The following is a 49791-nucleotide window of genomic DNA, read 5'->3' on the forward strand; positions in this document are numbered from 1 at the left end:
TGGGCCCAGATGGTGAGGCCGTCCGGGACGACGTGGCCGGTGTTGTCGACCCGGTTGCCCCCGGCCGGGGTGCTCGCCGCCGCGGCCTGGCTGGCCGTGGTCGCCCTCGCCGCCCTGCTGCTGCCCCTGCTGCCCGGCTTCGACCCGCTGCACGGGGACTTCGCCCACCCCGCCGCCGCCCCCGGCCCCGGCCACTGGCTGGGCACCGACGGCTCCGGACGGGACGTCCTGCAGCGCACCGTCGCCGGGGCCCGCGCCTCCTTCACCGTCGCCGCGCTGACCATCCTGGTCGGCCTGCTCGGCGGCGGCGTGCTCGGGCTCGCCGCCGGCTGGTTCCGCGGCCCGGTCGACAAGGTGATCGGCTTCGCGGCCGACCTGCTGATGTCCGTGCCCAGCCTGATCCTGGTGATGATCGTGGTCTCCATGCGCGGCCCCGGCCTCACCGTGATCGGGGGCCTGATCGGGCTGTTCACCGTCCCCCACTTCACCCGGGTGGTCCGCGCCGTCGTGCTCTCGCTCACCGAGCGCGGCTTCGTCCAGGCCGCCCGCATGATCGGCACCTCCCCGCTGCGCATCCTGCGCCGCGAGATCGTCCCGCACGTCGTGCCGGCCGCCCTCACCTTCGCCTTCACCGCCACCACCGTCGCCATCGTCGCCGAGGGCTCGCTCAGCTTCCTCGGCTTCGGGCTGCGCCCGCCGGAGCCCTCCTGGGGCGGCATCATCGCCGAGGGCCGCACCACCCTCGGCAGCGCGCCGTGGATCTCGCTGGCGCCTGTGGCGGTGCTCTGCCTGACCGTCCTGGCCCTCAACTACCTCGGGGAGCACCTGCGTTCGGGTGGTCCCGGCGCTGCGAAGCCCGCCACCGAGAAGCCCCGCGCCGAGAAGCCCGCCACCGAGAAGCCCGTTGCCACGAAGGGAGCGCGCGGATGACCTCCGCCCCCGTCCTCGACGTCCGCTCGCTGGACACCGTCCTGCACACCCCCGACGGGCGGACCCTGCACGTCCTGCACGGCGTCGGCCTCACCATCGCGGCCGGCGAGTGCCTCGGCGTGGTCGGCGAGTCCGGCTCCGGCAAGTCCGTGCTCGCCCGTACCGTCCTCGGCGTCGAATCGCGCACCACCAGGACCGTCGCCACCGGCTCCGGCAAGAGCAGCATCGCCAAGGCCCTGCTGCGGCTGCCCCCGCCCACCACCGGCACCGTCACCCTCGACGGCACCGACCTCGCCACGCTCTCCCCGCGCGCCCTGCGGGCCGTCCGGCCCCGGCTCCAGATGGTCTTCCAGGACCCGCTCTCCTCACTCAACCCGCGCCGACGGGTCCGCGACCTCGTCGCCGAACCCCTCGACGCCCACCCCGACCCGGGCCGCGACCGCGAGGAGGTCGCCACCCGGCAGCTGGAGGCCGTCGGCCTGCCGCCGGACCGCGCGTGCTGATCGCCGACGAGGCGGTCTCCGCCCTCGACGTCTCGGCCCAGGCCACCGTGCTCAACCTGCTGCGCGGGCTCACCGAGGAACGCGGACTGGCCGGCCTCTTCATCTCCCACGACCTCGGCGTGGTCCGGGCGGTGAGCGACGAGGTGGCCGTGCTCCAGCTCGGCCGCATCTGCGAGCGCGGCCCCACCGAGGCCGTCCTCGCCGCCCCGGCCCACCCGTACACGGCCGCCCTGCTCGCCGCCGTGCCCGAACCCGGCCGTCCGCTGCGCGACACCGGCCTGCTCCCCGCCGACCCGCCGTCCCCGCTCGCCCCGCCCAGCGGCTGCCGCTTCCGCACCCGCTGCCCCCTGGCGGACGGCCGCTGCGCCACCGAGGAGCCCCGCCCGCGGGAAGTGGCGCCGGGCCGCACGGTGGCCTGCCACCGCCCGCTGGTCGGCGCCGCGGCGGAGGCCTGACCAGCCGGAGGCGCGGCCCGAGCGGACGGGCCGCCGGGGCCGAGAGCTCGGACGGGCGGACGGAACGCCACGCCCGTCCGGGCACACGGCCCGACCGGGCCGGACAGCACGCGGCCCCGGCCGGGAGCCCACTTCCCGGCCGGGGCCGCCCGGCCACCGGCCGACGCCGCGACGCAGGCCTGGGTATCAAACTGCCGGACGTTGGTGACACGTGGATCTCCGACTACGACAACTCCTCGTCGCGGCGACCCACCGCCCCGACACGACTCTGCCGGGAGCCCCTGATGCATCGCGCACATCCACACCGCCGGCGCCGCTCAACCCGTGACCTCAGGAAGGCGCAGCGCTGAAGAAGCCGGTGTTGAGATACCCCGGGGGCTTCGAATACCCGAGCTCACCGCACTGGTTGGCCGGGGTGCCGACAAGAACAGACGCAGCATTCCCGCTCATGGAACCCAGCCCACTGCCCACCGGCGCCTGGGCACGGCTGCTACCGGAGTTGGCGCACGTGTTGTCGCTTGCCGAGTTGCCGAATCCGATGATGCTGGTCGCGGCGGCCGGCGAAGCTCCCGCCAAGACCGCACCCACGGACACCACCACGAAGCACGCTACTGCCGCCTGACGACCCATCATGCCTGACCAACGACTTCACGGCCGTACGGTCACACACCATCGAGGCGCATACGACATGCTCTTGCCACCGCCACGGTCGGCGGCGTGCTGCTACCGGTGGGTGGACTGGCGACACCGAGCAGGGCGGCAACACACCGATTTCGGACCAGGGACCGTGTGACGCCGCCACCTGTGTGTACGTGCCGTTCAAGCGCGGTGAGGCGGGGCCCGCGACGCGAGCGATCGTGCCGCGGGCCGGGCGGGGCGGGCGCCGGATCAGGGCCGGAGCGGTCGAGGTTGGGCCGGGCCCGGATCAGGCCTGGTCGGTGGAGACGGCCAGCAGTCTGGTCACCGAGCCGTCGTCCCCGGGGACGTCGCGCAGGTGCCGGAAGCCGAGCCGGCGGCACATCGTCAGGCTCGGGGTGTTCTCCGCGCCGACCATGCCGTAGACCTCCTTGAGCCCCAGCTCGTCGCCGGCGTAGCGGATCAGCCCGCGCACCACCTCGCCGCCCAGGCCCCGGCCCCAGTACTCGGGGGCCAGCGCGGTGACCAGCTCGTGGCCGTCGACGTTCCCGGCGCGCTTGACCTCGGCGTGGCCCGCGTACGACCCGTCCAGCCACAGGCCCCAGACGTCGAAGAGGTTCTGCGGGTAGACGTCGCTCAGGATCGCGCGGAACAGGTTGCGGATGTCCGGCTCGGGCACGAGGTCCTGGCCCATCCAGCGGCACACGTCCTCGTTGCGCAGCAGGGAGACGAAGGCGTCCTCGTCCTCGGTCCGGTAGGGGATGAACTCCAGGTGCTCGGTGCGCAGCGGAGGGGTCATGCGGCTCTCCTCGGGGTCGTGGTGGTTCGGTGGTGCGGTGGCCGGGACGGGGCCGCTCGGCGCGGGCGCGACCGGTGGCCCCGTCCCCGCGGCCGGTCAGGCGCCGGCGCTCTCCATGCGCTCGCGCAGGCTCTTGGGACGCATGTCGGTCCACACCTCGTCGACGTAGGCGGTGCACTCGGCCTCGGTGCCCTCGGTGCCGACGGGCTGCCAGCCGGCCGGGACGTCGAGGTCGGCCGGCCAGAGGGAGTACTGCTCCTCGTCGTTGCGCAGCACCTGGTAGCGGGTGTTCTCGTCCATGTCGGGCTCCTCTGTCGCTGAACTGACGGGTGTCGGTGGTGGTGTTCGGTCAGTGGCTTTCCCGGGCGTGCCGGGCGATCCGCCGCAGGGCTTCGGCGAAGTCCTCGGCCGCCCGGCGGACGGCGCCGGTGTCGTGGACGGCGGGGCGGTGGTGCCAGGTGAAGGCGAGGCGGCCGTGCTGGGCGGCGCCGACGACCTCCAGCGGATGGGAGCCGCCGTCCCGGGGGTCGTGGTCCTGGCCGAAGGAGCCGAGTTCGGCGCGGACCAGGCCGTCGCCTCCGGTCTCGGGCCGGGCGTCCCACTGGCCGAGGTAGTTGAAGACCACCTGGCCGTTCCCGCCGGCGGCGAGGCGCTCGCGGACCTCGGGGCTGCCGAAGGTCCGCAGGGCGCCGAAGCCGAGGCCGTTGCCGGGCACCGCGCGCAGCTGGCGGCGGACGGACTTCACCAGGGCCCGCCAGTCGCGCTCCGGGCCGAGGTCGGCGGGGTCGGGGACATGGAAGGTGACGGGGTGGACGGTGGTGAACCAGCCGACCGTACGGGACAGGTCGACGCCCTCCAGCAGGTCCTCCCGGCCGTGTCCCTCCAGGTCGAGGGCGATCCGCTGCTGTCCGCTCCAGCGGGCCAGGGCCAGGGCGAGCGCGGCCAGCAGCACGTCGTTGACCCGGGTGCGGTAGGCGGCGGGGGCGGCGCGCAGCAGGGCCTCGGTGTCCGCCTCGTCGAGTTCGACGGCGACCGCCGCACTCCCGTCGTCGCCGGGGTCGGCCGGGCCGCCGGGCAGGACCGTCCGGGCGTTCACCGCCTCCTCCCAGTACGGGAGTTCGTGGTCCAGGCCGCCCTCGGCGACATGGGCGGCGAGCCGGTGCGCCCAGTCCCGGAAGGAGGTGCCGCGCTCCCCCAGGGTGATCTCCCCGCCCCGGAGGGCCTGTCGGTGGGCGCTCTCCAGGTCGTCGCGCAGCACCCGCCAGGAGACGGCGTCGACGACCAGGTGGTGGGCGACCAGGAGCAGCAGCGCGGGGTGGTCCGGGTGGCCGGTGAACAGGGCGGCTCGCAGCAGCGGGCCGCGGGCCAGGTCGAAGCCGGCGTGGAGTTCGTCGGCGGCCTTGGCCATGGCCGCGTCGGCGGCCTCGGCGCTCTGCCCGGTCAGGTCGTACCGGGCGAGGAGGTCCTCGGCGGGGGCGGGCGGCGGGTTGAACTGGTGCCAGCCGGCCTCGTCGTGGGTGAAGCGCATGCGCAGCGCGTCGTGGTGCTCCAGCAGGGCGTCGAGGGCGGCGCTCAGCGCCTGCGGGTCGGGGTCGGCGCCGAGTTCGAGCAGGGTGGACTGGTTGAAGTGGTGGTGGGCGGCGCGCGGGGTGGTCAGGAACCACTCCTGGATGGGGGTGAGCGGCACGTCGCCGGTCACCGGGCCGTCGTCCGGGCCATCGGTGGCGGTGCGGACGACGGTGGCGAGTTCGGCCACGGTCTGGTGGCTGAACAGGTCCCGGGTGGCCAGGTGGAGGCCGTCGCGGCGCAGCCGGGACACCACCTGCATGCTGAGGATGGAGTCGCCGCCGAGCAGGAAGAAGTTGTCATCGGCGCCGACCTCGTCGAGGCCGAGGACGTCGGCCCAGATCCGGGCGATCCGGCGCTCGAGGTCGGTTTCCGGCGCCCGGCCCTGGCCGGCCGTGGCGTGGGCGGGGTCGGGGTCGGGCAGGGCCCGCCGGTCGAGTTTGCCGTTGGGGGTGAGCGGCAGGCGCTCCAGCGGGACGAAGGCCGCGGGGACGAGGTGCGGTGGCAGCGACTCGGCGAGGTGGAGCCGCAGTTCGAGGGCGGGTGCGCCGGCGGCGGCGTCGGCCGGGACGACGTAGCCGACCAGCCGGCCGCCGCCGGGGCCGTCGGCGCGGACGGTGACGGCGGCGTCGCGCACCAGGGGGCTGCGGCGCAGGGCGCTCTCGATCTCGCCCGGTTCGATCCGGAAGCCGCGCAGCTTGATCTGCTCGTCGGCGCGTCCGGCGAACCGCAGTTGGCCGTCGGCGTCGCGGCGGGCGAGGTCGCCGGTGCGGTACATCCTCTCGCCCTGGGCGCCGTACGGGTCGGGCAGGAAGCGCTGGGCGGTGAGGCCCGGGCGGCCGAGGTAGCCGCGGGCGAGGCCGGGGCCGGCCAGGTAGAGCTCCCCGGTGACACCGGGCGGCACCGGCCGCAGGGCGGTGTCCAGGACGTACGCGCGGGTGGCGCCGCTGGGGCGGCCGATGGCGGGGCTGCCGGTGCCGGGGGCGAGCGGGCCGGTCCAGCTGGCGACCACGGTGGCCTCGGTGGGGCCGTAGGAGTTGATCATCCGTCGGCCCGGGGCCCAGGTGTCGACCAGGTCGGCCGGGCAGGCCTCGGCGCCGACCACCAGGGTGCGCAGTTCTGGCAGGGCGGCGGCGGTCTCCGGGTCCATGGTGGCCAGGGCGGCCGGGGGGATCAGGGTGTGGCTGATCCGGCGTGCGGCGAGCACCTCGGCGAGCCGTTCGCCGACCAGCGGCCCCTCCTCCCCGGTGACCAGGGCGGCCCCGGAGAGCAGGGAGATGCACAGTTCCAGCACGGAGGCGTCGAAGCTGGGCGAGGCGAACTGGAGCACCCGGTCGCCGGGGCCGACGGCGTACTGCTCGGCCGCTGCCGCGGCGAAGACGGCGAGGCCGGCGTGGGTCACCAGGACGCCCTTGGGGGTGCCGGTGGAGCCGGAGGTGTAGATGACGTAGGCCGGGTGGGCGGGGGTGAGGGCGGTGGTGCGGTCGGCGTCGGTGGGCGCGGTGTCCGGCCCTTCGGCGGCCCAGACCCGGGCCGGGTCGTCGAGCACCAGGTGGGCGCCGGCGTCGCGGACCATGAACTCCCGCCGGGGCGCCGGGTAGTCCGGGTCGACCGGGAGGAAGGCGCCGCCGGCCTTGGCGACGGCGAGCTGGGCGACCACCATGGCCGCCGAGCGGGGCAGTGCGAGGGCGACCAGCCGCTCGGGCCCGACCCCGCGCCCGATGAGCCGGTGGGCCAGCCGGTTGGCGGCGCGGTCCAGTTCGGCGTAGGAGAGTTCCCGCTCGCCGTCGAGCAGGGCCGGTGCGTCGGGGGTGGCGGCGGCCCGGCGCTCGAACAGTTCGGGCAGGGTCGCCTCGGGCACCGGGCGGAAGGTGCCGCCCGGCTCGGCGGGCGGCGTGTCCGGGCCGGCCAGCGGCAGTGCGCCGACGGCGCGGGAGGGGTCCTGGGCGACGGCGGTCAGCAGGGTGGCGAGCTGGTCGGCCATCCGCTGGACGGTGGCCGCGTCGAACAGGTCGGTGTCGTACGTGAACAGGCCGTGCAGCGCGCCGCTCGCGGTCTCGACGAATTCCAGCGCCAGCTCGAAGGCCGTCCGTACGGCGTCCGGCTCGATGCCGGTCACGTCGAGGCCCGGCAGGTCGAGTTCGGCGGACGGAGCGTTCTGGAGCACCACGTGGACCTGGAACAGCGGGGTGCGGCTGGTGTCGCGCACCGGCTGGACCTCGTCGACGACCTTCTCGAAGGGCACGTCCTGGTGGGCGAAGGCGTCGAGGACGGTCTGCCGCACCTCGCCGAGGAGGGCGTCGAAGGACTGGCCGGGTTCCACCCGGGAGCGCAGCACCAGGGTGTTGACGAAGAATCCGACCAGCTGCTGGATCTCGGGCCGGTGCCGGCCGGAGGTGATCGTGCCGACGGTGATGTCGGTGTCCCCGCAGATCCGGGCCAGGTAGGCCTGGGCCGCGGCGACCAGGGTGGTGAACAGCGTGGCGCCGCGTTCCCGGCCGACCTCGGCGAGCCGTCGGGCGGTGTCGGCGGGCAGCTCCAGCCGGACGGTGGCGGCGTTGGCGGCGTTGGCGGTGCGCACCGCGGGCCGGGGCCGGTCGGTGGGCAGCCGCGGCGGTACCACGCCGGTCAGTCGGCGCTTCCAGTAGGCGAGCTGTTCCCCGGTGGGGGCCCCTGCGGTGCGCTGCCAGTGGGCGTAGTCGGCGTACTGCACCGGCAGTGGCGCCAAGTCGGCTTCCCCGGAGCCGATTTCGGCACGGTAGAGGTGGGCCAGGTCGGTGAGCAGCACGCCGGTGGACCAGCCGTCGGTGACCATGTGGTGCAGGGACAGCGCCAGCACGTGGTCGTGCTCGGCCAGCCGGGCCAGGGTGGCGCGCAGCAGCGGTCCGCGGCGCAGGTCGAAGGGGCGGGCGCGGTCGCCGGCGAGCAGTTCGCGCAGCGCCTGCGGCTTGTCGTCGGCGGGCCGTTCGGAGAGGTCGTGCAGGGTCAGCGGCACGACGTGCGGCGGGTGGACCAGCTGGACGCCGTGGCCGTCGACGCTCTCGAAGGTGGTGCGCAGCGACTCGTGCCGCGCCGTCAGGGCGTCCAGGGCCGCCCCGAGGGCGCCGGGGTCGAGGGCGCCGCGCAGCCGCAGCACGATCGCGACGTTCTCGGCGACGCCGGGCGTGAACTCCTCCAGGAACCAGAGGCGCTGCTGGGCGTGGGACATCGGGGCGGCGCCCTCGCGGGGCACCGGGACGACGGGCGGGCGGGCCGGGGTGTCGGGCTCCTCGGTGAGCAGCCGGGCCAGGCCGGCCGGGGTGGGGTGGTCGAAGACCGCGCGGGGGCCGAGCTCGGTGCCGAAGGACTCGGCGAGGCGGGCGGCGAGCCGGATGCTGAGGATGGAGTCACCGCCGAGCTGGAAGAAGTCCTCGTCGGTGCCGGGCGGGCGGATGCCCAGGACGTCGGCGAAGACCTCGGCGGTGCGGCGTTCGGCGTCGGTGCGCGGTTCGACCCGCACGCGCCGCCCACCGCCGGGCTCCTGCTCCGGGGCGGGCAGGGCGGAGCGGTCGACCTTGCCGTTGCGGCTGAGCGGGAGGGCGGCGAGCGGGACGATCGCGGCCGGCACGAGGTAGTCGGGCAGGGTGCGGGCGGCGAAGGCCCGCAGCTCCTCGGGGTCGACGGCGCCCTCGGCGCCGACGGCGTAGGCGACCAGCCGGCGGGCGCCGGGCCGGTCCTCACGGACGACCACGGCGACGTCGGCGACCTCCGGGTGGGCGGCGAGCGCGGACTCCACCTCGGCGGGCTCGACCCGGAAGCCGCGGATCTTCACCTGGTCGTCGGCGCGGCCGAGGAACTCCACCGTGCCGTCGGCGCGGCGCCGGGCGAGGTCCCCGGTGCGGTACATCCGGGCGCCGGGCGGGCCGGAGGGGTCGGCGAGGAAGCGGGCGGCCGTCGCACCGGGGCGGCCCAGGTAGCCGCGGGCCAGGCCCTCCCCGGCCAGGTACAGCTCGCCCGCGCAGCCCGGCGGGACGGGCCGCAGCCGGGCGTCCAGGACGTGCGCCCGCCGGTCGTCCAGCGGGCGGCCGATCGGGACGGTGTCGGGTACGGCCGCGGCGTCCGCGAGGGCGTGGGCGGTGGCGAAGGTGGTGGTCTCGGTGGGCCCGTAGCCGTCCACCACGGTCAGCCCGGGGCAGGCGGCCAGGACGCGGCGCACGGCGGCGGCGGGCACCACGTCCCCGCCGGTCCACAGGGCGCGCAGTCCGGCGAAGCAGTCCGGCGCGTCCTGGGCGAGCAGCCGGAACAGCCCGGCGGTGAGCCACAGGGCCGTCGGCCCGTCCGGTCCGGCGAGCCGGCGCATCAGCGTGGCGTCCACCGGGCCCTCGGGGGCGACGAGCACGCAGCCGCCGTTGAGCAGCGGCGCCCACACCTCGAAGGTGGCGGCGTCGAAGGCGACCGGCGAGTGCAGCAGCACCCGGGCGCAGCTGCCGTCGGCGAAGCGGCTGTCGGTGGCGAGCGAGGCCACGTCGCGGTGCCGGACGGCGACGGCCTTGGGCTCGCCGGTGGAGCCGGAGGTGTACATCACGTACGCCAGCCGGTCGGGGTCGGCGGGCGGCAGCGCTCCCGTCGCACCGTCACGTGCGGCCGCGACCTGCTCGGCGGTGAGGGTGCGGTCGGCGCCGGCCCGGTCGAGCAGGGCGCGGCGGCGTTCCTCGGGGGCGCGCAGGTCCACGGGCAGGTAGGCACCGCCCGCCTTGAGGACGGCCAGCTGGGCGACGACGAGTTCGGCGCCGCGGTCCATCGCCAGCGCCACCCGGCCCTCGGGGGCCAGGCCGTCGGCGAGCAGCCGGGCGGCCAGTCGGTCGGACCAGTCGTCGAGCCCGAGGTACGTCAGCTCCTGCCCGCCGTCGCGCACGGCGGGGGCGTCGGGGGTGCGGCCGACCTGCTCGGCGAAGATCCGCAGCGGGCTGCGCGGCACCGGCGGGCGGGCGGTGGTGTGCCAGGAGGCCAGCAGCTCGCGATCGGCGGCGGTGAGCGGGTCCAGGGCGGCGAGGTCGCCGTCCAGACCGTCGGCGAGGGCGGTCAGCAGCAGGGCGAGGCGGTCGGCGGCGTCCCGGACGGTCCGTTCGTCGAACAGCGCGGGGTCGTACGCCAGGTCGAAGGCGAGCTGTCCGCTCAGGTGGGCGCGCAGGCACCAGGGGAAGGTGGTGGCGTCGTCGGCGCGCACCTCGACCACCCGCACGCCGGTGCGGTCCGCGGCCGACTCGTCGACGGGGTAGTTCTCGAACACCACCATGCTGTCGAACAGCGGCTCCCCGGCGGACAGTTCGCTCAGGCCCTGGATCCGGGGCAGCGCCAGGTGGTCGTGCCGGCGGCCGTCGCTCTGCCGGTCCTGGAGGTCCCGCAGCCAGGGCCGCACGCCGCCGGAGGGCAGCTCGACCCGGCACGGCACGGTGTTGATGAACAGGCCGATCATCGTCTCCACGCCGGGCAGTTCGGCCGGCCGCCCGGAGACGGTGGTGCCGAAGACCACGTCCTCGGTGCCGCCGTAACGGGCGAGCAGCAGCGCCCAGGCGCCCTCGACCACGGTGTTGACGGTCAGCCCGGCCGCGGCGGCGTTCTCCCGCAGCCGCGCGGAGAGCGCCTCGTCGAGGACGCGGTGGACGGCGGCGGTGGCCCGGGCCCGGTGCGCGCCGGCGGGCCGGCGGTCGTAGGGCAGCGCGGTCCGGTCGGTGAACCCGGCCAGGGCGCCGCTCCAGTGGTCCTCGGCGGCCTGCTCGTCCTGTTCGCGCAGCCAGGCCAGGAAGTCCGCGAAGGGGCGGCGGACCGGGCGGGGCGCCTGCGGGCCGCCGGTCAGCGCGGCGTACTCCTCGCACACCTCGGTGAGCAGCTGTCCGGTGCTCCAGCCGTCCAGGATCACGTGGTGGGTGGACCAGAGCAGCAACACCTCCTCGCCGGGCAGCGCGGCCAGGGCCAGCCGGCTGAGCGGCGCGGTGCCCAGGTCCATCCCGGCGGCCCGCTCCTCGGCGAGCAGCCGCTCGGTCTCCTCGGCGCGCTGTCCGGCCGTCAGCGTGCGCCAGTCCAGGTGGCGCACGGGCAGGGCGGCGCGGCGCGCGACCAGCTGGACGGGGTGCGGCAGGCCGCGCCAGTGCACGGAGGTGCGCAGCGCCGGGGTGCGGTCGACGACCCGCTGCCAGGCGGCGGCGAAGGCCGCCGGGTCGGCGACGCCGGCCAGCCGCACGGCGATCCGGTCCACGTAGGCGCCGTCCTGGTCGACCAGGCCGTGGAAGAGCATGCCGGACTGCAGGGGGGTGAGCGGCAGCACGTCCTCGGCCTCGCGGCCGTCCCCGACCAGGTGGTCCAGCCGCTCCTGGTCGAGGCCGGCCAGCGGGAAGTCGGACGGGGTGCGGCCGCCGGCGCCGGGGCTCGCGCAGTGCTCGGCCAGCTCGCGCAGCGCCTGGAGGGTCTGCTCGGCGAGGGCGCGGACGGTGGCCTCGCCGTAGCGGGCCGCGGGGTAGGTCCAGCCCAGTTCGAGCCGGCCGTCCTGGACCGCCCCGATGACGTCCAGCAGGTAGGGGCGGGGCTCGTCGGGGTCGGTGTCGCGCCCGGCCGGGGGCAGCGAGCCGCGCAGCAGCCCGTCCGCGGCGGTGCCGCGGGTGTCCCACTGGCCGTGGTAGTTGAAGCCGATCTGCGGCAGGGCCGCGTCGGCCGGCAGGGCGGAGGTGTGGAGGTGGCGCAGGGCGCCGTGGCTGAGTCCGCGCAGCGGGACGGCGCGCAGCTGTTCCTTGACCGAGCGCAGGGTGTCGTGCCAGCCGGCCTCGGGGTCGACGCGCAGGGCGAGCGGGAACTCGGCGGTGAACCAGCCGACGGTCCGGGAGAGGTCCTGGTCGGCGAAGAGGTCCTCGCGGCCGTGGCCCTCCACCCCGATCAGTACGGAGTCGCGGCCGCACCAGCGGGCCAGGGTGCGGCCCAGCGCGCTGAGCAGGACGTCGTTGACCTGGGTGCGGTAGACCTCCGGGACGCGCCGCAGCAGGGCCTCGGTGGTCGGCTCGTCCAGGGTGACGGTGACGGTGGCGGCGGTGCCGTGGGTGTTGGGGCTGCCGGGCCGCCCGGCGGGCAGGTCTGCCGGGGCCTCGCCGGTGCGGGTCCAGTACGCGGTGTCGCCGTCCAGGGCGCCGGAGCGGGTGTGCCGCTCCAGCCGGGTGGCCCACCGGGTGTAGGAGGTGCCCGGCTCGGGCAGCCGGACGGGTGCGCCGGTGCGGGCGGCGCGGTAGGCCGCTTCGAGGTCGGCCAGCAGGATGCGCCAGGAGACGCCGTCCACGGCCAGGTGGTGGATCGTCAGCACGAGCTGGCCCTCGCCGCGGTGCGGGCCGCCGTCGCCGGCGCCGTCGAAGAACAGGGCGCGCAGCATCCGGCCCTCGAGCGGGTCGAGGGAGCGCTGGGCCTCCTCCGCGGCCTGCTGCACCTGGGCCTCGACGGCGGCCGGGTGGCGGGTGAAGACGCCGTCCGGTGCCTGCTCCAGGACCTCCTGGTGCCAGCCCGACTCGCCGTGGCCGAAGCGGGTGCGCAGCGCCGGGTGGTGCTCCACCAGGGCGAGCACCGCGCTGCGCAGGGCCGCCGGGTCGGTGTCCGGGGCCAGCGCGAGGCGCTGGGTCATGGTGAAGCGCAGTGCCTCGCCGGGCCGGCGGCCGTCCAGGTACCAGTGCTGGATCGGGGTGAGCGGAGCCTCGGTGGGTTCGGCTTCCCCGCCGGCCGTCGCCGGATCGGACGGCTCCCCCGCGCACAGGGCGAGTTCGGCGACGTTCTGGTAGCGGAAGACGTCCTTGGTGGTGAGGGCGAGTCCGGCGGCGCGGGCCCGGGAGACGATCTGGATGCTGAGGATGGAGTCGCCGCCGAGGGCGAAGAAGTTGTCCCGGGCGCCGACCCGCTCCACGCCCAGCACCTCGGCCCAGATCGCGGCGAGCCGTTCCTCGGTGCCGGGGCGGGGGGCGACGTACGCGGTGGTGCGGTCCGGCTGGGCGGGCGGGGCGGGCAGGGCCCGCCGGTCGGTCTTGCCGCTGGTGGTGCGCGGGATGCGGGCCAGCGGGACGAAGGCGGTGGGCACCAGGTGGTCGGGCAGGGTGCGCCGCAGCCAGGCCCGCAGCTCCTCGGCGGGCGGCACCCGGTCGCCGGCCGGCACCGGGTAGCCGACCAGCAGGGTCCGGCCGCCCTGTTCACGGGCGGCGACGGCGCAGTCCGCCAGGCCCGGGTGGGTCAGCAGGGCGGCCTCCACCTCGCCGGGCTCGATCCGGAAGCCCCGGATCTTGACCTGCTCGTCGGCCCGGCCGAGGAACTCCAGCTGTCCTTCGGCGTCCCAGCGGGCGAGGTCCCCGGTGCGGTACATCCGGGTGCCGGGCGGCCCGTACGGGTCGGCGAGGAAGCGGGTGGCGGTCAGCCCGGGCCGGCCCAGGTAGCCGCGCGCGACCTGCTCGCCGGCCAGGTAGAGCTCCCCCGGCATGCCGGGCGGCACCGGGCGCAGCGCGCCGTCGAGCACGTAGGCGGTGGTGTTGCGGCCCGGCCGGCCGATCACCGGGCGCTCGGGGTGGTCCGCGCAGCGGGCGTAGGCGGAGTCGACGGTGCACTCGGTGGGCCCGTACAGGTTGTAGGTGCTGATGCCGAACTCGGCCTGTGCCGCGCACAGTTCGCGCCAGGTGGCGGCCGGGACCGCCTCGCCGCCGAGCTGCAGCAGCCGGGGGTGGTGGGCGGCGGGGCCGAGGAGTCCGGCGGCGGTGAGTTCGCGCAGGAAGGAGGGGGTGACGTTGACGACGTCGAGGCGCTGTTCGACGATCCGGGCGCAGAAGGCCTGCGGGTCCAGCCGGACGTCCTCGTCGATCAGGTGGAGCTCCTGGCCGCAGACCAGCAGCAGCGGGCCCTCCCAGCTGGTGTCGAAGGAGAGGGACGCGCTGAGGGCGACCTTCAGCCGGCTGCCGTCGGCGGTGTGCGGGACGAGCATCCCCTCCCGGTGGTCGCGGCAGAGGTTGACCAGCTGGCGGTGCTCGACGAGCACGCCCTTGGGGCGGCCGGTGGAGCCGGAGGTGTGGATCAGGTAGGCGGCGTGCCCCGGCAGCAGCGGGGCGGTCCGCTCGGCGTCGGTCAGGTCGTGGCCGGGCAGGGCCTCCCAGGGCACCTCGCGCAGGGCCTGCTCGGTCAGCACCGTCCGGGGCCGGGTGTCGTCGAGCAGCAGGGCGGCCCGCTCCTCGGGCAGGTCCGGGTCGACGAACTGGAGGACGGCGCCGGCCTTTAGCACCCCGAACAGCGCCACCAGCAGGTCGGAGGTGCGCGGCAGCCGGACCGCGACCACCTGCTCCGGGCCGGCGCCGAGGGCCGCCAGGTGGCGGGCGAGGCGGTTGGCCCGGGCGTTGAGGGTGGCGAAGTCCAGGGTGGCGTCGCGGGCGACCAGCGCGGTGGCGTCGGGGGTGCGGGCGGCCTGCTCCTCGAACAGGGCGGTGAAGGTGGTGTCGGGCCCGGGCAGCGGCTCGCCCCGGCCCTGCCGCAGCACTCGTCTCCGCTCCTGCTCGGTCATCAGCGGCAGCGCCCCGACGGCCGTTCCGGGTGCCTCGGCGACGGCCGCCAGCAGGGTGGTCAGCCGCTCGGCGAGCTGTTCGGCGGTCCGGGCGTCGAACAGTCCGGTGCTGTACTCCAGGTAGCCGGTCAGGCCGCCGTCGTGCTCGGCGAAGTCGAAGGAGAGGTCGAAGGTGGCGTTGCGGACGGGCGGGGTGACGGGTTCCACCGTCAGCCCGGGCAGCCGGGGTGCCTCGGCGCCGAGGTTGTGCAGCGCCACCATCACCTGGAACAGCGGGGTGCGGCTGGTGTCGCGCTCCGGCTGGAGGACGTCCACCAGCCGTTCGAAGGGCACCTCCTGGTGGGCCATGGCGTCCAGCACGGTGGCCTGCGCGGCGGTCAGCAGCTCGTGGAAGGCCAGGTCCGGGCGGATGTCGCCGCGCAGCACCAGGGTGTTGACGAACATGCCGACCACGTCGTGGAGTTCGCCCTGCTCGCGGCCGGAGGTGACGGTGCCGACGGCGATGTCCGTCTGCCCGGACCAGCGGGCCAGCAGCACCTGGCAGGCGGCCAGCAGGACGGTGTAGAGGGTACCGTCGGCCTCCCGGCCGCGTTCGCGCAGACGGGAGGTCAGTTCGGCGGGCAGCGTGAAGGTGACCAGCGCGCCCTCCCGGGTGCGCACCGCCGGGCGCGGCCGGTCGGTGGGCAGCTCCAGCGGGGCGAGGCCCTCCAGGGCCCGGCGCCAGTGGTCGAGGTCGGCCTCGGCGGCGGCGGTACGGGTGCGCTGCCAGGCCGCGTAGTCGCTGTACCGGACGGGCGGCACGGGAAGCCGCGGGGGCCGGCCTTCGAGGGCGGCGGCGTACAGCTCGCCGAGGTCGCGGCCCAGCACGCCCATCGACCAGCCGTCGGTGGCGATGTGGTGCACGGCCAGGGCGAGGACGTGCTCGTCGGCGGCCGTCCGGGCCAGGCGGGCGCGCAGCACCGGGCCGGCTTCGAGGTCGAAGGGGGTGGCGGCGATCCGCTCCAGATGGGCGTCCAGGTCCGCCGGCGGGACGTCCTCGCAGGGCAGTTCGACGGGGTGCGGCGGCCGCACCACCTGCCGGGCCCGGCCGTCCCGTTCGGCGTAGGTGGTCCGCAGCGCCTCGTGCCGCTCGGCCAGGGCGTCGAGGGCACCGCCCAGCGCCTCCCGGTCGAGGCTTCCGCGCAGGCGCAGCACGGACAGCGAGGTGTACTCGGTGCTGCCGGGTTCGAAGCGGTCGAGGAACCAGAGCCGCTGCTGGGCGTAGGAGAGCGGCGCCTCGGCGGCCGGGTCGGCGGCGGGGATGACGGTCCGTTCGGTGCCCGGGCCGGGTTCGCCGAGTGCCTCGGCGAGGTCGGCGAGCACGGGGTGGGTGAACAGCAGCCGGGGCGAGAGGTCGGCGGAGCCGAAGGCGGCGCGCAGCCGGGCGGTGACCCGTACGGCGAGGATGGAGTCCCCGCCGAGGGCGAAGAAGTCGTCCTCGGCACCGATCTCCCCGGTGTCCAGGACCTCCGTCCAGGCCTCGGCGACCAGGCGCTCGGCGGGGGTGCGGGGAGCGGTGCGCTCGCGCCCGGCGGCGAAGCCGTCCGGGCCCGGCATCGGCAGGGCGCGCCGGTCGAGCTTGCCGTTGGGGGTGAGCGGCAGGGCGGCCAGCGGGACGTAGGCGGCGGGCACCAGGTAGGCGGGCAGCAGCCGTTCCAGGTGGGCGCGCAGGTCGGCGGCGCTCGGGGGCGCCTGCGGGTCGTCGCCGACGACGTGGGCGACCAGCCGGCGGGTTCCGGCCGCGTCCTGGTAGACGCCGACGGTGGCCAGGCCCACGCCCGGGTGGGTCTGGAGGGCGGCCTCGATCTCGCCGGGTTCGATCCGGTAGCCGCGGATCTTGACCTGCTGGTCGGCGCGGCCCAGGTAGCGCAGGGTGCCGTCGGCCTGCCAGCGGGCCCGGTCGCCGGTGCGGTACATCCGGGTGCCGGGGGCGCCGAACGGGTCGGCGAGGAAGCGGGTGGCGGTCAGGCCGGGCCGGTTGAGGTAGCCGCGGGCCAGTCCCTCGCCCGCCACGTACAGTTCGCCGACCGCGCCCGGGGGCACCGGGGCCAGGTCGTCGTCGAGCACGTACAACCGCAGGTCGGCGATGCCGGTGCCGATCGGGCCGGGGCCGCCGGCGGTGGCGGTGGCGCGGTCCAGGGCGGTGTGGGTGACGTGCACCGTGGTCTCGGTGATGCCGTACATGTTCACCAGGCGCGGCGCGTCCTCGGGGTGGCGCCCGTACCAGTCCGCGAGCCGGGTGACGTCCAGCGCCTCGCCGCCGAAGACCACCGTGCGCAGCGCCAACCGGGCGGAGACGTCCGGGTGCTGGGCGTCGGCGCGGGCCAGCTGGTGGAAGGCGGACGGGGTCTGGTTGAGGACGGTGACCTGCTCGTCGGCGAGCAGCCGCAGGAAGTCCTCCGGGGAGCGGGCGGTGTCCTCGGGCACCACCACCAGCCGGCCGCCGTGCAGCAGCGGGCCCCACAGCTCCCAGACCGAGAAGTCGAAGGTGTAGGAGTGGAAGAGCGTCCAGACGTCCTCGGTGCCGAAGCCGAACAGCTCCCGGGTCTGCTCGAACAGCCGCACCACGTTGGCGTGCGGCACCACGACGCCCTTGGGGCGGCCGGTGGAGCCGGAGGTGTAGATGGCGTAGGCCGGGCTGTCGGGCAGCGGTCGGTGGCCGGAGCCTCCCCCGGAGCCTCCCCCGGTGCCTCTCCCGCCGCCCAGCGGTCCGGCCGGTCGCCGGGCCAGGTCGGCGCGCACCCCGGGGTCGGCCAGGACGAGGACGGGGAGGTCGACGCCGGTCGGCTCCTGCGGGGCCGCCAGGGTCACCAGGGCCACCGGGGCGGCGTCGCGCAGCAGTTCGGCTCGGCGCTCGGCGGGCAGGTTCGGGTCGAGCGGCAGGTAGGCCGCGCCGGTCTTGAGGACGGCGAGGACGGCCACCACCAGCTCGGCGGTACGGGGCAGCGCGAGGGCGACGTACCGCTCGGGGCCGGCGCCGAACTCGGCCAGCCGGTGGGCGAGCCGGTCCGCCCGGGCGTCCAGCCCGGCGTAGTCGAGGTGCTCCCCGCCGCAGGTCACGGCCACGGCGCCCGGGGTGCGGGCGGCCTGCTCCTCGAAGAGCTCGACCAGGTTGCGCCCGGGCCGGCCCTGGGCGGTGCCGTTCCAGTCGACCAGCAGCCGGCGCCGCTCCTCGGCGGTGGTCCAGGCCAGCGCGCGCAGCGGGCGGTCCAGTCCGGCGGCCAGCTCGGTGAGCAGCAGGCACAGCCGCTCGGCGAGGCCGCGCACGGTCGCGGCGTCGAACAGCTCCGGGTCATAGGCGAGGTCGAAGCCGACCTGCCCTCCCTGGTAGGCGCGCAGCACCAGCGGGAAGTTGGTGGCGTCCCGGGAGGAGACCTCGACCAGGCGCACGCCGGTGCCGGCGGCCCGGGCGTCGTCGAAGGGGTAGTTCTCGAAGGCGACGATGCTGTCGAACAGCGCGCTGCCGGACGGGACGTCGCTGAAGCCGGTGAGTTCGGCGAGCGAGACCGCCGAGTGCCGACGGGCCTCGGCCTGGTCGTCCTGGAGTTCCCGCAGCCAGTCGGCGGCGGTGCGGGCGCCGTCCACCCGGACGCGGGTGGGCAGGGTGTTGATGAACATGCCGATCATCGACTCGACGCCGGGCAGTTCCTCGGGCCGGCCGGAGACGGTGGTGCCGAACAGCACGTCCGGCTCGCCGCTGTAGCGGGACAGCAGCAGCGCCCAGGCTCCCTGCACCACGGTGCCCAGGGTCAGCCCGGCGGTGCGCGCGGTGCGGGCGAGCCGCTCGGAGGCCCGCTCGGACAGGGCGGCGCTGTGGGTGCCGGCCGAGCGGGCCCGGTGGGCCTCGCGCCGGACGCGGTCGGCGGGCAGCGGGGTGGCGGTGGCGAACCCGTCCAGGACGGAGCGCCAGTGGGCCCGGGCGGCCTCGGCGTCCTGCCCGGCGAGCCAGTGCACGTAGTCGGCGAAGGGCCGGCGCACCGCCGGGGTGGGCGCGCCGCCGGTGGTGAGCGCCGCGTACTCGGCGAACACGTCGGTGAGCACCTGGGCGAGGCTCCAGCCGTCCAGGATCAGGTGGTGGGAGGTCCACAGCAGTTGGAGCCGGGCCTCGGGCAGCCGGACCAGGGTGAGCCGGGTGAGCGGGGCGGTGGCGATGTCCAGGCCGAGGGCGAGGTCCTCGGCGCGCAGCCGGGCCAGCCGGTCGGCGCGCTCGGCCGGGTCGACGGCCCGCAGGTCCAGGTGGGTCACCGGCAGCCGGACGCCCCGGCGCACCACCTGGAGCGGGGCGGGGACGCCCTCCCAGACCACCGAGGTGCGCAGCGCGGGTGTGCGGTCGGCGACCCGCTGCCAGGCCAGGGCGAGGGCGTGCGGGTCGGTGACGCCCTCCAGCAGCAGGGCGGCCTGGTCCAGGTAGACGTCGTCCTCGCCGCCGACCAGGCGGTGGAAGAGCATGCCCTCCTGGAGCGGGGTGAGCGGCAGCAGGTCCGTCACGTCCCGGCCGTCGCCGACGAGCCGGTCCAGCGCGGTCTGGTCCAGGCCGGCCAGCGGGAAGTCGGAGGGGGTGCGGCCGCCCGCGCCGGGGCGGGCGCAGTGCTCGACGATGGAGTGCAGGGCGGTGGTCACGCCCTCGGCCAGGCGCCGGACGGTGTCGGCCCGGTGGACCACCTCGCTGTAGTGCCAGGTGAGTTCCAGCTCGCCGTCGGCGACCACGGCGGAGACGTCGAGCAGGTGGGCCGGCGGCTCGTCCGCGGCGAGGTCCCGACCCGGGGCCTGCCCGGCGGGGGCGAAGTCGCCGGCCTCGGGGGCGGTCCACTGGCCGTGGTAGTTGAAGCAGACCTGCGGCAGCGGGACGTCCCGCAGGGCGTCGGCGCCGGGGGCCGGCGAACCGAGCCGGGCGAGGGCCTCGTAGCCGAGGCCGCGGCGGGGCACGGCGCGCAGCCGCTCCTTGACCTGCTTGAGGGTGGCGGCCCAGTCGGGGGCGTCGGCGGGGCCGGCCGGGGTGAGGGTGACGGGGTACTGGGTGGTGAACCAGCCGACCGTGCGGGAGAGGTCGAGGTCCTCGAAGAGGTCCTCGCGGCCGTGGCCCTCCAGGGCGACGGTGACGCTTCCGGTGCCGGTCCAGTCGGCGAGGGCCCGGCCCAGCGCGCTGAGCAGCACGTCGTTGACCTGGGTGCGGTAGACCTCGGGGACCTTGCGCAGCAGCGCCTCGGTGGTGGCCCGGTCGAGTCTGCTGCGCAGGGTGCGCACCGAGCCGGCCGTGGGGGTGCCGGGCAGGTCGACGGGCAGCGGCGCGGCGGGGACGGCGGTCTCCGCGGTCCAGTACGGCAGGTCCCGGTCCAGGCCGCCGGAGCGGACGAGCGCGGCGAGCCGGTGGGCCCAGTCGGTGAACGCGGTGGGCTCGGGCGCGGGTTCGGGGGTGCCGCCCGCGGCGGCCCGCCGGTAGGCCTCGGGCAGGTCGGCGAGCAGCACCCGCCAGGAGACGCTGTCCACGGCGAGGTGGTGGGCGGTCAGGAACAGCTGGGGCCGGGCCCCGTCGGCGGTGCGGAACAGGACGGCGCGCAGCAGGGTGCCGGTGGCCGGGTCCAGTTCGGCGCGGGCGGCCTCGGCGGCCTCCGTCCGGTCCGTGCCCGGGTCGAGGACGGTCAGCAGCCCTCCGGCGTCCGCGACCGGCTCCTGCTGCCACCCGGCCCCGGCGCGGGTGAAGCGGGTGCGCAGCGCGGGGTGGGCGGCCACCAGGGCGGTCAGCGCCCGGGCCAGGGCCGGTTCGTCCGTCTCGTACGGCAGGTCGAGCAGCATCGACATGGTGAAGTGGGGCAGCGGGCCGTGGGCGGCCAGGAACCACTCCTGGACGGGGGTGAGCGGGGCGGGCCCCTCCTCCCCGCGCCGTTCGACGGCGGCCCGTTCGACGGCGGCCAGGTCGCCGGCGGTGCGGGCGGCGGCGGCCAGGTCGGCGACGGTCTGGTGGCGGAAGACGTCCTGGGAGCCGATCCGCAGGCCTTCGGCGCGGGCCCGGGAGACGGCCTGGATGCTCAGGATCGAGTCACCACCGAGTTCGAAGAAGTTGTCGGTGACGCCGACCCTGGGCACGCCGAGCACCTCGGCCCAGATCGCGGCGAGGGTCTCCTCCTCCGGCGTGCGCGGGGCGACGTACTCCCCCTCCCGGCCTTCCGTCTCGGGGGCGGGCAGGGCGCGGCGGTCGAGCTTGCCGCTGGTGCCGAGCGGCAGCGCGTCGAGCACGGTGAAGGAGGACGGCACCAGGTGGTCGGGCAGCACCCGGCGCAGGGCCGCGCGCAGTTCGGCGAAGGGCCGCCGGTCGGCGCCGTCGGCGAACACCAGGTAGGCGGCCAGCCGGTTCTGCCCGTGGGCGTCGGGGACGGCGACCACGGCGGCCGCGGCGACCTCCGGCAGGTCGAGCAGGGCGGCCTCGATCTCGCCGGGTTCGATCCGGTGGCCGCGCACCTTGACCTGGTCGTCGGCGCGCCCGAGGTACTCCAGGCGCCCGTCGGCGGTCCAGCGGGCGAGGTCGCCGGTGCGGTACATCCGGCTGCCGGGCGGGCCGTACGGGTCGGCGGTGAACCGGGCGGCGGTCGGCCCCGGGCGGCCGGCGTAGCCGCGGGCGACCTGCTCGCCGGCCAGGTGGAGTTCGCCGCTCACCCCGGGCGGCACCGGCTGGAGCCGCCCGTCCAGGACGTAGGCGCGGACGTTGGGCAGCGGACGGCCCACCAGGGGCCGGTCCCCGGCGTCGATCCGGCAGGCGAGCGCGTCGACGGTGCACTCGGTGGGGCCGTAGTAGTTGTAGGCGGCCACCTCGGGGCGGGCGGCGAGCTCGCGCCAGAGCCGGGGGGCGACGGCCTCGCCGCCGAGCATCAGCACCCGGGGGCGGTGGCGGGGGTCGTCGAGCAGCCCGGCGGGCAGCAGCTGGCGCAGGTAGGAGGGGGTGAGGTCGAGGAAGTCGATCCGGTGGCGCACGACGTACTCGACCAGGGCGGCCGGGTCCATCCGGGTGGTCTCGTCGACCAGGTGCAGCGGGTGGCCGTCGGCCAGCAGCAGCAGGCCCTCCAGCGAGGTGTCGAAGGAGAAGGAGGCGGTCAGCGCGACGTTCAGCGCTCCGCCGCCGGCGTCGGCGACGAAGCCGGCCCGGTGGGCGGCGAGCAGGTGGGCCAGGGCGCGGTGCGGGACGGTGACGCCCTTGGGGCGGCCGGTGGAGCCGGAGGTGTAGAGCACGTACGCGGTGGAGTCCGGGTCCGGCGGCGGGAGCGGGCCGGTGTCGCCGGGGTCGGTGTCCGCCAGGGCGCGCAGGGTCTCCTCGTCCAGCAGCAGGGCCGGGCGGGCGTCCTCCAGCAGGTAGCGCACGCGCTCCTCGGGCAGTGCCGGGTCCAGCGGCAGGTAGCCGGCGCCGGCCTTCCAGACCGCGAGGACGGCCACCACCAGCTCGGCGGTGCGCGGCAGCCGCAGCGCGACCAGCCGCTCGGGGCCCGCGCCGCGGGCGACCAGCCGGCGGGCGAGCCGTTCGGCGCGGGCGTCGAGGGTCGCGTAGTCGAGCCGCTCCTCCCCCGCGACCAGGGCCGGGGCGTGCGGGGTCAGTTCGGCCCGGCGGCGGAACAGTTCGGGGTGGGTCACGGCGTCGACGGGCAGCGCGGCACCGTTCCAGTCCCGGGTGACCCGCTCGGTCTCCCGCGCGGAGAGCAGCGGCAGGGTGGCCAGCGGGCGGTCCGGTTCGGCGACGGCGCCCTCGAGCAGCCGCAGCAGCTGGTCGGCCGTCCGGCGGGCGGTGGGGGCGTCGAAGAGGTCGGCTCGGTACTCCAGGACGCCGGTGAGCGCCTCGCCGTCCGGGACGAACTCCACGCTGAGGTCGAAGGTGGCGGCCTGCCGGGGCACGGTGACCGGGGCGGTGGCGAGCCCGTGCGGGTCGCCGGCCGCGGGCGGGGCGGGGTGCAGCAGGACCAGGACGTCGAACAGCGGGTTGCGGCCGGCCTCGCGGGGCGCGCCGACCGCCTCGACGAGCCGCTCGAAGGGCGTGTCACCGTGGGCGAGGGCGTCGTTGCCGGTCTCGGTGGCGGCCGCGAGCAGCTCGCGGAAGGAGGCGTCGGACGCCACCCGGGTGCGCAGCACCACGGTGTTGACGAAGCAGCCGACGGCCCGTTCCAGCTCGGTGCGGGTGCGGCCGGCCATCAGGGAGCCGACGGTGACGTCCTCCTGGCCGGACCAGCGGGCCAGCAGCGCCTGGGTGCCGGCCACCAGCGCGGTGTTGAGGGTGCCCTGCCGTTCGGCCGCGAGTGCGCGCAGCCGGGCGGTGAGCGGCGCGGGGACGGTGAAGGTGTGCAGGGCGCCGGGGCCGGCCTCCTCACCGCGCCGCGGGTGGTCCAGCGGCAGGTCGGGCGGCACCGCGCCGACCAGCTTCTCCTTCCAGTGGGCGAGCTGCCGCTCCAGCCGGTCGCCAGCGAGGTGCTCGCGCTGCCACACCGCGAAGTCCGGGTACTGGGCGGCGACTTCGGGCAGCTCGGGTTCGGCGCCGCGGGCCAGGGCGTCGTAGGCGGTGCACAGCTCGTCCAGGACGACGCCCATCGACCAGCCGTCGGTGACGATGTGGTGGGCGGTCAGCTGCAGCACGTGGGCGTGCGGGGCCTCGGCCACCAGCAGGGCTCGCAGCAGCGGGCCCCGCGCGAGGTCGAAGGGCCGGGAGTACTCCTGGAGCAGGATCGCGTCCAGGCTCTCGTCGTCGGACGGCGAGCGGACCGGCAGCTCCACCGGCCCGGCGGCCTGGACGGTCGGCACCGGCCGGCCGTCGTCCTCCGCGAAGGTGGTGCGCAGCGCCTCGTGGCGCGCCACCACGGCGGTCAGTGCCGCGGCGAGCGCCGTGCGGTCCAGGGCTCCGGTGAACCGCAGGGCGACGGCGCTGTTGTAGCGCGGATCGCCGGGGCGCAGCCGGTCCAGGAACCAGAGCCGCTGCTGGACGAAGGAGGGCGGCAGCGGACGGCTGCGGTCGGCGCGCGGGATGGCCCGTTCGGCCGCGGCCTGGGTGCCGCCGGCCCGGCCGGCCAGCCGCTGCCGCAGGGCCTCGCGCAGGTCGGCGGGCAGGGCGGCGGCGCGGTCTCGCTTCGAAGGCGTCGAAGGCGTCATGGTCGTCGGCTCCTCACCGTTCGTCATCGTCGGGGCTGCCGGAGGCGGCGGCTTCGTCGGGGCCGCCCAGTGCGGCGGTTTCGAGTTCGCTGAGCACCAGGTCCTCCACCAGGTCGGCCAGGGCGGCCACGGTGCGGGAGACCAGTACGTCGCGGGGGGTGAGCGTGACGCCGAAGGCATCGTTGGCCCGGGAGGCGATCAGCAGGGCGCGCATGGAGTCGCCGCCGAGCCGGAAGAAGTCGTCGGTGGCGCCGACGGCGGTGTGCAGGGCCTCGGTCCAGATCTCCGCCACCGCCTCCTCGGTGGGGGTGCGGGGTTCGACCCGCTCGGCCGGTCCGGCCTCCTCCGGTGCGGGGGCGGGCAGGGCGGCGCGGTCGGTCTTGCCGCTCGCGGTGAGCGGGAAGCGTTCCAGCACCGCGAAGGCGGAGGGGACCATGTGGCCGGGCAGCGAGCGGGCGGCCAGCGCGCGCAGTTCGGCGCCGGTGGGCGGTTCGGCGTCGGGCGCGGCCAGCAGGTGGGCGACCAGCCGGGGCAGCCCGGGCTCGTCCTCCCGGATGCTCACCACGGCGTCCAGGACGGCCGGGTGGCGCGCCAGCACGGCCTCCACCTCGCCCGCCTCGATCCGGTGGCCGCGCAGCTTGAGCTGGTGGTCGGTGCGGCCCAGGTAGTGCAGTTCGCCGTGGCGGTCGCGGCGCACCAGGTCCCCGGTGCGGTACATCCGGCCGCCGGGCGGGCCGTACGGGTCGGCGGTGAAGCGGGTGGCGGTCAGGCCGGGGCGGCCGAGGTAGCCGCGGGCCAGGGCCGGTCCGCTCAGCCACAGTTCGCCGGGGACGCCGTCGGGCACCGGTCGCAGCCGGGCGTCCAGCACGTACGCGCCGGTGGCGGGCAGCGGGCGGCCGATCGGCGGGGCGGCGCCGTCCGCGGTCAGCGGCGCGGACCAGGTGGCGACGACGGTGGCCTCGGTGGGGCCGTAGGAGTTGACCATCCGGTGGTGCGGGGCCCAGCGGGCGACCAGGTCGGCGCCGCAGGCCTCCGCCCCGACGATCAGCGTCTTCAGGGCGGGCAGGCTGCCGGGGGTGTCGGCCGGCAGGGTGGCGAGGGCGGCGGGCGGCAGCAGGGTGTGGGTGATCCGCTCCGCCCGGAGCAGCCCGGCCAGCTGGGCGCCGAGCAGGGGGCCGGGTTCGGGCACCACCAGCCGGGCTCCGTGCGGCAGGGCCAGGCAGAGTTCGAGCACCGAGGCGTCGAAGCTGGGGGTGGCGAAGGCCAGCACCCGGTCCCCGGGGGCCGCCCGGTAGTGCTCGGCCTCGGCGGCGGCGAAGGCCGCGAGTCCGCGGTGGGTGACGACGACGCCCTTGGGGGCGCCGGTGGAGCCGGAGGTGAAGATGACGTAGGCGGGGTCGTCCGGGTCGAGCGGGCGGGTCCGGTCGGCGTCGGTGGGGCGGTGGCCCGGGGCGCCGTCCGGCTCGGCGGCGAGGAGGCCGGCGACCTCCTTGGCGTCCAGGGTCAGGGCGGGCGCCGCGTCGCGCAGCATCGCCTCGATCCGTTCCTCGGGGTAGTGCGGGTCGACGGGCAGGAAGGCGGCTCCGGTCTTCGCCACCGCCAGTTCGGCGAGCACCGTGTCGGCCGAGCGGGGCAGCAGCAGGGCGACGATCTCCCCGGGGCCCGCGCCGCGCGCGATCAGCCGGTGGGCCAGCCGGTTGGCGTGCGCCTCGGCCTCGGCGAAGGTCAGCTCCAGGCCGGCGGCGCTCAGGGCGACGGCCTGCGGCCACTGGTCGACGGCGGCCTCGACCAGCGCGGGCAGGGTCGCCGGGGGCACCGGGGCGAGCGCCGGGCGGGCCGGGCCGTGCAGCAGCCGCTCGTGTTCGCCGGGCGGCAGCAGGTCGAGTTCGTCCAGCGGGGTGGTGCCGTCCGAATCGGCCAGCGCCGACAGGGTGTGCAGCAGTTGGTCGGCGAGGCGCCCGGCGGTCTCCCGGTCGAGGAAGCGGGGGTCGTGGCCGAGTTCCACGGCGAGCCGCTCGCCGGGCGAGACGACCACGGTGAGCGGGTAGTTGGTGGCCTCCCGGGCGTCCAGTTCACGCACCAGCAGGCCGTGGGCACCGGCCGTGGCGTCGCCCACCGGATAGTTCTCGAAGACCACCAGGCTGTCGAACAGCTCGGTGCCCGGGGGGACCTGGCTCAGCCCGTGCATCCGGGCCAGCGGCAGGTGGTCGAAGCGGCGGTCCTCGGCCTGCTCCTCCTGGAGGGTGCGCAGCCAGTCGGCACAGGGCAGCCCGCCGTCGACGGCGACCCGGGCGGGCAGGGTGGTGATGAACAGGCCGACGATCCCGTCGGAGCCGGCCAGGTCGGCGGGCCGGCCGGAGACGGTGGTGCCGAAGCAGACCCGCTGCTCGCCGCTCCAGCGCGAGAGCAGCAGCGCCCAGGCGCCCTGCACCACGGTGTTGAGGGTGAGGCGGTGGCGGCGGGCGAACTCCTGGAGCCGCCCGGTCCGTTCCTCGTCCAGCCGGTGCGAGAGCCACTGCCCTGAGCGGGCCGTGTCGCCCTGGGCGGGCCGGCGGTCGTAGGGCAGCGCGGTGGGGGCGGAGAGGTCGGCCAGGACGCCCTGCCAGTGCTCGACGGCGGCGCCGGTGTCACGGGCGGCGAGCCAGCCGACGTAGTCGGCGAAGGGCCGGCGCTCGGGCAGCTCGGGCCGCTCGCCCCGGGCGAGGGCGGCGTGGGCGGCCAGCACGTCCGCGAGGACGTGGAAGACGCTCCAGCCGTCCAGCAGCACGTGGTGGAAGGCCCAGACCACGCGGACCGCGTCCGGCCCGAGCCGGATCAGGTCGAGCCGCAGCAGCGGGGCCCGGTCCAGGGGCATCGGGTGGGCCCGGCGCCCGGCGAGCAGTTCCTCCAGCCGGGCTTCGCGCTCCGGCGCGCCCAGGTCGCTCCAGTCGTGCTGGGCGACCGGGAGCGTCGCCTGCCGGTGGACCAGCTGGAGCGGCACCGGGACGTCGCGCAGCGCCACCGAGGTGCGCAGCACCGGGGTGCGGTCGACGACGTGCTGCCAGGCGGCGGCCAGCAGGCCCGGGTCGCGGGCGCCGTCCAGCACGAAGGTGATCTGCTCGACGTACAGGCCGTGTTCGGCCTCGTCGAGGCCGTGCACCACCATGCCGGTCTGGGTGGGGGTGAGCGGCTGGATCTGCGTCACCTCCCGTCCGGTGCCGGCCAGCCGGTCGACGGCGGCCTGGTCCAGGCCGGCCAGCGGGAAGTCGGAGGGGGTGCGGCCGCCGGCGCCGGGTTCGGCGCAGTGGCGGACGATCTCCCGCAGCTCGTCCAGCAGTTCGGCGGCCAGCCGGGCGATCGTCGCGCCGTGGTGCACCTCGCGGGAGTAGGACCAGGTGAAGGAGAGCCGGCCCTCGGCGACCCGGCCGAGCACGTCCAGCAGGTGGGGGCGGTGGGCGGCGCGGTCCATGCCGCCGGTGAGCGGGCCGGCCGGGGCGTGCAGCAGGCCGCCGGGGGTGGCGCTCCAGTCCTGCCGGCCCAGGTAGTTGAAGCCGATCTGCGGCAGGGCCAGGCCCGGCACCGGCTTGAGGTGGCGCAGGGCGCCGTGGCCCAGGCCCCCGCCCGGGACGGCGCGCAGGGTCTCCTTGACGGCCTTCAGGGCGGTGCCGGTGTCCGCGTCCCGGGGCACCTCCAGGGCGACGGGGTACATCGCGGTGAACCAGCCGACGGTGCGGGACAGGTCGACGCCGTCGAGGAGTTCCTCGCGGCCGTGGCCCTCCAGGGTGACCAGGGCGCGGTCCCGTCCGGTCCAGCGGGTCAGCACCCGGGCGAGGGCGCAGAGCAGGACGTCGTTGACCCGGGTGCGGTAGGCCTCCGGGACGTCCTGGAGCAGCCGGCGGGTGTCCTCGGCGTCCAGGGCGAAGGTCAGCGACTCCTCGGTGTCGGCGGTGTTGGCGCCGTCGAGGTCGGTGGGCAGCGTGGTGGCGCCGTTCTCCAGGCCCTGCCAGTACGGGAGTTCGGCGTCGAAGCCGCCGGCCGCGGTGTGCCCGGCGAGCCGCTCGGCCCAGGCCCGGAAGGAGGTGGTCTTGGCGCCGAGGTCGGGCCGCTCGCCCGCGCTCAGCGCGCGGTGGGCGCGCTCCAGGTCCTCCAGCAGGATCCGCCAGGACACCGCGTCGACGACCAGGTGGTGCGCGGCCAGCAGCAGCACCGGGCGGGGGTCGCCGGGGAAGCGGCAGAGCGCGGCCCGCAGCAGCCCTCCGTCGGCGAGGTCGAAGTCCTCGGCGAGGCGCTCGCCGAGCTCCCGCAGGACGGCCTCCCGGTCCTCGTCCGCGCCCGCCTGGTGGACACGCAGCTCGGGGGCCCGGCCGGGTGCGGTGCCGTGCTGGTGCCACCGGCCGTCGGCCGGCTCCTCGAAGCGCAGCCGCAGCGCGTCGTGGTGGTCCAGGACGGCGGCCAGCGCGGCCCGCAGGGTGGGCTCGTCGGTGTCGGGGGCGAGGGTGAAGGAGACGGACTGGGTGAGCCGGGCGGGGTCGCCGTCGAGGGTGTCCAGCAGCCAGTGCTGGACGGGGGTGAGCGGGGCCTCTCCCGTGACGGCGCCCTGGTCGGCGGCCGTCCCGGGGCGCGGCGCCTGTTCGGCGGCGCGGGCGAGTTCCGCCAGGGTCTGGTGGGCGAACAGGTGCCGGGGGGTCAGCGCGAGGCCGGCCCGGCGGGCCGCCGAGACGATCTGGATGCCGAGGATGGAGTCCCCGCCGAGCGCGAAGTAGTTGTCGTCCGCGTTCACCTCCGGCACCCCGAGCACCTCGCGCCAGATCGTGGCGAGGGCCCGTTCGGCGTCGGTGCGCGGCGGCCGGTCGCCGCCCGCGGCCCGGGTGGCCGGGGCCGGTTCGGGCAGGGCGCGCCGGTCCAGTTTGCCGGTGGCGCCGAGCGGCAGCCGCTCCAGCGGCACCACCAGGGCGGGCACCAGGTGGTCGGGGAGGGTGCGGCCGAGGAAGGCCCGCCACTCGGCCGGGTCGGGCAGGGCACCGTCGCGGGGCACCGCGTAGCCCACCAGCCGCTTGTGGCCGCCCTGGTCGACCACCCGGGCGGCGGCCGCCGACACCCGGGGGTGGCGGGCCAGCGCGGCCTCGACCTCGCCGAGTTCGATCCGGAAGCCGCGCACCTTGACCTGGTCGTCCGCGCGGCCGAGGTAGTCCAGCTCGCCGTCGGCGCTCCAGCGCACCCGGTCGCCGGTGCGGTACATCCGGCTGCCGGGCGGGCCGTAGGGGTCGGGCAGGAAGCGGGCGGCGGTCAGCCCGGGGCGGCGCAGGTAGCCGCGCGCCACGCCGGTGCCGGCCAGGTACAGCTCCCCCGGCGCGCCGACGGGCACCGGCCGCAGCCGCTCGTCCAGGACGTAGGCCCAGGCGCCGCCGACCGGCCGGCCGATCGGCGGGTCGCGGTCCGGGTCGGCGGGGTCGCAGGTGTGGGCGGTGGCGTAGACGGTGGCCTCGGTGGGGCCGTAGATGTTCAGCACCCGGCAGCCGGGGACGGCCTCGCGGACCTGGCGCACGGTGCGGGCGGGCAGTCCTTCGCCCGCGAGCACCACGGTGTCCGCGGCCAGGCGCACGGCCCCGTCGGCGAGCAGTCCGCCGAGCGCGGAGGGCACCGCGCTGAGCAGGCCGGCCCGCCAGGGGCCGGGGCGTTCGGCGAGGGCCAGCAGGTCGCGCAGGAGTTCCACGCAGCCGCCGGAGAGCAGCGGCGCGAAGATCTCGAACACCGACACGTCGAAGTTGAGCGAGGTGGCGGCGACGACGTGGTCCAGGCCGTGGCCGGCGAACTCGGCGGCGGCCCAGTCGGTCAGGGCGAGCACCGAGGCGTGGGCGACCACCACGCCCTTGGGGCGGCCGGTGGAGCCGGAGGTGTGGATGACGTACGCGGGGTGCTCCGGGAGCAGGGCGCCGCGGCGCTCCCCGTCGTGGACGGCGTCGGTGCGGGCGGCGGCCAGGCGGTCGCGGCAGTCGGGGTCGTCCAGGACGATCCGGGTGGACGGGCCGTCGGGGAGCCGTCCTCCGGTCGCGGCGGAGGTGATCACGGCGTCGGGCCGGACGTCCTCGAAGAGGTAGGCGATCCGCTCGGCCGGATAGCCGGGGTCGACCGGCAGGTAGGCGGCGCCGCTCTTGAGCACCGCGAGCAGCGCCACGGCCAGCTCGACGGTGCGGGGCAGGGCGAGCGCGACGAAGCGCTCGGGGCCGGCCCCGGCCTCGATCAGCAGCCGGGCCAGCCGGTTGGAGCGTTCGTCCAGCTCCCGGTAGGTCAGCAGTTCGTCGCCGGAGCGCACGGCCGGGGCGTCGGGGGTGCGGGCGGCCTGGCGGGCGAAGGCCTCGGGCAGGGTGCGCCGGGGCGCCTCGCGCACCGGGCCGCCGAGGCGTTCCAGCAGCTCGCGTCCCTCGGCCGGGTCCAGCAGCGGCAGTTCGCCCGTCGGCCGGTCGAGGCCGGCCGCCATCCCGGCGAGCAGGGTGCGCAGGCTCGCCCCGAGCCGTTCGACGGTGGCGGCGTCGAAGGCGGCCGGGTCGTGGTCGAGGGAGACCTCGATGGACTCGCCGGGCGCCACCACCACGCTGAGCGGGTAGCTGGTGGGCTCCAGCACGTGCTCGGTCTCCGCGCCCAGGCCGTGCCGGCTCAGCGACTGCGCGTCGAAGGGGTAGTTCTCGAAGACCACGAGGCTGTCGAACAGGGCGGTGCCGCCGGGCAGTTCGCTCCAGCCCTGGAGCTGGGCCAGCGAGACGGCGTCGTGCCGGCGGGCCTCGGACTGGTGGTCCTGGACCTCCCGCAGCCAGTCCAGCAGCGGGCGCCGGTCGTCGATCCGCACCCGGGTGGGCAGGGCGTTGATGAACAGCCCCACCATCGAGGTGACGCCGGGGAGTTCGGCGGGCCGGCCGGAGACGATGGTGCCGAACACCACGTCCGGCCCGCCGCCGTAGCGGGAGAGCAGCAGCGCCCAGGCGCCCTGGAGCACGGTGTTGACGGTCAGCCCGGCCTGCCGGGCGGTGTCGCGCAGCCGCTCGGACAGTTCGGCACCGAGGGCGACCCGCACGGAGGCCGAGGAGGAGGCGCCGTGGGCTCCGGCCGGACGGCGGTCCCGGGGCAGTTCGGTGGGGGCGGGGAAGCCGGCCAGGGTGTCGCGCCAGTACCGCTCCACGGCCGCCCGGTCCTGGCCGGCCAGCCAGCGCAGGTAGTCGGCGTAGGGGGCGCGCTCGACCGGGGCGGGCGGGCGTCCGGCGGTCAGGGCGGCGTAGCGCTCGCACACCTCGTCGAAGACCTGGGCGGCGCTCCAGCCGTCGAGCAGCACGTGGTGGAACGTCCACACCACCCGCACCCGGGTCGGCGTCAGCCGGATCAGGGTCAGCCTCAGCAGCGGCGCGGCGGTGAGGTCGAGCCCGGCCGCCCGGTCCTCGGCGAGCAGCCGGGCGGTGTCCCGTGCGACCTGCTCGGCGGGGCGTCCGGTCCAGTCGTGGTGGGTCACCGGGACGGTGGCCCGGTGCTGGACGACCTGCAGCGGTTCGGCACCGTCCTGCCAGCTGAGCCGGGTGCGCAGGATGGCGTTGGCATCGGCGGTCCGCTGCCAGGCCTCGGCCAGCACGTGCGGATCGCTGACGCCGGTCAGCACCAGCTGGACCTGGTTGACGTAGGTGTCGCCGTCCGGGTCGAGCAGGCTGTGGAAGAGCATTCCGGCCTGCATCGGCGTCAGCGGGTGGACGTCGGCGACGGAGCGGCCGTCCCCGGCGATCCGGTCCACCGCCGCCTGGTCGAGCCGGGCGAGCGGGAAGTCGGAGGGGGTGCGGCCGCCGGCGCCGGGCTCGGCGCAGTGGGCGACGATCTCCTCCAGCGCGCCCAGCATGGCCTGCGCCAGCCCGGTGACGGTGTCGGCGCGGTGCCGGCCGCCGCTGTAGTACCAGCCGATCTCCAGCCGGCCGTCCTCGACCCGGGCGACCACGTCCAGCAGGTGGGGGCGCTCGGCTCCGGGCGCCTCCGCGCCGCCGAGGCCGCCGGGGACGGCGCCGACCAGGGCGGCGCCGGCGGCGGACCAGTCGAAGCGGCCCAGGTAGTTGAAGCTGATGCCGGGGGCGGGCGCGTCGACGAGCGCCTCGTCCCGGGCGAGGTGGCGCAGCGCGCCGTACCCCACACCGCGGTCCGGCACGGCCCGCAGCTGTTCCTTGACGGCCTTCAGGGCGGTGCCCCAGTCCCCCGCCGGGACGTCGAGGGCGACGGGGAACAGAGAGGTGAACCAGCCGACCGTGCGGGACAGGTCGAGGCCGTCGAACAGCCCGTCCTCGCGGCCGTGGCCCTCCAGGCCGACGGCGACGGTGCCGTGCCCGGTCCACTCGGCGAGGACCCGGCCGAGCGCGGTGAGCAGCACGTCGTCGATCCGGGTGCGGTAGACGGCGGGGACCTCGCGCAGCAGGGCGTCGGTGCGTTCGCGGTCCAGGTGGACGGTCACCTCGCGCAGGTCGGCGGCGGTGTTGCCGCCGTCGCCGTCCACCGGCAGCGGCCGGGCGCAGGCCCGGACGGCGGCCGCCCAGTGGGCGCGCTGCCCGGCGAAGCCGCCGGCGGCGGTGTGCTCGGCCAGGCGACGGGCCCACTCCCGGACGGAGCTGGTGCGGACGGGCAGCCGCAGCGGGCGGCCCTCGACGGCCTGCCGGTAGGCGGTCTCCAGGTCCTCCAGCAGCACCCGCCAGGAGACGCCGTCGACGACGAGGTGGTGGACGGCGAGCAGCACCCGGTCGCGGCGGGTGCCGTCCGTGCCGGTGAACAGCCGGGCGGTGAACAGCGGCCCGCCGTCCAGCCGGAAGGAGGCGTGGGCGGCCTCGGTCACCGCCTCCTCGTCGCCGTGGTCGTGGACCTCCAGCAGTTCGGGCGCGGCCTCCTCGGCGGGGGCGCAGTGCTGGCGCCACGCGCCGTCGTCACCGCGGGTGAAGCGGGAGCGCAGCGCGTCGTGGTGGGCCCACAGCGCGGCGAGCGCCCGGCGCAGCGCCCCCGGGTCGACGGCTGCGGGGGCCTCCACCACCAGGGACTGGTCGAAGTGCTCCGCGGCGGGCGGGTTCGGGTCGAGGAACCAGTGCTGGATCGGCGTCAGCCCGACCTCGCCGCTGACGGGTTCGGTCCCGGCGACGGTGACGGCGCTGCCGGCCGCCGCGGCCAGCGCGGCGACGGTGGGGTGCCGGAAGAGGTCGCGCGGGGAGAGGGCGAGTCCGGCGGCGCGGGCCCGGGAGACGACCTGGATGCTCAGGATGGAGTCGCCGCCGAGCAGGAAGAAGTCGTCGTCCAGTCCGACCCGTTCGACGCCGAGCAGCTCCGCCCAGATCGCGGCGAGGAGCCGTTCGCGGTCGGTGCCGGGGGCGCGGTGCGGGCGGTCGCCGCCCGCCGACCAGTCGGGGGCGGGCAGCCGCCGGCGGTCCACCTTGCCGTTGGCGGTGAGCGGGAGTTCGGGCAGCGTGACGAAGGCCGCGGGCAGCATGTAGTCGGGCAGGTCGGCGGCCAGGTGGGCGCGCAGTTCGGCGGCGCCGGGCGGTTCGGCGCCCTCGGCGGGCACCAGGTGGGCGGCGAGGCGCTTGCGTCCGGCGTCCTGGTGCAGCGAGACGACGGCCTCGGCGACGGCCGGGTGGGCGGTGAGCCGGGCCTCGATCTCGGCGGGTTCGATCCGGAAGCCGCGGATCTTGATCTGGTCGTCCGCGCGGCCGACGAAGTGCAGTTCGCCGTCCTCGCTCCACCGGACGGTGTCGCCGGTGCGGTACATCCGGCCGCCGGGCGGGCCGAAGGGGTCGGCGAGGTAGCGGGCGGCGGTCTCGCCCGGGCGGCCGGCGTAGCCGCGGGCGAGGCCGGCCCCGGCGATGTACAGCTCGCCGGTGACGCCGGGCGGCTGCGGCTGGAGCGCGCCGTCCAGGACGTACACCCGGGTGTTGTCCAGCGGGCGGCCGATCGGCAGGACGGCGGGCAGCTCGTCGCCGGCGCGGAAGGCCCGGCGGGTGGCGAAGGTGGTGGTCTCGGTGGGCCCGTAGCCGTCGACCACGGTGAGGCCGGGGCAGGCCGCCAGGACCTTGCGGACGGCCGCGCCGGGCACCGCCTCGCCGCCGGTCCACACCTCGTGGGCGCCGCGCAGGCAGCCCGGGTCCTCCTGGGCGAGCAGCCGGAACAGGCCGGCGGTCAGCCACAGGCAGGTCACGCCCTGCTCGGTGACGGCGTGCCGGACGGCGGCGGCGTCCAGGTCTGCGGGCGGGGCGAGGACGGCGGTGCCGCCGCGCAGCAGCGGCACCCACAGCTCGTAGGTGGCGGCGTCGAAGGCGTGCGGGGAGTGCACCAGCACCCGGTCGTGGCCGCTGAAGGCGCGGTCCAGGGCGAGCGCGGCGACGTCCCGGCGGCGCACCGCGACGCCCTTGGGGGTGCCGGTGGAGCCCGAGGTGAACATCAGGTACTGGACGTTGTCGGGGTGGACGCCCGCCGGGGCCGGCGCCTGCCGGCCGCCGGGCAGGTCCACCCGCAGCACCCGCTCGGCGGGGCGCAGTTCGGCCGCCGCCGGCGCCCGGTGGGCGTCGGTGAGCAGCAGGTCGGCGCCGGCCTCGGCGAGCATCCGGTGCAGCCGCTCGTGCGGAGCCCGGCCGTCCAGCGGCACGTAGACCGCGCCGACGCGGACCAGCGCCAGCTGGGCGACGACCAGTTCGACGGAGCGCTCCATGAGCACCCCGACCGGCTGCTCCACCCGGACCCCGTACGCGGCCAGCCGTCCGGCCAGCTCGGCGGCGCGGGCGTCGAGCTCGCGGTAGGTCAGGCGCCGGTCGCCGGCCTCCAGGGCGACGGCCGCGGGGGTGCGCAGCACCTGCGCCGCGAACAGCTCGGCGATGTCGGCGGCGGGCTCCTCGACGGCGGTGGCGTTCCAGTCGACCAGGACGCGCCGGCGTTCCCGCTCGGTCAACAGCGGCAGCCGCGCGGGCGGCCGGTGGGCACCGTCGGGCAGTCCGGTCAGGACGGCGGTGAGCCGTCCGGCCAGCCGCCGCACGGTGGACTCGTCGAACAGCCGCGGGTCGTAGCAGAGCCGCAGGGACAGCTCCGGGCCCGGGTCGGCCAGCAGGGTGAGCGGGTAGTTGGTGGTCTCGATCCCGTCCAGGTCGCGCAGCCGCAGGCCGTGGGCGTCGGCCGCCTCCTCGTCGACGGGGTAGTTCTCGAAGACCACCAGGCTGTCGAACAGGGAGGCCTGCTCCGGCAGTTCGGTGCCGGCGCGCAGGCGGGTGAGCGGGACGAAGCCGTGCCGCCGGTCCTCGCTCTGCTCCCGCTGCAGGGTCCTGAGCCAGTCCACCAGGGTGCCCTCGGCGGGCACCGTGGTGCGGGTCGGCAGGGTGGTGATGAACAGGCCGGTCATCGACTCGACACCGGGCAGCTCGGGCGGCCGCCCTGAGGAGGTGGTGCCGAACACCACCTCCTCCCGCCCGGCCTGGCGGCCCAGCAGCACCGCCCAGGCGCCCTGGACCAGGGTGTTGAGGGTCAGCCCGGCGCCGCGCGCGAGGTCCTCCAGCGCCCTGGTCGCGGCGGCGGGCAGGGTGAACGGCACGGCCCGGGTGGACTCGGCACGGTGGCTCTGCACCGGCTCGCGGTCGTACGGCAGCGGCGTCGCCTCGGCCAGCCCGGCGAGGCGGCCGCGCCAGTGCCCCTCGTCCTGCGCGTGGTCGCGCTCGGCCAGCCAGGCCAGGTAGTCGCGGTACGGCCGCCGCTCCGGGACGGTGCCGTACGGGACCTCGCCGTCGCGGCCCGGTCCGGCCAGGGCGGCGTGCGCCGCGAAGACGTCCGAGAGCACCTGGAACAGGCTCCAGCCGTCCAGGATCAAGTGGTGGAAGGACCAGAGCACCCGCACCCGGTTCTCCGGGAGCCGGATCAGCAGCAGGCGCTGGAGCGGGGCCCGCACCAGGTCGAGGCCGCGGGCCCGGTCACGGTCCAGCAGCTCGGCGAGCCGGGTCCGGCGCTCCTCCTCGGGCAGCTCGCGCCAGTCCAGGTGGGTGACCGGCACGGCCGCCCGGCGGTGCACCACCAGCACCGGCTCGGGCACCTCCTGCCAGCGGACGCGGGCGCGCAGCACCGCGGTGCGGTCGGTGACCCACTGCCAGGCCGCGGCGAGGCGGGCCGGGTCGGGCACGCCGTCCAGGACGAAGTCCAGCTGCTGGAAGTAGGCGCCGCTGTCCTCCTCGGCGAGGCCGTGGAAGAGCATGCCGGACTGGGTCGCGGTGAGCGGCAGCACGTCCTCCACCGCGCCCGGGTCGGCGCCGGTGATCCGGTCCACCGCCGCCTGGTCGAGCCGGGCCAGCGGGAAGTCGGACGGGGTGCGCCCGGCGGCGCCGGGGCCGGCCGCGTGGCGGGCGAGGTCGGCCAGTTCGTCGGCGAAGCGCCGGGCGAGCGCCTCGACGGTCTCGCTGCGGTGGACGGCGGTGGAGTGGAACCAGGTGAATTCCAACGCGTCGCCGTCGAGGCGGCCGACCACCTCCAGCGGGTGGGGGCGCACCACGCCCGGGTCGGCGTCCAGCTCCAGCGGCCGGAAGGTGCCGCGGAACAGCCCGTCGGCCTCCTGCGGCAGGGCGATGCGGCCCAGGTAGTTGAAGCCGATCCGGGCGGGCGGCGCCTCGGGCGCCGTGCCGGGGCGCCCCAGGTACCGCAGCGCCTCGAAGCCGAGGCCGCGCCGGGGGACGGCGCGCAGCTGCTCCTTGACCCGCTTGAGGACGGTGTCCCAGTCGGCTCCGGCGGGCACGGCCAGGGCGACGGGATGGCGGGTGGTGAACCAGCCGACGGTGCGGCTGAGGTCGAGGTCGGCGAACAGCTCCTCGCGTCCGTGGCCCTCGACGTCCACCAGGACCCGCTCCAGGCCGCTCGCCCCGCACAGCGCCCGGCCCAGCGCGCTCAGCAGCACGTCGTTGGCCTGGGTGCGGTAGGTGTCGGGCAGGGTGCGCAGCAGGGCGGCGGTGTCGGCGGCGCTCAGGCGGACGGTGACGGAGCGTTCGGTGGCGTAGGTGTCGGGGCCGTCGAGTTCGGCGGCCGGCCATTCATCGGCCGGCGGCTCGGTGTCGGCGGGCCGCGCGGGCACGGCCCGGGCCCAGTACGGCGTCTCGTCCTCGAAGCCGCCCTCGGCCGCGAAGGCGCTCAGCCGCTCGGCCCACTGCCGCAGCGGGGAGGACTTCCCCGGTAGGGCGGCCGCCCCGTCGCGGCCCTCGCGGCGGGCACGGTAGGCGGTGTCGAGGTCCTCCAGCAGCACCCGCCAGGAGACCCCGTCGACCACCAGGTGGTGGACGGCCAGGTGCAGGACCGGGGGCCGGCCCCCGGTGCGCTCGTGCAGCACGGCGCGCAGCAGCGGCCCACCGCCGCTCAGGTCGTGCGGGCCGAAGTGCGGGGTGTCCTGGTCCGCGCCGGTGTGCCGGGCCAGGGTGAGCCGGGCGCCCGGCTCCTGGACGCACCAGCGCGCGGCGCCGGCGCCGTCCGGGGCGGTGAAGGCCGAGCGCAGCGCGTCGTGGTGGGCGACCAGGTCGTTCAGGGCCTCCTCCAGGGCCGCCCGGTCCAGGTCGCCGGGCAGCAGCAGGGAGAGCGCCTGGCCGAAGTGGTCGGCCCGGCCGTCGGCCCTGTCGAGCCACCAGCGCTGGATCGGGGTCGGCACGGCCTGCCCGGTGGCGGCCACCGGGGCGGGCGCGGCCGGGGCCTCGGCGTCCTCGGCGGCCAGGGCGAGCGCGGCGACGGTCTGGTGGCGGTAGAGGTCCCGGGAGGTCACCGCCAGCCCCACCTGCCGGGAGCGGGCCACCACCTGGATGCCGAGGATGGAGTCGCCGCCGAGGTCGAAGAAGTTGTCGTCGGCGCCGACCCGCTCCAGCCGCAGCACCTCGGCCCAGATGCCGGCGAGCGCACGTTCGGCGGGGGTGCGGGGGGCGACGTGGCGGACGGCGGTCGCCGCCGGCCCGGGGTCGGGCAGCCGACCGCGGTCGAGCGTGCCGTCGGGGCCCAGCGGCAGGGCGGTCAGCGGTACCACGACGGCGGGGACCAGGTGGTCGGGCAGGGTCAGGGCGAGGGTGCGGCGCACCGCCTCGGGGTCGATCCGGCCGCCGGGGACGGGCACCGCGTAGCCGACCAGCCGCCGGGGGGCCTCGGTGAGGACGGCGGCGGCCTCGGCCACGCCGGCGCAGGCCCGCAGCGCCCGCGCCACCTCGTCCGGGTCGACCCGCAGCCCGCGGGGCCTGGCCCACTGCTCGACGCGGCCGAGGTGCTCCAGTTCGCCGTCGGCGGTCCACCGCACCAGCTCCCCGGTGCGGTACAGCGTCCCTCCTTGGCCGGCGTACGGGTCGGCGACGAGCCGCTCCTCGATGGCCCCCGCCTCGCCGGGGAAGTCACCTGCCAGGTACAACTCGCCCGGCACACCCAGCGGTTGGGGGCGCAGCGCGCGGTCAAGGACGTAGCCGCGGGTCCAGCCGGGCGCCATCGACGGGGTGAGCGCCGCGGGCAGCGCGGTGTCCGGCTTCCAGGTGTCGAGCAGCGCCCGCCGCTCCTCCTCCGGGATCATCGGCAGCTCGGCGAGGGTGCGCTGCGGCCCGTCCGCCATCCCGGCCAGCAGCCGGTGCAGGTGGCCCGTCAGCGCGGTCACGGTCCGCCGGTCGAACAGGTCGGTGTTGTACTCCGCCGTCAGCGTGCAGCCGCCGTCGGCGTCCGGGGCGAACTCCAGCACCAGGTCGAAGCGGGCGGCCGGTCGGGGCAGCGGGTGGTCCGTGAAGCGCAGACCCCCGGCGGGCGCCGGGGCGACCGGGGTCTGCTGGACGACGACGACCTGGACCAGCGGGGTGCGGCTGGGGTCGCGGGGCGGGGCGAGTTCCTCGACGACCCGGTCGAAGGGCACTTCGGCGTGGGCGAAGGCGTCCAGCAGGGTGGTGCGCATGCCCTCCACGAAGTGGTCGACGGTGGCCCGCTCGTCCACGTCGGCGCGCAGCACCACGGTGTTGACGAAGAAGCCGGTCACCTCCTCCAGTTCCCGTCGCTCCCGCCCGTTGGTGACGGTGCCGAAGGCGACGTCCCGCTGGCCGGAGTGGCGCGAGAGCAGCAGTGCGCCGGCCCCGGCGAACAGGGTGAACACGGTGGTGCCGCGGCCGGCGGCGAGGTGGCGCAGCCGCGCGACCAGGTCGGCCGGCAGGCGGTGGCGGTGCGCCGCGCCGTTGGTGGTGCGCTGCTCGGGCCGGGGGCGGTCGGTGGGCAGCCGCAGGGTCGGCAGGTCGGCCAGGGTGTGCTTCCAGTAGGCGAGGTCCGGGGCGTGGTCGGTGTGCCGGCGCTGCTCCCAGTGGGCGAAGTCGGGGTACTGGAGGGCGGGGGCGGGCAGGGCGTCCGGTTCGCCGGTGGCCTGCGCCCGGTAGAGGGCGGCCAGTTCGCGGGTGAGGACGCCCACCGACCACCCGTCGGTGACGATGTGGTGCTGGGCCAGCAGCAGCAGGTGCTCCTCGGTGGCGAGCCGGACCAGCAGCGCCCGGGCGAGCGGGCCCCGGGCCAGGTCGTACGGCCGCCGCAGCTCCTCGGTCAGCAGGCGCTCGACCGCCTCGGCGCGTTCCCCGTCGGGCAGGGCGCCGAGGTCCTCGGTGCGCAGCGGCAGTTCGGCCTGCTCGGCGACGTACTGGACGAGCTGCCCGTCGACGGTGGCGACGGTGGTGCGCAGCGAGTCGTGCCGGGCGGTGAGCCGGTGCAGGGCCCGGGCGAGGGCGTCCCGGTCGAGGGCGCCGTGCAGCCGCAGGGCCACGCCGGTGTGGTTCTCGGTGCCGCCGGGGGCGAGGTCGTCCAGGAACCAGAGCCGGCGCTGGGCGCTGGACAGCGGCAGCGGCTCCCCGCGCGGGGCGGGCGGGATCGGCCCGGTCGGTGCGGCGGCGGGCACCCGGTCGAGCAGCGGGGCGAGGGCGGCGACGGTGCGGGCGGTGAAGACGTCCCGCAGGGTGAGCCGCACGCCCAGGCGTTCGGTGATCCGGGCCAGGGTGCGGGCGGCGAGGATCGAGTCGCCGCCGAGGTCGAAGAAGTCGTCGTCGGCGCCCACCGCGTCGAGGCCGAGGACCTCGGCCCAGACGGCGGCCAGATCGCGTTCCCGCTCGGTGCGCGGGACGGTGCGGGCGGCGGCGCTCTGCCGGGCGGGTGCGGGCAGCGCCCGCTGGTCGATCTTGAGCTGCGGGGTGAGCGGGAACTCGGGCAGCACGACGACGGCGGCGGGCACCAGGTGGGCGGGCAGCGCGGCGGCCAGGGCGGTGCGCAGCTCGGCCGGGTCGGGGGCCCGCCGCGGGTCGGCGGGCGTGGCGTAGCCGACCAGTCGGGCGTGGCCGGGTTCGTCCTCGCGGACCGTCACGACGGCCTGGTCGACGGCGGGGTGGGCGCGCAGCGCGGCCTCGATCTCGCCGGGTTCGATCCGGAAGCCGCGGACCTTGACCTGCCGGTCGAGCCGGCCGAGGAAGTCCAGTTGCCCGTCGGCGGTCCAGCGGGCCCGGTCGCCGGTGCGGTAGAGCCGGTCGCCGGGCGCGCCGAAGGGGTCGGCGACGAAGCGCGCGGCGGTCAGGCCGGGTCTGCCGAGGTAGCCGCGGGCGACGCCCTCGCCGCCGAGGTACAGCTCGCCGTCGGTGCCGGGCGGCTGGGGTCGCATGGCCTCGTCGAGCACGTACACCCGGGCGTGCGGCAGGGCGGCGCCGATGGTGGGGGCGCCGGTGCCGGCGGTGAGCGGGCCGGTCCAGGTGGCGACGATGGTGGCCTCGGTCGGGCCGTAGGAGTTGATCATGCGTCGGCCGGGCGCCCAGCGGTCGACCAGCTCGGCGGAGCAGGCCTCGGCCCCGACGATCAGGGTGCGCAGGTGGCGGCCCGCGCCGGCGGGGACGGTGGCCAGGGCGGCGGGCGGGATCAGGGTGTGGGTGATGCGGTGCTCGTCCAGGACGGCGGCGAGCTCCTCGCCCAGCCACGGGCCCTCCGGGGGGATCACCAGGGTGGCGCCGGTGAGGACGGAGACGAACAGCTCCAGGACGGAGGCGTCGAAGCTGGGCGAGGAGAACTGGAGCACCCGGTCGCCGGGCCCTACGGCGTAGTTCTCGACGGCCGCCGCGGTGAAACCGGCGATCCCCCGGTGGGTGACGACCACGCCCTTGGGGGTGCCGGTGGAGCCCGAGGTGTAGATCACGTACGCCGGGTGGTCGGTGCCGGCCGCGGCCGGCGCGCCCGTTCCCTCCGGGTCGGCGGGCCCGGTCTCCAGGGCGGCGCGGACGGCGGCGGGATCGTCCAGGACGATCGCGGGGGCGGCGTCGGCGAGCATCAGCGCCCGCCGCTCGGCGGGGTAGGCCGGGTCCACGGGCAGGAAGGCGGCGCCCGCCCGGACGACGGCGAGCTCGGCGGCGACCAGCTCCATGGAGCGCGGCAGGACCAGCGCCACCGTCCGCTCCGGGCCGGCGCCGCGCCGGCGCAGCTCGCGGGCCAGCCGCTCGACGCGTCGCGCGAGCTCCTGGTACGTCCAGCTGCGCCGGCCGTCGGTCAGCGCGGGCGCGAGCGGGGTGCGGGCCGCCTGGGCGGCGAACAGGGCGTCCAGGGTCCGAGGCGTCCGGGAGATGCCTCCGACGGCTTCGGCGGTGCCGCCGGCCTGCGGCGGGGCGGACGGGCGCACGGGCTGGGCAGGCCGGTCGGCCATGGCGGAAGGTCCTTCCGATGGAGGCGGCGACGAGGGCGCCGGGGCAGGCGGTAGCCGGCCCTCGGGCCCGGAGACGGGCGGGGCGGCGGTGCGGGGTGGTTCGGGCGTACGGCGGCGGGGCCGGGCCCGCTCAGCCGGAGGCGGCCCGACGGGCCGTGCGGCCGGAGACCTGCACCCGGTCGATCCGGCCGGTGGCCAGGTCCCGGTGGAAGCGTCCGCCGGGCTCGGGACGGCCGGTGTCGGGCGCGATCAGGTCGTACGAGAGGTCGGTGTAGCAGCGCAGCGGGATCGGCGGGTCGCCGTCCACCGAGAGGGTGGCCGCTCCGTCGCCGGCCGACTCGACCCGGTAGCGCACGGAGCCGTTGCGGTAGTCGCCCGCGCAGGCGGCCAGGGCGCCGGGTTCGGCCGGCGGCACGGGCCCGCCCGCGGCCACCGGCTCGATCGCCGCGGGCACCCGCACGCCGGCCAGCTCCTCCAGTTCGGCCGCGAGTTCGCGCCAGAGCGCGGTGGCGGCACCGGCGTTGCCGGTGAAGGCGACCACCGTCCCGCTGTCCGGGTCGGCCCGCAGGTGGCAGGAGGTGCCCATGGCGTTGCCGTCGTGGCCGCACCAGGTCTTCTCGTCCTGCCGGTAGAGCGCCACGCCGGCGCCCCAGCCGTCCGCGAGTGCTCCCGGCCGGGCGGCGTGGTACGGGCGGCGCATCGGTTCGGCCACGTCCGGGGGCAGCGCCTTGGACCGGCCGACCAGGGCGGCGCCGAGGGCTGCGAGGTCGGCGGCGCTCGCCAGCAGGGCGCCGGCCGGGGCCTCCAGCGGGGCCAGGTTCTGCCGGACCGCCCGGGGCCGGCCGGTCGCGGCGTTGAGCGCGTGTCCGGCGGCGACCGGTCGCCCGGGCGCGGCCGTGTCGACGAACACCGGCCCGGTGCCCAAGGGTTCGAGCAGCAGGGCGCGCACCGCCTCGTGCCAGGGCATCCCGGTCACCGTCTCGACCAGGCGCCCGGCGGCGACGTAGCCGGCGTTGGAGTAGGAGAAGTCCGTGCCGGGCCGGAACAGCGCGTCGGCGGCGGTGCAGACCGCGGACAGGTAGCGCGTCGCGGTGGTGCGGGCGGCGGCGTCGGAGTCGGGCCCGCTGGGCAGTCCGCCGGTGTGGCCGAGGAGGTGACGAATCGTTACTTCAGGCAGCTGTCTCAGCTCCGGGAGGTACTCGGCGGCCGGATCGTCGAGATCGAGGTCGCCGTCGTCGGCGAGCAGCATCACCAGGGCGGCCGTGTAGGGCTTGGTGAGCGATCCCACCGGGACGGCGGTGTCCTCCGTGAACGGCGTCCCGGTGCCGGTGTCGGCCACCCCGGTGTGCAGGACGACGGTCTCCGCACCGGTGTCCAGCACCAGTTGGGCGCCGGGCACCCGGTGGGCACGCGCGAGCGCGTCGAGCCGGTGCTGCAGCTCGCTGCGCGGGAGGAGCGGCACCCGTTCTCTCGTGGGCGCCGGGCTGGCGTACGGCATGGCGGAAGCTCCCGTCGGCTGGTTCTCGGGTGCGGGCGCGCCGGGCGCCCGCGGTGGAATTGCGGATCGGAGTGCGGCACTGCGGGGAATTCCCGGCCGCCGCCCGCTTCAGGACGCGCGGGAACGAGGGGAATCGCGGGAAGCCCCGTCGCCCATGACCGGCCGGCCCGGGAACGGGAATCCCCGGGGCACTCGCGGCCGGGCGCCGCGCCCGCCCTCAGGGAGCCGTTCCGGGGCGCACCGACGCGCCCGGAGCGGACGGTGCGAATGCGACCCGAATTCCTCCGCACGATGAACGGCGGGCCTGCCCGCGGTGAACCGCGAACGGCCGAATACCCTTACCCGGCCGGAGCGTTCGAACAGATTCCCGTCCCCCGGCGACCAGCCGCTCTCCCCGCCCCCACCTGCGCAACGGCCGTACCCGGCATGCCCATCCCCCTTTTTCGCGATCCGCCCCCGCACCCGTCGCGCGGAACGCGCCGACCGGGCCGAGGAGCCGCGGAATCCCTGCCGTCCCGAACGTCCGGACGACGAACGCGCAACAGTCTTCACGGCGGGTCAGCCGCTCGCAACCCCTTCCGATTGAACGGAAAGCGACCCCGGCGGTAATCGGAACGCCAAAATCCCAGGTGCGACTCCCGGCCGGCCCGGAACGCCCGACGACGGGCGCGAATTCTTTGGCTGAAAATGTGAGGTTCAGATCTCACCAGCAACTCGAACAGCTATTCGCCGCAATATTCGAGTGATTTATCGGACTCCTGTGACGGGTGTGCCGGAACGCGATGGAATCAGTCGGCTGAGCCGTGAGTGAAACCACCCGGCCCCGGCAACAGGTCCAGCGCCGCGTCCACCAGCACCCCGGGCGCCGGGCTGACGTCCAGCGCGGCACCCCGCTCGTCCGCTTCGAGCGGTTCCAGCGCGGCGAGCTGCGAGCCGAGCAGCGACAGCGGCATGAAGTGGCCGGTGCGCCCGCCGATCCGGTCCGCCAGCAGCTCGCGGCCGCCCGTGAGATGCAGGAAGAAGGCGCCCGGACAGGCCGCCCGCAGGATGTCCCGGTAGCGCCGCTTCAGCGCGGAGCAGGTGACCACGCCGCCGGTGCCCGCCGCGTCCCGGTCCCGCAGCCACCGCCCGATCGCCTCCAACCAGGGCCGGCGCCGCCCGTCGTCGAGCGGGACGCCGGCCGCCATCCGGGCGATGGAGTCCGGCCGGTGGAAGTCGTCCCCGTCCGCGAAGGGAACCTCCAGACGCCGCGCGAGCAGCCGGGCCACCGTCGACTTGCCGGTGCCGGCCACCCCCATGACCACGACGCACGGGGCGCGGCGCGCGCTGCCGGGGTCCATCGGAGCACCTACTGCCAGAACTGCGGGGGCGGCCCCTGCGAGCCGGCCGGGTACTCCTCCAGCGGGACCAGGTCCCGCTCCCAGCCGGTCAGCACGGGTTCGAGCACCCGCCAGGCCTCCTCGGCCTCGTCGCCCCGGATGGACAGCGCCGGGTCCCCGTTCAGCACGTCCAGCAGCAGCCGGCCGTACGCGGGCAGCCGCTGCGGTTCCATCCCCGCGGTCAGCACCACCGGCGCCAGCCCGTGGGCGTGGGCTCCGATGCCGGTCAGCTCCAGGGTCAGCCCCTCCGGCTCCAGCTCGAAGCGCAGCACGTTCGGCCGGGCCTCACCGCTGTGGCCGAACGGCAGGTGGGGCACCGGGCGGAAGTGCACCGCGACCTCCTTGCGGTCCTCGCCCAGCGCCTTGCCGCTGCGCAGCCGGAAGCGCGTCCCGGCCCAGCGCCAGCTGTCCAGCTCCAGTTCCACCTCGGCGAAGGTCTCGGTGCGGCGCTCCGGGCTCACGCCCTCCTCGTCGGCGTAGGCGGGGACGTCGCGCTCCCCGATCCGGCCGGGCAGGTAGCGGGCCCGCCGGGTGCGGTGCACCACGTCGTGCTCGGTCAGCGGCCGCACCGAGCGCAGCACGTCCACCTTGCGGTCGCGCAGATCCCGTTCGCCGAGCGTGATCGGCGGCTCCATGGCCACCAGGCAGAGCAGTTGCAGGAGGTGGTTCTGGATCATGTCCTTGAGCGCCCCGACCCGGTCGTAGTACCCGGCCCGGCCCTCCAGCGCCAGCGTCTCGTCCCAGACGATGTCCACCTGGGAGATGTGGGTGCTGTTCCAGATCGGCTCCAGCACCCGGTTGGCCAGCCGGCTGCCGAGCACGTTCTGGACGGTCGTCATGGCCAGGAAGTGGTCGACCCGGAACACCGCCCGCTCCGGCACGAGGTCGGCCAGCAGCCGGTTCAGCTCCTGCGCGCCGGCCAAGTGCTCGCCGAAGGGCTTCTCCAGGACGATCCGGCTGCCGGCCGGCAGCCCCGCCGCGTGCAGAGCGGTGATCACGGAGGGGAAGAGGGCCGGCGGGAGGGCGAGGTAGACGGCCACCGGTCCCTCGCCGGCGACGACCGCGGCGACGTCCGCCGGGTCGGTGACGTCGGCCCGGCGGTAGCGGACGGCAGCCGCCACCGCCTCCCTGGCCTCGGCCGGGAGGTCGCCGCCGTGCTGCTCGAGCCGGGCCGCGACCCAGGAGCGGTACCGCTCGGTGTCCCAGTCCTCCCGGCTCGCCCCGGTCACCCGCAGCGCGTCGCCTACGTGTCCCGCCGCCCGCAGCGCGGCCAGCGCCGGCAGCAGGAAGCGGGCACTGAGGTCCCCGGTCGCGCCGAGGATCGCGAGCCGGTCGATCATCCGCCCGCCCTCGCCCGGCCGAGGCTGACGCCGCCGGCGATGATCCCGATGTGGCTGAACGCCTGGGGGAAGTTGCCCATGAACTCTCCTGTGGACGGGTTGATCTGCTCGGACATCAGCCCCAGCGGGCTCGCCCGGGAGCAGAGCGAGTGGTACAGCTCCTCGGCCTCCTCGATCCGGCCCTGACCGATCAGGTTGTCGACCAGCCAGAAGCTGCACAGGACGAAGGCGCCCTCGTCGCCCGGCAGGCCGTCCGGGGACTCCTCGTGCAGGTAGCGGTAGAGCAGCCCGCCGCCCGCCGACAGGCGCTCGGAGACGGCCGTGGCGGTGGCCACCATCCGCGGGTGGTCGGCCGGCACCACCTGGCGCAGCGGGAGCGCGAGCAGGCTCGCGTCCAACGCGCCGCCGCCGTCCAGGTGGGCGCTGAGGGTCTTGGCGTCCTCGTCCCAGGACTGCTCCAGGATGAGCCGGCGCAGTTCCTCGGCCGAGGCGCGCCAGCGGTCCGTCCCGGCGGGCAGGCCGAGCCGCTCGCCGATCCGCGCGGCCCGGTCCAGGGCCACCTGGCACAGGCCCGCCGAGTAGGTGAACACCCGGCCCTCGCTGCGCACCTCCCAGATGCCCTGGTCCGGCTGCCGCCAGGCGTGCCCGGCGGTGTCGGCCAGCTTGGCCAGGCCCGCCCACAGCCCGGGCTGGATCTCGCCGCCGGCGCGCAGCCACTGGTCGGCGCAGTCCAGGATCTCGCCGTACACGTCGTGCTGGCGCTGGTCGGCGGCGCCGTTGCCCCAGCGCACCGGGGCGGATCGCTGGTAGCCCTCCAGCTCCCCGTCCTCGACCTCGTCCGGCACCGGGCCGCCCCGCAGGTCGTACATGATCCGGGGCCCCCGGCTGGCCTCGAAGGCGTCCAGGACCCAGCCGAGGAAGGCGTCGGCCTCGCCGCTGAAGCCGATCCGGCGCAGCGCGAACACGGCGAACGCCGCGTCGCGGATCCAGCTGTAGCGGTAGTCCCAGTTGCGGATGCCGCCGATCGGGGCGGGCAGCGAGGAGGTGGGGGCGGCGACCAGCGAGCCGTTGGCCCAGTCGTCGCAGAGCTTGAGGGTGATCGCGGCCCGCCGCACCAGCGGCTCCTGGGGGCCGTCGTAGGTGAAGTGCCCCATCCAGCGGCGCCAGGCCTCGGCGGTGCCCTTCAGGGTCGCGTCGGTGTCGAAGCGGTGGTGGCGGTGGAAGCGGCCCCAGGACAGCACGAGGTCCAGGCGTTCGCCCTGCCGCAGTTCGTGGGTGCTGCGCAGGCCGGTCAGCGGGCGGTTGGAGCGCAGGTGCAGGCGCAGGTCCGGGCGCCGGTTCGGCCGTACCTCCAGTCCGCTGAACAGGGCCCGGGCCTGGGCGCCGCCGCGCGGCTCCAGTTCCGCGCGCAGGCGGACGGTTCCCTCCACCACCACGGCCGAGCGCACGAGTTCGCCCCGGTCCGCCGGCACGTCGTCGGTGAGGTCGGCGCCGGAGCGCAGGGTCAGCGCGTCGGTGAGGCGCACCAGGCCGGTGGGGCCGCGCAGTTCGGTGGTCAGGACGCCGGTGTCCGGTTCGTAGCGCTGCCTGGCCTCGACCGGGTCCTCCGGGGCGAGGGTGAAGTGGCCGCCGCGCGCGTGGTCCAGCAGGCCGCAGAACAGCGGTTCGGAGTCGAACCGGGGCAGGCACATCCACGGGATGGAACCGTCCAGGCCGACCAGCGCGGCGGTCGCGCCGTTCCCGATGAGGCCGAGGTCCTCCAGCGGCAGGTAGCCCTTGCGCCGGTGGACCGGCCGGAACGGTGGGTCGGGGTCGTACATGCCGCCTCGCTTCCGCGGTGCCGGGGAGCCGATCGGGGAGTGCCGGAGTCAGAAGGTGATCATCACCTTCACGACGTCCTCCAGCTTCTTGTCCGACACCTCGAAGGCCCGTTCCATGTCGTCGAAGCGGAACTCGTGGGTCGTCAGGTGCGAGGGGTCGACGCGGCCGCCGGCGAGCACCCGCAGGAGCCGCTCCATCCGCAGCCGGCCGCCCGGGCAGAGCCCCGTCGTGATGGTCTTGTCCGCCATGCCGACGCCCCACTCGACGCGTGGGATGCGGACGAACTCGCCCTCGCCGAAGTAGCCGGTGTTGGAGATCGTGCCGCCGGGCTTGGTGACCTTGACCGCGGTCTGGAAGGTCGCGTCCGCGCCGAGCGCCTCGACGGCGGTGTCCACGCCCCGCCCGTCGGTCAGCTCCAGGATCCGCTCGACGACGTCCTCCTTGGTGAAGTCCACGATCTCGTCCGCCCCGTACGTCCGGGCGAGCTTCTGCCGGCTGGGCACCGACTCGACCCCGATGACCAGCCCGGCGCCGCGCAGCCTGGCCCCGACCGTCGCCATCAGGCCCACCGGTCCCTGCGCGATGACGGCGACCGTCCCGCCGATCGGGATGGCGCCGTGCTCGGCGCCCATGAAGCCGGTGGAGAGCATGTCGGCGCAGTAGACCGCGTCCTGGTCGGAGATGGTGTCGGGGATCCTCGCGAGATTGGCGTCCGCGTCGTTCACGTGGAAGTACTCGGCGAAGACCCCGTCCTTGAGGTTCGCGAACTTGAAGCCGCCGAGCGGCCCGCCCGACTGCGAGGGGTGGCCGTTCTGCGAGGCCGGGTCGCCCCAGTCGGGCGTGATGGCGCCGACCAGCACCCGGTCACCGGGGCCGAAGTCCTTCACCTCGCCGCCCACCTCGTGCACCACGCCCACCGCCTCGTGCCCGAGGGTGAGGTTCTCCCGGGGGCCGATGCCGCCCTTGACGGTGTGGGAGTCGGACGTGCAGACGAGCGCCCTGGTGGTCCGCACCACGGCGTCGTTCGGGCCGGGTCTCGGTACGGGCTTCTCCAGGAAGCCCACCTGCCCGATCTCCTTCATCACGAAGGCCTTCACCGGCCGTTCCCTCCTGCCGTCGCGCCACCACCACGGGCGTGCGGATCGATACGGCTCCCTCCCCGCCGACACCGGCGGCGACCGGTGATGACCGGTGACGGGCCGCGCGGCCGACGGTTCCCACGTTCCCGGGGATCGGGCCCGTCCGCGATCCGGCCGCCGCCGGCAGCGGTGCATTCCGGTGAAAAACCGCGCACCGCGCGGCCGGAGCCGGCCCGCCCGGCGCCGCGTGGCCCTGCCGGAGGCACCGGGGCAGCTGCTAGCGTCTGAGCGCGAACGGCGGACGACGGAGGTTGCGGTGGTTGACAGGGGCGCGGAGCGGGCCTTCATCGGTTCGTTCACCTCGACGGGCGGGCGCGGGATCGTCCTGGCCTCGCTGGACCCGGACACCGGGGCGCTGACCGCCACCGGTGTCGTCGACGCCGTGGACCCGTCCTACCTCGCCATCGGGCGGGCCGCGGACGGGCCGGTGCTGTACGCCGTGTCCGAGACGGAGCCGGGCGCCGTCACCGCCTACGACCTCGCCGCCGCGGTCCCCCGCCCGCTCGGTGCCCCCGTCCCGGTGGACGGGGACCACCCCACCCACCTGAGCCTCGGCCAGGGCCATCTGCTGACCGCCAACTACGGCTCCGGCAGCGTCAGCGTGCTGCCGCTCGCCGCCGACGGCACCCCCCGGCCCCCGAGCACCGTGCTGCGCCACCGCGGCAGCGGGCCGCACCCGGACCGTCAGCGGGACCCGCACGCCCACCAGGTGCTCCCCGACCCCTCGGGGCGCTGGGTGCTCAGCGTCGACCTCGGCACCGACTCGGTGCGGATCTGCGCCCTGGACCCGGCGACGGGCGGGCTGACCGTGCGGTCGCAGACCGCGCTGCCGCCCGGCACCGGTCCGCGGCACCTCGCCTTCCACCCGTCCGGCCACCACGCGTACGTGCTCGGCGAGCTGCGCCCGGTCGTGACGGTCTGCCGCTGGGACGCGGCGGCCGGGGCGCTCGACCCGGTCGGGGAGGTCCCGCTGTTCCCCGACGGCGTCGAAGGCCCGGTCTCCCCGTCGGCTCCGGTGGTCTCCCCCGACGGCCGGTTCCTGTGGGCGGCGGAGCGCGGCACCGACACCATCGTGGTGCTCGCCCTCGACGGGACGGGCGAGCGGGCCCGGGTGGTCACCTCGGTGCCCTGCGGGGGCCGCTGGCCGCGCGACCTGGTGCTCGGCCCCACGGGCACCCGCCTGTACGCGGCGAACGAGCACTCCGGCGACGTCACCTGGTTCGACGTGGACGACGCGACGGGCGTCCCGCGCCGGGCGGGCTCGCTGCCCGTCCCGTCGGCCTCCGCCGTCCTCTTCGGCTGACCGTGGTGGGCCGGGCGGGGCCCCGCCCCACCCGCGCCCACCAACAAAAGCCGCCCGACCACCACCACCCCA

The 49791-nt window shown here is 76.3% G+C and carries 14 protein-coding genes; 5 read left to right on the forward strand and 9 right to left on the reverse strand.

What is annotated here, in order from left to right:
• The 4 genes from ABZ449_RS04485 to ABZ449_RS04500 all read left to right on the forward strand — a co-directional run.
• On the forward strand, window positions 1-930 hold a 930-nt coding region (locus ABZ449_RS04485; RefSeq protein WP_360340025.1), incomplete at its 5' end, for an ABC transporter permease.
• Window positions 927-1433: an ATP-binding cassette domain-containing protein gene (locus tag ABZ449_RS04490; RefSeq protein ID WP_360340028.1), complete on the forward strand. Its 507-nt coding sequence runs from the start codon at window positions 927-929 to the stop codon at window positions 1431-1433. The genes ABZ449_RS04485 and ABZ449_RS04490, both read left to right, overlap by 4 nt.
• The gene (locus tag ABZ449_RS04495; RefSeq protein WP_360340031.1) at window positions 1427-1888 is read left to right on the forward strand and encodes an ABC transporter ATP-binding protein; all 462 of its coding nucleotides are present in this window, start codon (window positions 1427-1429) and stop codon (window positions 1886-1888) included. Before ABZ449_RS04490 ends, ABZ449_RS04495 begins: the two co-directional genes overlap by 7 nt.
• Before the next feature lie 448 nt (window positions 1889-2336).
• A complete protein-coding gene (locus tag ABZ449_RS04500) occupies window positions 2337-2510 on the forward strand; it encodes a hypothetical protein (protein ID WP_360340034.1) in 174 nt (57 codons plus the stop codon).
• A 303-nt stretch (window positions 2511-2813) separates the two neighbouring features.
• On the opposite strand, the gene ABZ449_RS04505 is transcribed toward ABZ449_RS04500, so the two are convergent.
• From ABZ449_RS04505 to ABZ449_RS04545, 9 genes are all read right to left on the reverse strand, one after another.
• Window positions 2814-3323, reverse strand: a complete 510-nt coding sequence (locus ABZ449_RS04505; protein ID WP_360340037.1) for a GNAT family N-acetyltransferase — start codon at window positions 3321-3323, stop codon at window positions 2814-2816.
• Window positions 3324-3419: 96 nt separating this feature from the next.
• Window positions 3420-3623 (reverse strand): MbtH family NRPS accessory protein, encoded by a 204-nt coding sequence (locus ABZ449_RS04510; RefSeq protein WP_360340040.1) that lies wholly within the window; start codon window positions 3621-3623, stop codon window positions 3420-3422.
• Window positions 3624-3672: 49 nt separating this feature from the next.
• Window positions 3673-23586: a non-ribosomal peptide synthase/polyketide synthase gene (locus tag ABZ449_RS04515; RefSeq protein ID WP_360340043.1), complete on the reverse strand. Its 19914-nt coding sequence runs from the start codon at window positions 23584-23586 to the stop codon at window positions 3673-3675.
• A 13-nt stretch (window positions 23587-23599) separates the two neighbouring features.
• Window positions 23600-41239: a non-ribosomal peptide synthase/polyketide synthase gene (locus ABZ449_RS04520; protein WP_360340046.1), complete on the reverse strand. Its 17640-nt coding sequence runs from the start codon at window positions 41237-41239 to the stop codon at window positions 23600-23602.
• Window positions 41240-41369: 130 nt separating this feature from the next.
• The gene (locus ABZ449_RS04525; protein WP_360340049.1) at window positions 41370-42737 is read right to left on the reverse strand and encodes a serine hydrolase domain-containing protein; all 1368 of its coding nucleotides are present in this window, start codon (window positions 42735-42737) and stop codon (window positions 41370-41372) included.
• 788 nt (window positions 42738-43525) lie between these two features.
• Window positions 43526-44077, reverse strand: coding sequence for a gluconokinase (locus ABZ449_RS04530; protein WP_360340052.1), 552 nt, complete (start codon window positions 44075-44077; stop codon window positions 43526-43528).
• A gap of 8 nt (window positions 44078-44085) precedes the next feature.
• Window positions 44086-45456, reverse strand: a complete 1371-nt coding sequence (locus ABZ449_RS04535; RefSeq protein WP_360340055.1) for a glucose-6-phosphate dehydrogenase — start codon at window positions 45454-45456, stop codon at window positions 44086-44088.
• The gene (locus tag ABZ449_RS04540) at window positions 45453-47276 is read right to left on the reverse strand and encodes a glycoside hydrolase family 15 protein (RefSeq protein ID WP_360340058.1); all 1824 of its coding nucleotides are present in this window, start codon (window positions 47274-47276) and stop codon (window positions 45453-45455) included. Before ABZ449_RS04540 ends, ABZ449_RS04535 begins: the two co-directional genes overlap by 4 nt.
• A gap of 48 nt (window positions 47277-47324) precedes the next feature.
• Complete coding sequence (locus ABZ449_RS04545; protein WP_360340061.1) at window positions 47325-48374, reverse strand: NAD(P)-dependent alcohol dehydrogenase; 1050 nt, start codon at window positions 48372-48374, stop codon at window positions 47325-47327.
• 298 nt (window positions 48375-48672) lie between these two features.
• Between ABZ449_RS04545 and ABZ449_RS04550 the strand changes: the two genes are divergently transcribed.
• Window positions 48673-49719: a lactonase family protein gene (locus tag ABZ449_RS04550; protein ID WP_360340064.1), complete on the forward strand. Its 1047-nt coding sequence runs from the start codon at window positions 48673-48675 to the stop codon at window positions 49717-49719.
• The last annotated feature ends 72 nt before the right edge of the window (window positions 49720-49791 follow it).

Source organism: Kitasatospora sp. NPDC005856, assembly GCF_040629945.1.
Lineage (GTDB): Bacteria > Actinomycetota > Actinomycetes > Streptomycetales > Streptomycetaceae > Kitasatospora.

Excerpts from the sequence above, each read along its gene's own strand:
- ABZ449_RS04515 (WP_360340043.1), bottom strand. The coding sequence starts at position 23,586 with ATGACGCCTTCGACGCCTTCGAAGCGAGACCGCGCCGCCGCCCTGCCC.
- ABZ449_RS04500 (WP_360340034.1), top strand. The coding sequence starts at position 2,337 with ATGGAACCCAGCCCACTGCCCACCGGCGCCTGGGCACGGCTGCTACCG.
- ABZ449_RS04530 (WP_360340052.1), bottom strand. The coding sequence starts at position 44,077 with ATGGACCCCGGCAGCGCGCGCCGCGCCCCGTGCGTCGTGGTCATGGGG.
- ABZ449_RS04525 (WP_360340049.1), bottom strand. The coding sequence starts at position 42,737 with ATGCCGTACGCCAGCCCGGCGCCCACGAGAGAACGGGTGCCGCTCCTC.
- ABZ449_RS04535 (WP_360340055.1), bottom strand. The coding sequence starts at position 45,456 with ATGATCGACCGGCTCGCGATCCTCGGCGCGACCGGGGACCTCAGTGCC.
- ABZ449_RS04520 (WP_360340046.1), bottom strand. The coding sequence starts at position 41,239 with ATGGCCGACCGGCCTGCCCAGCCCGTGCGCCCGTCCGCCCCGCCGCAG.
- ABZ449_RS04505 (WP_360340037.1), bottom strand. The coding sequence starts at position 3,323 with ATGACCCCTCCGCTGCGCACCGAGCACCTGGAGTTCATCCCCTACCGG.
- ABZ449_RS04540 (WP_360340058.1), bottom strand. The coding sequence starts at position 47,276 with ATGTACGACCCCGACCCACCGTTCCGGCCGGTCCACCGGCGCAAGGGC.
- ABZ449_RS04510 (WP_360340040.1), bottom strand. The coding sequence starts at position 3,623 with ATGGACGAGAACACCCGCTACCAGGTGCTGCGCAACGACGAGGAGCAG.
- ABZ449_RS04490 (WP_360340028.1), top strand. The coding sequence starts at position 927 with ATGACCTCCGCCCCCGTCCTCGACGTCCGCTCGCTGGACACCGTCCTG.